The sequence below is a fragment of the Pseudomonas sp. KBN10P06128 genome, assembly GCF_037574945.1.
GTDB classification, from domain to species: Bacteria; Pseudomonadota; Gammaproteobacteria; order Pseudomonadales; family Pseudomonadaceae; genus Pseudomonas; species Pseudomonas aeruginosa.
This window is the reverse complement of the sequence record NZ_JBBELR010000001.1, coordinates 5,507,421-5,563,931: the sequence shown is the minus strand read 5'-3', so window position 1 is coordinate 5,563,931 and position 56,511 is coordinate 5,507,421. Positions and strand designations below refer to the sequence as shown.

The 56,511-nt window shown below is 65.1% G+C and carries 49 protein-coding genes and 4 tRNA genes (2 of these 53 running past the window's edge); 26 read left to right on the top strand and 27 right to left on the bottom strand.

The window, feature by feature from the left end:
• Positions 1–246: the 5' end (the start) of a GspH/FimT family pseudopilin gene (locus VQ065_RS26010; protein ID WP_003094696.1), read on the bottom strand. The gene continues 261 nt to the left of window position 1, outside the view; the window shows 246 of its 507 coding nt (coding positions 1–246); the start codon lies at positions 244–246; the stop codon falls past the left edge of the window.
• Between the two features lie 105 nt (positions 247–351).
• The gene (locus tag VQ065_RS26005; RefSeq protein WP_015503652.1) at positions 352–861 is read right to left on the bottom strand and encodes a GspH/FimT family pseudopilin; all 510 of its coding nucleotides are present in this window, start codon (positions 859–861) and stop codon (positions 352–354) included.
• Between the two features lie 134 nt (positions 862–995).
• On the opposite strand from VQ065_RS26005, the gene thiO reads away from it, so the two are divergent.
• Positions 996–2,090 (top strand): glycine oxidase ThiO, encoded by a 1,095-nt coding sequence (gene thiO / locus VQ065_RS26000; RefSeq protein ID WP_003094695.1) that lies wholly within the window; start codon positions 996–998, stop codon positions 2,088–2,090.
• Positions 2,091–2,135: 45 nt separating this feature from the next.
• On the opposite strand, the gene pilR is transcribed toward thiO, so the two are convergent.
• The 4 genes from pilR to VQ065_RS25980 form a co-directional block, all read right to left on the bottom strand.
• A complete protein-coding gene (gene pilR / locus VQ065_RS25995) occupies positions 2,136–3,473 on the bottom strand; it encodes a two-component system response regulator PilR (protein ID WP_003094694.1) in 1,338 nt (445 codons plus the stop codon).
• A gap of 14 nt (positions 3,474–3,487) precedes the next feature.
• Positions 3,488–5,080, bottom strand: coding sequence for a two-component system sensor histidine kinase PilS (pilS, locus tag VQ065_RS25990; RefSeq protein ID WP_003094692.1), 1,593 nt, complete (start codon positions 5,078–5,080; stop codon positions 3,488–3,490).
• Positions 5,070–5,315 carry a PP0621 family protein gene (locus tag VQ065_RS25985; RefSeq protein ID WP_014603563.1) on the bottom strand — a complete coding sequence of 82 codons (246 nt, stop codon included), beginning with the start codon at positions 5,313–5,315 and terminating at the stop codon, positions 5,070–5,072. The genes pilS and VQ065_RS25985 overlap by 11 nt, the downstream gene beginning before the upstream one ends.
• 156 nt (positions 5,316–5,471) lie before the next feature.
• The gene (locus tag VQ065_RS25980) at positions 5,472–6,497 is read right to left on the bottom strand and encodes an outer membrane protein assembly factor BamD (protein ID WP_003094687.1); all 1,026 of its coding nucleotides are present in this window, start codon (positions 6,495–6,497) and stop codon (positions 5,472–5,474) included.
• A 145-nt stretch (positions 6,498–6,642) separates the two neighbouring features.
• Here VQ065_RS25980 and rluD point away from each other — a divergent pair, with 145 nt between their 5' ends.
• The 6 genes from rluD to VQ065_RS25950 all read left to right on the top strand — a co-directional run bounded on the left by rluD (position 6,643) and on the right by VQ065_RS25950 (position 11,532).
• Complete coding sequence (gene rluD / locus VQ065_RS25975; protein WP_003094686.1) at positions 6,643–7,605, top strand: 23S rRNA pseudouridine(1911/1915/1917) synthase RluD; 963 nt, start codon at positions 6,643–6,645, stop codon at positions 7,603–7,605.
• Positions 7,602–8,330 (top strand): peptidoglycan editing factor PgeF, encoded by a 729-nt coding sequence (gene pgeF, locus VQ065_RS25970; RefSeq protein WP_003094684.1) that lies wholly within the window; start codon positions 7,602–7,604, stop codon positions 8,328–8,330. Before rluD ends, pgeF begins: the two co-directional genes overlap by 4 nt.
• Before the next feature lie 155 nt (positions 8,331–8,485).
• Positions 8,486–11,050, top strand: coding sequence for an ATP-dependent chaperone ClpB (clpB, locus tag VQ065_RS25965; protein WP_003094682.1), 2,565 nt, complete (start codon positions 8,486–8,488; stop codon positions 11,048–11,050).
• A 234-nt stretch (positions 11,051–11,284) separates the two neighbouring features.
• Positions 11,285–11,360 (top strand) — tRNA-Asn (locus VQ065_RS25960).
• A 9-nt stretch (positions 11,361–11,369) separates the two neighbouring features.
• A tRNA-Pro gene (locus VQ065_RS25955) sits at positions 11,370–11,446 on the top strand.
• A gap of 10 nt (positions 11,447–11,456) precedes the next feature.
• Positions 11,457–11,532 (top strand) — tRNA-Lys (locus tag VQ065_RS25950).
• A 231-nt stretch (positions 11,533–11,763) separates the two neighbouring features.
• On the opposite strand, the gene tpsA4 is transcribed toward VQ065_RS25950, so the two are convergent.
• Together tpsA4 and VQ065_RS25940 are read right to left on the bottom strand one after the other, a co-directional pair.
• Positions 11,764–16,071 carry a two-partner secretion system exoprotein TpsA4 gene (gene tpsA4, locus VQ065_RS25945; protein ID WP_014603564.1) on the bottom strand — a complete coding sequence of 1,436 codons (4,308 nt, stop codon included), beginning with the start codon at positions 16,069–16,071 and terminating at the stop codon, positions 11,764–11,766.
• 48 nt (positions 16,072–16,119) lie between these two features.
• Positions 16,120–17,757 carry a ShlB/FhaC/HecB family hemolysin secretion/activation protein gene (locus VQ065_RS25940; RefSeq protein WP_003094678.1) on the bottom strand — a complete coding sequence of 546 codons (1,638 nt, stop codon included), beginning with the start codon at positions 17,755–17,757 and terminating at the stop codon, positions 16,120–16,122.
• Positions 17,758–18,304: 547 nt separating this feature from the next.
• Here VQ065_RS25940 and zapE point away from each other — a divergent pair.
• Positions 18,305–19,396, top strand: coding sequence for a cell division protein ZapE (zapE, locus tag VQ065_RS25935; RefSeq protein WP_042114818.1), 1,092 nt, complete (start codon positions 18,305–18,307; stop codon positions 19,394–19,396).
• 39 nt (positions 19,397–19,435) lie between these two features.
• On the opposite strand, the gene VQ065_RS25930 is transcribed toward zapE, so the two are convergent.
• The 4 genes from VQ065_RS25930 to VQ065_RS25915 form a co-directional block, all read right to left on the bottom strand.
• Positions 19,436–20,743: an NAD(P)/FAD-dependent oxidoreductase gene (locus tag VQ065_RS25930; protein WP_003094674.1), complete on the bottom strand. Its 1,308-nt coding sequence runs from the start codon at positions 20,741–20,743 to the stop codon at positions 19,436–19,438.
• A gap of 63 nt (positions 20,744–20,806) precedes the next feature.
• Complete coding sequence (locus VQ065_RS25925) at positions 20,807–20,977, bottom strand: DUF3094 family protein (RefSeq protein ID WP_003094672.1); 171 nt, start codon at positions 20,975–20,977, stop codon at positions 20,807–20,809.
• A gap of 25 nt (positions 20,978–21,002) precedes the next feature.
• Positions 21,003–21,452 carry an MOSC domain-containing protein gene (locus VQ065_RS25920; RefSeq protein WP_003094670.1) on the bottom strand — a complete coding sequence of 150 codons (450 nt, stop codon included), beginning with the start codon at positions 21,450–21,452 and terminating at the stop codon, positions 21,003–21,005.
• Positions 21,449–22,078: a DUF1780 domain-containing protein gene (locus tag VQ065_RS25915; protein WP_003094668.1), complete on the bottom strand. Its 630-nt coding sequence runs from the start codon at positions 22,076–22,078 to the stop codon at positions 21,449–21,451. The genes VQ065_RS25920 and VQ065_RS25915 overlap by 4 nt, the downstream gene beginning before the upstream one ends.
• Before the next feature lie 132 nt (positions 22,079–22,210).
• Here VQ065_RS25915 and VQ065_RS25910 point away from each other — a divergent pair, with 132 nt between their 5' ends.
• From VQ065_RS25910 to VQ065_RS25895, 4 genes are all read left to right on the top strand, one after another.
• Positions 22,211–22,636 (top strand): GNAT family N-acetyltransferase, encoded by a 426-nt coding sequence (locus VQ065_RS25910; RefSeq protein WP_003094666.1) that lies wholly within the window; start codon positions 22,211–22,213, stop codon positions 22,634–22,636.
• Positions 22,633–23,103 carry a hypothetical protein gene (locus VQ065_RS25905; protein WP_003094664.1) on the top strand — a complete coding sequence of 157 codons (471 nt, stop codon included), beginning with the start codon at positions 22,633–22,635 and terminating at the stop codon, positions 23,101–23,103. The genes VQ065_RS25910 and VQ065_RS25905 overlap by 4 nt, the downstream gene beginning before the upstream one ends.
• Positions 23,100–23,789, top strand: coding sequence for an energy-coupling factor ABC transporter permease (locus VQ065_RS25900; protein ID WP_003094662.1), 690 nt, complete (start codon positions 23,100–23,102; stop codon positions 23,787–23,789). Before VQ065_RS25905 ends, VQ065_RS25900 begins: the two co-directional genes overlap by 4 nt.
• A gap of 105 nt (positions 23,790–23,894) precedes the next feature.
• Complete coding sequence (locus VQ065_RS25895; protein WP_003094660.1) at positions 23,895–24,104, top strand: hypothetical protein; 210 nt, start codon at positions 23,895–23,897, stop codon at positions 24,102–24,104.
• 36 nt (positions 24,105–24,140) lie between these two features.
• Here the strand turns inward: VQ065_RS25895 and yacG are convergent, their stop codons facing one another.
• From yacG to pilB, 5 genes are read right to left on the bottom strand one after another with little or no spacing between them, the layout of a single operon-like run.
• The gene (yacG, locus tag VQ065_RS25890) at positions 24,141–24,341 is read right to left on the bottom strand and encodes a DNA gyrase inhibitor YacG (RefSeq protein ID WP_003094656.1); all 201 of its coding nucleotides are present in this window, start codon (positions 24,339–24,341) and stop codon (positions 24,141–24,143) included.
• Complete coding sequence (gene coaE / locus VQ065_RS25885; RefSeq protein ID WP_003094654.1) at positions 24,338–24,949, bottom strand: dephospho-CoA kinase; 612 nt, start codon at positions 24,947–24,949, stop codon at positions 24,338–24,340. The genes yacG and coaE overlap by 4 nt, the downstream gene beginning before the upstream one ends.
• Entirely contained in the window at positions 24,946–25,818 is an 873-nt protein-coding gene (gene pilD, locus VQ065_RS25880) for a type IV prepilin peptidase/methyltransferase PilD (RefSeq protein ID WP_003094651.1), read from the bottom strand. Before pilD ends, coaE begins: the two co-directional genes overlap by 4 nt.
• A gap of 3 nt (positions 25,819–25,821) precedes the next feature.
• A complete protein-coding gene (locus VQ065_RS25875; protein ID WP_003094649.1) occupies positions 25,822–27,042 on the bottom strand; it encodes a type II secretion system F family protein in 1,221 nt (406 codons plus the stop codon).
• A 3-nt stretch (positions 27,043–27,045) separates the two neighbouring features.
• A complete protein-coding gene (gene pilB, locus VQ065_RS25870) occupies positions 27,046–28,746 on the bottom strand; it encodes a type IV-A pilus assembly ATPase PilB (protein WP_003094647.1) in 1,701 nt (566 codons plus the stop codon).
• A 229-nt stretch (positions 28,747–28,975) separates the two neighbouring features.
• Between pilB and VQ065_RS25865 the strand changes: the two genes are divergently transcribed.
• Entirely contained in the window at positions 28,976–29,440 is a 465-nt protein-coding gene (locus VQ065_RS25865) for a pilin (protein WP_031630343.1), read from the top strand.
• A gap of 75 nt (positions 29,441–29,515) precedes the next feature.
• Positions 29,516–29,591, top strand: a tRNA-Thr gene (locus VQ065_RS25860).
• 52 nt (positions 29,592–29,643) lie between these two features.
• On the opposite strand, the gene nadC is transcribed toward VQ065_RS25860, so the two are convergent.
• Complete coding sequence (gene nadC, locus VQ065_RS25855) at positions 29,644–30,492, bottom strand: carboxylating nicotinate-nucleotide diphosphorylase (protein WP_003094645.1); 849 nt, start codon at positions 30,490–30,492, stop codon at positions 29,644–29,646.
• 285 nt (positions 30,493–30,777) lie between these two features.
• On the opposite strand from nadC, the gene VQ065_RS25850 reads away from it, so the two are divergent.
• The 6 genes from VQ065_RS25850 (at position 30,778) to VQ065_RS25825 (ending at position 38,950) form a co-directional block, all read left to right on the top strand.
• Positions 30,778–33,033: a DUF1631 domain-containing protein gene (locus VQ065_RS25850; RefSeq protein WP_003094643.1), complete on the top strand. Its 2,256-nt coding sequence runs from the start codon at positions 30,778–30,780 to the stop codon at positions 33,031–33,033.
• Between the two features lie 150 nt (positions 33,034–33,183).
• Entirely contained in the window at positions 33,184–33,750 is a 567-nt protein-coding gene (ampD, locus tag VQ065_RS25845) for a 1,6-anhydro-N-acetylmuramyl-L-alanine amidase AmpD (RefSeq protein WP_034024111.1), read from the top strand.
• Positions 33,747–34,583 carry a regulatory signaling modulator protein AmpE gene (gene ampE / locus VQ065_RS25840; RefSeq protein WP_003094639.1) on the top strand — a complete coding sequence of 279 codons (837 nt, stop codon included), beginning with the start codon at positions 33,747–33,749 and terminating at the stop codon, positions 34,581–34,583. The genes ampD and ampE overlap by 4 nt, the downstream gene beginning before the upstream one ends.
• 189 nt (positions 34,584–34,772) lie before the next feature.
• The gene (locus VQ065_RS25835) at positions 34,773–36,794 is read left to right on the top strand and encodes a methyl-accepting chemotaxis protein (protein ID WP_003094624.1); all 2,022 of its coding nucleotides are present in this window, start codon (positions 34,773–34,775) and stop codon (positions 36,792–36,794) included.
• 451 nt (positions 36,795–37,245) lie between these two features.
• The gene (locus tag VQ065_RS25830) at positions 37,246–38,409 is read left to right on the top strand and encodes a type III PLP-dependent enzyme (protein WP_003094617.1); all 1,164 of its coding nucleotides are present in this window, start codon (positions 37,246–37,248) and stop codon (positions 38,407–38,409) included.
• 115 nt (positions 38,410–38,524) lie between these two features.
• Complete coding sequence (locus tag VQ065_RS25825) at positions 38,525–38,950, top strand: VOC family protein (RefSeq protein ID WP_003094613.1); 426 nt, start codon at positions 38,525–38,527, stop codon at positions 38,948–38,950.
• A 55-nt stretch (positions 38,951–39,005) separates the two neighbouring features.
• Here the strand turns inward: VQ065_RS25825 and VQ065_RS25820 are convergent, their stop codons facing one another.
• From VQ065_RS25820 to VQ065_RS25810, 3 genes are all read right to left on the bottom strand, one after another.
• Positions 39,006–40,808 carry a phosphoethanolamine transferase CptA gene (locus VQ065_RS25820; RefSeq protein WP_003094608.1) on the bottom strand — a complete coding sequence of 601 codons (1,803 nt, stop codon included), beginning with the start codon at positions 40,806–40,808 and terminating at the stop codon, positions 39,006–39,008.
• Positions 40,809–40,930: 122 nt separating this feature from the next.
• On the bottom strand, positions 40,931–41,746 hold the full coding sequence (locus VQ065_RS25815) for a tetratricopeptide repeat protein (protein WP_003094604.1): 816 nt from the start codon (positions 41,744–41,746) through the stop codon (positions 40,931–40,933).
• 2 nt (positions 41,747–41,748) lie between these two features.
• Positions 41,749–42,429 (bottom strand): Fe2+-dependent dioxygenase, encoded by a 681-nt coding sequence (locus VQ065_RS25810; RefSeq protein ID WP_003110338.1) that lies wholly within the window; start codon positions 42,427–42,429, stop codon positions 41,749–41,751.
• A 217-nt stretch (positions 42,430–42,646) separates the two neighbouring features.
• Here VQ065_RS25810 and piuD point away from each other — a divergent pair, with 217 nt between their 5' ends.
• Together piuD and VQ065_RS25800 are read left to right on the top strand one after the other, a co-directional pair.
• Positions 42,647–44,947 (top strand): TonB-dependent siderophore receptor PiuD, encoded by a 2,301-nt coding sequence (gene piuD / locus VQ065_RS25805; RefSeq protein ID WP_003094598.1) that lies wholly within the window; start codon positions 42,647–42,649, stop codon positions 44,945–44,947.
• Positions 44,948–45,162: 215 nt separating this feature from the next.
• The gene (locus VQ065_RS25800; protein WP_003094595.1) at positions 45,163–47,715 is read left to right on the top strand and encodes a PepSY domain-containing protein; all 2,553 of its coding nucleotides are present in this window, start codon (positions 45,163–45,165) and stop codon (positions 47,713–47,715) included.
• 507 nt (positions 47,716–48,222) lie between these two features.
• Here the strand turns inward: VQ065_RS25800 and lpxO are convergent.
• On the bottom strand, positions 48,223–49,122 hold the full coding sequence (gene lpxO / locus VQ065_RS25795) for a lipid A hydroxylase LpxO (protein WP_003094463.1): 900 nt from the start codon (positions 49,120–49,122) through the stop codon (positions 48,223–48,225).
• A 129-nt stretch (positions 49,123–49,251) separates the two neighbouring features.
• On the opposite strand from lpxO, the gene VQ065_RS25790 reads away from it, so the two are divergent.
• The 3 genes from VQ065_RS25790 to VQ065_RS25780 are packed head-to-tail and all read left to right on the top strand — an operon-like array spanning position 49,252 to position 51,607.
• Positions 49,252–50,007: a 5-oxoprolinase subunit PxpA gene (locus VQ065_RS25790; protein ID WP_003094461.1), complete on the top strand. Its 756-nt coding sequence runs from the start codon at positions 49,252–49,254 to the stop codon at positions 50,005–50,007.
• Positions 50,004–50,681, top strand: a complete 678-nt coding sequence (pxpB, locus tag VQ065_RS25785; RefSeq protein WP_003094459.1) for a 5-oxoprolinase subunit PxpB — start codon at positions 50,004–50,006, stop codon at positions 50,679–50,681. Before VQ065_RS25790 ends, pxpB begins: the two co-directional genes overlap by 4 nt.
• Complete coding sequence (locus VQ065_RS25780) at positions 50,678–51,607, top strand: 5-oxoprolinase subunit C family protein (protein WP_023098828.1); 930 nt, start codon at positions 50,678–50,680, stop codon at positions 51,605–51,607. The genes pxpB and VQ065_RS25780 overlap by 4 nt, the downstream gene beginning before the upstream one ends.
• Positions 51,608–51,611: 4 nt before the next feature.
• Here VQ065_RS25780 and VQ065_RS25775 read toward each other — a convergent pair whose 3' ends face one another.
• Entirely contained in the window at positions 51,612–52,085 is a 474-nt protein-coding gene (locus tag VQ065_RS25775) for an Lrp/AsnC family transcriptional regulator (RefSeq protein WP_003094456.1), read from the bottom strand.
• 141 nt (positions 52,086–52,226) lie between these two features.
• On the opposite strand from VQ065_RS25775, the gene VQ065_RS25770 reads away from it, so the two are divergent.
• A complete protein-coding gene (locus VQ065_RS25770; RefSeq protein ID WP_003094454.1) occupies positions 52,227–52,859 on the top strand; it encodes a LysE family translocator in 633 nt (210 codons plus the stop codon).
• Positions 52,860–52,891: 32 nt separating this feature from the next.
• Here VQ065_RS25770 and VQ065_RS25765 read toward each other — a convergent pair whose 3' ends face one another.
• The 4 genes in view from VQ065_RS25765 to VQ065_RS25750 are tightly spaced (at most 52 nt apart) and all read right to left on the bottom strand, a layout consistent with a single transcriptional unit that may run on beyond the window.
• Entirely contained in the window at positions 52,892–53,863 is a 972-nt protein-coding gene (locus VQ065_RS25765; RefSeq protein ID WP_003094452.1) for a peptide ABC transporter ATP-binding protein, read from the bottom strand.
• Positions 53,863–54,837, bottom strand: a complete 975-nt coding sequence (locus VQ065_RS25760; protein WP_003094451.1) for an ABC transporter ATP-binding protein — start codon at positions 54,835–54,837, stop codon at positions 53,863–53,865. The genes VQ065_RS25765 and VQ065_RS25760 overlap by 1 nt, the downstream gene beginning before the upstream one ends.
• Positions 54,838–54,889: 52 nt before the next feature.
• Positions 54,890–55,801, bottom strand: a complete 912-nt coding sequence (locus VQ065_RS25755) for an ABC transporter permease subunit (protein WP_003094448.1) — start codon at positions 55,799–55,801, stop codon at positions 54,890–54,892.
• A gap of 11 nt (positions 55,802–55,812) precedes the next feature.
• A protein-coding gene (locus VQ065_RS25750) for an ABC transporter permease subunit (protein WP_003094446.1) crosses the window boundary here: on the bottom strand, positions 55,813–56,511 show its 3' portion. 312 nt of this gene lie beyond the right edge of the window; 699 of the gene's 1,011 nt are visible here — the last part of the coding sequence; its start codon lies beyond the right edge, outside the window; the stop codon is at positions 55,813–55,815.

The following is a 56,511-nucleotide window of genomic DNA, read 5'->3' as shown; positions in this document are numbered from 1 at the left end:
GCTCAGGCCCTTGCCCCAGTCCTTGTCCTTCAGCGCCTGGATGGTGATCGCGCGCCTCTGGGACACGGCTTCGCTGCGAGCGTACTGCAGCATCGCATTGAGTTCCTCGGCGGCGCTCTGCAGTTCGTTGCGTTCTGTCAGCTGCTTGAAGCTCGGAATGGCGAAGCTCGCCATGATGGCCAGCAGGACGACGATGATCAGCAACTCGATCAGGGTGAAGCCGGTCGAGTTGGAACGATATGACATGCGGTTGCTCCAGGGGGTCTACGCCTGGAAAGCATGCCAAACGGGCCTGGGAGCGTCTTGCGGTCGTTGACGGTCGGCCCGTGGGGCAGGACAACTGGTCCATGATCATCCGGAAGTGCTGCATAGCTCACGTTTCTCCCGGTTCTCCCTGGCGCTCGCGGTACGGAGCCGGCCCTGCCGGTTGAGGATCAGTTGCCAGGCAACGGTATGCCTTCCGCAGAGCAGAAACCGCCCGTTGTGAATGTTGAGCTGGCCGCTGGGGAGGAACCTGAGGTGGTTCGAACGGTTCCAGCGGAGCCTTTCCTTCTTTGCAAGCGCGCGTCCCACGAGAAGCCGTTCCCCACCGTCTTCCGCAAGCAGCCAGCCCTCTCCCCAGTCGCTGCCGCAGTGACGGCCATCGGTCGACGGACAGAGCGTCACCGCGCGCTGGTAGGCGACGGCATGCGCTCTGCCCAGCTGGATGCTCGCACTCAGTTCGTGCAACACGCTTCGCTGGCGATTGCCGTCCAGCCAGGCTGCCATCCCGGGCAGCGCGAGGCTTCCCAGTATCCCCAGCAGAGCCAGCGCAAACAGCAGCTCAGTGAGCGTGAACGCTCTCTGCGACCTTTCGACCATGGCAGGCGGTCCTTTTGCTCGTATCATTCCGCGATGGTCGTATCTCGCCGGACTTTCCCCGTTGCCTCAATCAGCTGCGGGATGAGGCGTATGACCGACTTTTCTGCAACCCCTGTGTGATCGTGGAGGCCCTGGTGTCGGAAAGAGTTGTGGTAGTGGGCGCTGGCGTCATCGGCCTGTTGACCGCCCGGGAGCTGGCGCTCGCCGGACTGCGGGTGACCCTGGTGGAGCGGGGCGAGAGTGGGCGTGAGGCATCCTGGGCGGGGGGCGGGATCGTCTCGCCGCTCTATCCGTGGCGCTACAGCCCGGCGGTGACCGCCCTGGCGCACTGGTCGCAGGACTTCTACCCGGCCCTGGGGCAGCGTTTGCTCGACGAGACCGGGCTCGATCCCGAGGTCCATACCGTTGGCCTGTACTGGCTGGACCTGGACGACCAGACCGAGGCACTGCAGTGGGCACGCAAGCACACCCGGCCGTTGAGGGACGTGCCGATCGAGGAGGCCTACGCGGCGGTGCCCGGGCTGGGCGCAGGCTTCCAGCGGGCGGTCTACATGTCGGGCGTGGCCAATGTGCGCAATCCTCGCCTGGCGCGCTCATTGCGGGCATCCCTGCAACAATTCGCCAATCTCGAACTGCATGAGCAGACGGAGGTGCGCGGCTGGTTGCGCGACGGCGATCGAGTGGTCGGCGTGGCGACCTCGCGTGGCGAGATCCGTGGCGACAAGGTGCTGCTGGCGGCGGGCGCCTGGAGCGGCGAGTTGTTGAAGCCGCTTGGCCTGGAACTGCCCGTGGTACCGGTGAAAGGTCAGATGATCCTCTACAAGTGCGCGGCGGATTTCCTGCCGCGCATGGTGCTGGCCAAGGGGCGCTACGCGATTCCGCGGCGCGACGGCCACATCCTGATCGGCAGCACCTTGGAACATTCGGGCTTCGACAAGACGCCGACCGACGAGGCGCTGGAAAGCCTCAGGGCGTCTGCGGCAGAACTGTTGCCGGAACTGGCGGACATGCAGCCGGTGGCCCACTGGGCAGGGTTGCGCCCGGGCTCTCCCGAAGGCATCCCCTATATCGGTCCGGTGCCTGGCTTCGACGGGCTCTGGCTGAATACCGGGCACTACCGCAACGGGCTGGTCCTGGCGCCGGCGTCGTGCCGTCTGCTGGCGGATCTCATGAGCGGGCGGGAACCGATCATCGACCCGGCCCCCTACGCCCCGGCTGGTCGCCTCTGAGGAGCGAAAACCAAAAGGCCTGTCTTCGGACAGGCCTTTTCACTTTCAGTCGATGCCCAGCTTTTTCAGGCGGTAGCGCATCGAGCGGAACGTCAGGCCCAGGCGCTGGGCCGCGGCGGTGCGGTTCCAGCGGGTCTCCTCGAGTGCCTGCATGATCAGCTTGCGCTCGATGTCTTCCAGGTAGTCCTCGAGGTTGTCTATTTCGCTCAGGCTCGCGGCGCCTTCCTGGCTGGCACCCGGCGCATCGGCCAGGCGCAGGTCGTGAGGCTGGATCTGGTCGTCTTCGCACAGGGTATAGGCGCGCTCCAGCATGTTTTCCAGCTCGCGGACGTTGCCCGGGAAGCGGTAGTTCTTCAGCTTCTCCTGTGCGTCGCCGGTCAGCCTGGCGGCCGGCAGGCCGGTGTCGCCGGCCAGGCGCTTGAGGATGCGTTCGGCGAGCAGCGGGATGTCCTCGCGGCGTTCGCGCAGCGGTGGTACGCGCAGCTCGATGACGTTGAGGCGGTAGTAGAGGTCCTGGCGGAAGCGCCCGGCGCCGACTTCGGCGGCGAGGTCCTTGTGGGTGGCGCAGAGGATGCGCACGTCGACGGCGACCTCCTGCTGGCCGCCGACCGCGCGCACGGCCTTTTCCTGGATCGCCCGGAGCAGTTTGACCTGCATGGCCATCGGCAGGTCGGCGACTTCGTCGAGGAACAGGGTGCCGCCGCTGGCGGCCTGGAACAGGCCCTGCTTGTCTTCGATAGCGCCAGTGAAGCTGCCTTTCTTGTGGCCGAAGAACTCGCTTTCCATCAGTTCGGAGGGAATCGCGCCGCAGTTCACCGGCACGAACGGCCGCTCGATACGTGGCCCCTGCTCGTGGATCAGGCGCGCCACCAGTTCCTTGCCGCTGCCGGACTCGCCACTGATGTAGACCGGCGCCTGGCTGCGCGCCAGCTTGCCGATCTGGTTGCGCAGGGCGCGCATCGGCGGCGACTCGCCGAGCAGGCGGTTGTCCACCGGCGCTTCCTCGGCTTCCGGGTTGCGCAAGCGCAGGGCGGTTGCCACTAGCTCCCGCAAGCGACCGAGGTCGACCGGTTTGGTGAGGAAGTCGAAGGCACCGGCCTTGAGCGCCTGGATCGCGGTGTCCAGGCTGCCGTACGCGGTGATCATGGCCACCGGGGTCTGTGGATGGCGCTGCTGGATGTACTGGACCAGATCGAGGCCGCTGCCGTCCGGCAGGCGCATGTCGGTGAGGCACAGGTCGAACGGCTCGCGGGCCAGCAACTCGCGGGCTTCCTTGACGTTGCGGGCGCTGCGGGTGTCCAGCTTCATGCGGCCGAGAGTGATTTCCAGCAGTTCGCGGATATCCGGTTCATCGTCGACGATCAGGGCTTTTTGTCGGCTCATGCGTGCGGCTTCCGTCAGCTGAGTTTGCGCGGGTGGGCGAAGGTGATGCGGAAGCAGCCGCCGCCTTCCTCGCGATTGCGGTAGTCGATCCGTGCCTGGTTGCTCTCGCAGAGTTCGCGGGAGAGATAGAGGCCCAGGCCGGTGCCTTTGCTTTCTGTAGTAAAGAAGGGTTCGAACAGGTTGTTCAGTTTGTCCGCCGGTACGCCGGGACCGTCGTCGATGACTTCCAGCACCGGCAGGTCGCTCTCCGGGTCGCGCGCGAGGCTCAGCCAGACCTGGCCACGCCCGTGCGCCTGGGCGCTGTAGCGAAGACCGTTCTGCACCAGGTTGCTCAGCACCTGGTTCAACTGGTGTGGGTCCATGCGGGTCTGGATGTCGCCGGCACCGAGCTGCAGGTGCAGTTGACTGTCGTTGCGCAGCCTGCCGGGATATTCGTCGACGAACCGCTGAAGCCACTCCTTCAGGTCGAGCTGCTGCGGTTCGGCCTGGCGGCGACGGGAAAGCTGCAGGACGTTCTCGATGACCAGGTTCATCCGCTTCGACTGGTCCTGGATGATCTGCGTCAGCCGTCGGTCCGGGGCATCCAGTTCCTCTGACTCCTGCAGCAGTTGGGCGGCGTGGCTGATCGCGCCCAGCGGGTTGCGGATCTCATGGGCGATGCCGGCGGTCAGGCGGCCGAGACCGGCCAGCTTCATCTGCTGCGCCTGCTGGGCGATCTGCGAAATGTCTTCGAGGAAGATCAGCACGTGCTGGTCGTCTTCGCGGTTGAGGCTGATAAAGCTGGGTTGCACCGTCGGGCCATCCGGCACCACCTTGAGCGTCGGCGGACGGAGGCTGGGATTCAGGCGCCATTGCTTCATGCAGTGCATCAGCATCGGGCTGTGGCGGCCGAGGCTGGCGCCCTGCACGTCGTCCTGCCTGAGCAGGCCGAGGGCGGCCTGGTTGGCGAGGAGGATGGCCTGACGGCTATCGACCACGAGGATGCCGGTGCGCATGCGCTGCAGGATCAATGCGTTGAGTTCCTCCAGGTTGGCGACCGTCTCGGCGCGTTCTTCGGCCAGCGTTTCGGTCTGCTCCTGGCGCCGCACCAGAGCCTGGATCACCAGCGCGGCGGCGAAGCACAGGGTGCCGAGGCCGCCGGCCTGGACGTAGTGGTTGGTGGCGTCCGGACTGCTCAGGCTGAGGAAGAAGGTCAGGTAGAGCAGGCCGAGGCTGGCCGCCGCCGCGATGACCAGGCCGATGCGCCCGCGTAGCAGGATGTTGGCAATGGCCACCGCCACCACCAGCAGGCTGCCGATGCCGCTGGGCACGCCGCCACCTGCGTAGAACAGGCCGCAAAGCATCAGCACGTCGGTGAGCGCGAGGATGAAGATCGGCAGCAATTGCCGCGACGGCGGCAGGAACAGCGCGACCAGGATGTTGAAGACCAGGTAGCACCAACTGCCGACATGGAACAGTTCAGGGTGGACGAGCTTGAGGACCTGATCTTCCAGTTCGCTGGAGATCAGCAGGACCAGTACCAGGCCGATGGTCAGGCGGTATAGGTGGTACAGACGGAGGATGCGTTGCCCCTGCTCCTCGCTCAGCCGTAGCCGTTCAGCGCGCACGGTCGCCCTGGTCCTGGCGCAGGTGCGCCTGGCTGCAATACCAGCGTTGTTCGTGGGCGAGGGCGTTGGCCTGCGGCACGTGGACGCCGCAATGGGCGCAGCGGACCATCGGCGATGCGCCCGGCTCGTCCTGCGGACGTTGCTGCTGGCGCGGAGTGGGACGGGTAAAGCGACGCCAGAGCCAGAACGCGATGGCGATCAGGGCGATCCAGAACAGGAGGCGGAAAAGGCCCATGGTGATCTCGGAGGCTGGAGAAAGCTGCAGTTTAGCCAAGCCGTCGGCTCGATCCCAGCCGGGAAGGTCCAGGCTGTGCGGCGTTTGGCGCTGGGAGAGGCATGGCGGCGGGCAAAAAGAAGGGAGGCCTGCGCCTCCCTCCGGTGTTTCGTGCGATCAGTCGAAGAGACCGAAGGTCATGTAGCTCCACCAGGAGCGGCCGGAGTCTTCTTCGTCATCGCTCTCCGGCTTCTCGTCGTCGGCGCTGTGATCCTGGTTTTCCGGCTTCAGTTCGGCGGGAATCTCCCGCTCGGCATCCTCGTACTGCTTGATCACGTCCTTGGCGGCCTGGGTTTCCATGTGCGGCGGCGGCTCGCCGCCCTCGATCAGGCCCAGGGTGGCCTTGGCCAGCCAGGAGCGGGTGTCGGCCTCGCTTTCGCGGGCGACGAACTCGCCATCCTTGAGGCTGGCGTTATCCGGATAGTTGAGCTTGAGGGTTTCCAGGCTGGTGCTGGCCAGGTCGTCGAGACCCAGGCGACGGTAGGCTTCGACCATGATCGCCAGGCCATCGCCGACGGCCGGGGTTTCCTGGAAGTTCTCCACCACGTAGCGACCGCGGTTGGCGGCGGCGACATAGGCCTGGCGCTTCAGGTAGTAGTGGCCGACGTGCACTTCGTAGGCCGCCAGCAGGTTGCGCAGGTACACCATGCGCGCCTTGGCGTCCGGGGCGTAGCGGCTGTTGGGGAAGCGGCTGGTGAGCTGGGCGAACTCGTTGAAGGAGTCGCGGGCGGCGCCCGGGTCGCGCTTGGTCATGTCCAGCGGCAGGAAGCGCGCCAGCAGGCCACGGTCCTGGTCGAAGGAGGACAGGCCCTTGAGGTAGTAGGCGTAGTCGACGTTGGGGTGCTGCGGATGCAGGCGGATGAAGCGTTCGGCGGCGGCGCGGGCGGCTTCGGGCTCCATGTTCTTGTAGTTGGCGTAGATCAGCTCGAGCTGGGCCTGCTCGGCGTAGCGGCCAAAGGGATAGCGCGATTCGAGGGCTTTCAGCTTGGTGACGGCGCTGTTGTAGCTCTTGTTGTTGAGGTCGTCCTGCGCCTGCTGGTACAGCTGGCTCTCGCTCAGGTTCTCGTCGACAGTCTCCTTGTTCGAGGAGCAGGCTGCGGTGAGGGCGAGGATGGCGATCAGCAGCAGGTGTTTCACTTGCATGGCGGCTTGCGTCCCTGGGACGGTCGGCTTGGCCTCAACCGTCTGTTATGATTGGCGCCCCAGGCACCCCCTGGGACAAAGACCCCGTATTTAACCACAGCGCGTAGCCGATTCCAAAAGCCGCGCTGAGCATCGTCTCCTACTCATGTCCGATATGATTCAACGCGCGGCCGAGGTGCCGTTCGAGCTGGGTGGCCAGCGTCTCGACCAGATCGCCGCCCAGCTTTTTCCCGAACACTCCCGCTCCCGTCTGGCCGGCTGGATCAAGGACGGTCGCCTGACCGTCGACGGCGCTGTGCTGCGCCCGCGCGACATCGTCCACAGCGGCGCGCAACTGGTCCTGGAGGCCGAGCAGGAAGCCCAGGGCGAGTGGCTCGCACAGGACATCGAGCTGGAAATCGTCTACGAGGACGAGCACATCCTGGTGATTGACAAGCCCGCCGGCCTGGTGGTCCATCCGGCTGCCGGCCATCAGGACGGCACCCTGCTGAATGCCTTGCTCTACCATGTCCCGGACATCGCCAATGTGCCGCGCGCCGGGATCGTCCACCGGCTGGACAAGGACACGACCGGCCTGATGGTAGTGGCCAAGACGCTGGAGGCCCACACCAAGCTGGTGGCGCAACTGCAGGCACGGTCGGTCAGCCGCATCTACGAGGCGATCGTGATCGGCGTGATCACCTCCGGCGGCACCATCGATGCGCCGATCGGACGGCATGGCGTGCAGCGGCAGAAGATGGCGGTGGTCGACGCCGGCAAGGTGGCGGTCAGCCATTACCGCGTGCTGGAACGCTTCCGTGCGCACACCCATACCCGGGTCAAGCTGGAGACCGGGCGTACCCACCAGATCCGCGTGCACATGAGCCATATTGGCTATCCCCTGGTCGGCGATCCGGTCTACGGTGGGCGCTTCAGGATTCCCCCGGTGGCCAGCCAGACCCTGGTCCAGACTCTTCGCGAATTCCCCCGGCAGGCGCTGCACGCGCGCTTCCTCGAACTGGATCACCCGGCCACCGGCGTGCGCATGAAGTGGGAGTCGCCGCTGCCGGAAGACTTCCTCTGGCTGCTCAGCCTGTTGCGCCAGGATCGCGAGGCGTTCGTCGGATGAACGCCTGGCTGACCCCCGACTGGCCGGCGCCGGCCCGTGTGCGGGCCTGCGTGACCACGCGCAGTGGCGGGGTCAGCCAGGCACCCTTCGACAGTCTGAACCTTGGCGCCCACGTCGACGACGATCCGCGCGCCGTGGAAGAAAACCGCCGACGCCTGACCGAGCGTCTGGAATGCCGGCCGAGCTGGTTGGAACAGGTGCACGGAGTGACGGTGGTGGAGGCCGACCCGAACCGGGTGCTCAGGGCCGACGCCAGCTGGAGCGCGATGCCGGGCGTCGCCTGTACGATCATGACCGCCGACTGCCTGCCGGCGTTGTTCTGCGACCGCTCGGGCACCCGCGTGGCCGCGGCCCATGCCGGCTGGCGCGGGCTGGCGGCGGGCGTGCTGGAGGCGACGGTGGACAGCCTGGGCGTGCCCGGCGACGAACTGCTGGTCTGGCTGGGGCCGGCGATCGGCCCGCAGGCCTTCGAGGTCGGCGGCGAGGTCCGCGATGCATTCGTCGCTGCGCACGCCGAGGCGCGCTCGGCTTTCGTACCTAGCGCCAATCCGGGCCGCTTCATGGCCGACATCTACCGACTCGCGCGGATCCGCCTGGGCGCCCATGGCGTTACCGCCGTGCATGGCGGCGGCTTCTGCACCTTCAGCGATACCGCGCGCTTCTATTCCTACCGCCGCTCGTCGCGTACCGGCCGTTTTGCCAGCCTGGTCTGGCTCCAGGACTAGGCCCGCGCAGGTTATCCGGCGGCAACTGACCGATGTCACGGTCCGGTCGCTTGAACCGCGGAAAATCGCCCTTATCTACTGAGTCATCTCGGCGGGCTTTTCTTCATCAGGGACACCCATCGTTCCGGCCCGCTCTATAGAAGGAAGGACGACCCATGCGAATAGACCGTTTGACCAGCAAGCTGCAACTGGCGCTCTCCGACGCCCAGTCCCTGGCCGTTGGCCATGACCATCCGGCCATCGAGCCGGTGCACCTGCTTTCCGCCCTGCTCGAGCAGCAAGGCGGTTCGATCAAGCCCCTGCTGATGCAGGTCGGCTTCGATATCGCCGCCCTGCGCAGCGGCCTCAACAAAGAACTCGACGCGCTGCCGAAGATCCAGAGCCCGACCGGCGACGTGAACCTGTCCCAGGATCTCGCACGCCTGCTCAACCAGGCTGACCGCCTGGCCCAGCAGAAGGGCGACCAGTTCATCTCCAGCGAGCTGGTATTGCTGGCCGCGATGGACGAGAACACCAGGCTCGGCAAGCTGCTGCTCGGCCAGGGCGTGTCGCGCAAGGCGCTGGAGAATGCTGTGGCCAACCTGCGTGGCGGCGAAGCGGTGAACGACCCGAACGTCGAGGAGTCGCGCCAGGCGCTGGACAAGTACACCGTCGACATGACCAAGCGCGCCGAGGAAGGCAAGCTCGACCCGGTGATCGGTCGCGACGACGAGATCCGCCGGACCATCCAGGTCCTGCAGCGGCGGACCAAGAACAACCCGGTGCTGATCGGCGAACCCGGCGTCGGCAAGACCGCCATCGTCGAGGGCCTGGCCCAGCGCATCATCAACGGCGAAGTGCCGGACGGCCTCAAGGACAAGCGCCTGCTGGCCCTGGACATGGGGGCGCTGATCGCCGGTGCCAAGTTCCGCGGCGAGTTCGAGGAACGCCTGAAGGCGGTCCTCAACGAACTGGGCAAGCAGGAAGGCCGGGTCATCCTGTTCATCGACGAACTGCACACCATGGTCGGCGCCGGCAAGGCGGAAGGTGCCATGGACGCCGGCAACATGCTCAAGCCGGCTCTGGCGCGCGGCGAGCTGCACTGCGTCGGTGCTACTACCCTCGACGAGTATCGCCAGTACATCGAGAAGGATGCCGCGCTGGAGCGCCGCTTCCAGAAGGTACTGGTGGACGAACCGAGCGAGGAAGACACGATCGCCATCCTCCGTGGTCTCAAGGAACGCTATGAAGTGCACCACGGGGTGAGCATCACCGACGGCGCGATCATCGCCGCGGCCAAGCTGTCGCACCGCTACATCACCGATCGGCAACTGCCGGACAAGGCCATCGACCTGATCGACGAGGCCGCCAGCCGCATCCGCATGGAGATCGACTCCAAGCCGGAGGAACTGGATCGTCTCGACCGTCGCCTGATCCAGCTGAAGATCGAGCGCGAGGCGCTGAAGAAGGAAGACGACGAAGCCACCAGGAAGCGCCTGGCCAAGCTGGAGGAGGATATCGTCAAGCTCGAGCGCGAATACGCCGACCTCGAGGAGATCTGGAAGTCCGAGAAGGCCGAGGTACAGGGCTCGGCGCAGATCCAGCAGAAGATCGAGCAGGCCAAGCAGGAAATGGAGGCGGCGCGGCGCAAGGGCGACCTCGAGAGCATGGCGCGCATCCAGTACCAGACCATCCCTGACCTGGAGCGCAGCCTGCAGATGGTCGACCAGCACGGCAAGACCGAGAACCAGTTGCTGCGCAACAAGGTGACCGACGAGGAAATCGCCGAAGTGGTTTCCAAGTGGACCGGTATCCCGGTGTCGAAGATGCTCGAGGGCGAGCGCGAGAAGCTGCTGCGCATGGAGCAGGAGCTGCATCGGCGAGTGATCGGCCAGGACGAGGCGGTAGTCGCCGTGTCCAACGCCGTGCGCCGTTCGCGCGCCGGCCTCGCCGATCCGAACCGGCCGAGCGGCTCGTTCCTCTTCCTCGGCCCGACCGGGGTGGGCAAGACCGAGTTGTGCAAGGCGCTGGCCGAGTTCCTCTTCGATACCGAGGAGGCGCTGGTGCGGATAGATATGTCCGAGTTCATGGAGAAACACTCGGTGGCCCGCCTGATCGGCGCGCCTCCGGGCTACGTCGGCTTCGAGGAAGGCGGCTACCTGACCGAGGCGATCCGCCGCAAGCCCTACTCGGTGGTGCTGTTGGACGAGGTGGAGAAGGCCCATCCGGATGTATTCAACATTCTCCTCCAGGTGCTCGAGGACGGACGCCTGACCGACAGTCACGGGCGTACGGTGGACTTCCGCAACACCGTGGTGGTGATGACCTCCAACCTCGGTTCGGCGCAGATCCAGGAGCTGGCCGGCGACCGCGAGGCGCAACGTGCCGCAGTGATGGACGCGGTCAATGCGCACTTCCGTCCGGAATTCATCAACCGGATCGACGAAGTGGTGGTGTTCGAGCCGCTGGCTCGCGAGCAGATCGCCGGCATCGCCGAGATCCAGCTCGGTCGCCTGCGCAAGCGCCTGGCCGAGCGCGAGCTGAGCCTGGAACTGAGCCAGGAGGCGCTGGACAAGCTGATTGCCGTCGGCTTCGACCCGGTCTATGGCGCACGCCCGCTGAAGCGGGCCATCCAGCGCTGGATCGAGAACCCGCTGGCGCAACTGATCCTGGCCGGCAAATTCGCGCCGGGTGCCAGTATCTCGGCGAAGGTGGAAGGCGACGAGATCGTCTTCGCCTGACCTCTTCGGGGGCGGACAGGGAAAGCCCCGCTTCGGCGGGGCTTTTTCATGGGCGTCCGGTAGGCGCGAGAGCGCTGCCGCATGCAGTGGAAGGGCCGTTTTGTCGCTCGTGGAAAAAGAAGAAAAACTTTTTGGATCAGAGGGTTGACATGCCCGCGCGCATCCGTAAAATGGCGCGCCTCTGAGACGCGAATCCAGCAACACCGGAAGCGTCCAGGGTTGGAAGAAAGACGTTCCGCGATAGCTCAGTCGGTAGAGCAAATGACTGTTAATCATTGGGTCCCTGGTTCGAGTCCAGGTCGCGGAGCCAACTTCCAATCGGGGTATAGCGCAGTCCGGTAGCGCGCCTGCTTTGGGAGCAGGATGTCGGGAGTTCGAATCTCTCTACCCCGACCACCTCATACTTGGGTCGTTAGCTCAGTCGGTAGAGCAGTTGGCTTTTAACCAATTGGTCGTAGGTTCGAATCCTACACGACCCACCATATTCAAGACGAAAAAGCCCACCTGCAAAGGTGGGCTTTTTCGTTTCTGTGCCATTACTTTCCGAATGCTGGCCTGTGGGAAGGAGGATGGTCCGTTCTTCCAGCCCAGTTTCTCCCGACGCCTGGCCTTCCAGCATGGCATTCCATCGAGCGTCTGGTGGCGGCGGGCCTTGAGGCCCGGCCGCTCCATCGAACAGGAAGCCTCCCGGTACGGGTACCGGGAGGATCGATTCACAGGTTGTAGTGGCGACCTATCATGGGAACGGTCGCCGCAGCCCCGTATACCGAGTTCCAGGACTGCCAGCCAAAATTGATGCCGATCAGTCCGCCATGGATCTGGTTGGGGATTTGCGGCTCCAGCCTGCCGCTGGCCGAAGAACCCATGACATTCCCCTGATTCCAGGCGACCAGGCCGCCCAGCAGGCCCGAGCCTCCGACCTTGCCGGAAGCGGAAGCGCCCCTGATGGTGCCGGTGCTGAAGCCTGCCAGCCCGCCGATATAGCTGTCGTATCCCGCCCTCGCATCGCCGCTGGCCGATGCCCCCAGGACGAGAGCCCGCCAGCCTTCCAGGGAGCCGACCAGCCCGCCGACACTGGCGCCGCCGCCCCCGGTGACCGCGCCAGTGGCGTTGGCGGAGCGGATCGAGGTATTTTCGCCGCGGCCGAGCAGTCCTCCCAGGTTGTGGCCGGTCATGTCGATCACCGTCCCATGGCTGCTGGCGAGCATCAGCGAGCCTCGCAGATCGCTGCCGAGCAACCCGCCGATGGCCCTGGAACCGTTGGCGCTGACGTTGCCCGAAGCCGAGACGTTCGTCAGCGAGGCGGCATCGTTGTAGCCGACGAGTCCGCCGACGCTACTGCCCTTGCCCCCGGTGACATTGCCGGATGCCGCCAGGATGCTGTGGTTGCCGCCCCGGTTGTGGCCGATCAGCCCTCCCACGTCACTGTTAGCCCCTGCGTTTACCCACCCGGAGGCCTTCAGGTTGGAATGATTGCCGCCGAGGTTGGACCCTATCAGGCCACCCAGGGTTTTACCGCTACCGTCGGTGACTTCGCCACTGGCGGAACCGTTGATGATGGAGCCGTACAGGTTTTCGCCGAGCAGACCGCCAACCGCTTCTGCTCCGCGGGTAGCGACGTTGCCCTTGGCGGAGGCATTGACCAGCGAGGCATTGGCGTTGAGACCGATCAGGCCGCCGGCCTGGAGCAGCGACCCACCGCTCAGGTTGCCGCTAGCACTGACGTCGGCCAGGTTGCCTGCCTGGTTGTGGCCGATCAGGCCTCCCAGGTAGCGACCGGCTTGCAGGACGACGTCGCCATGGGCGCTGGCGTTGGTGATGGCCGCGTTCAGGTTCCGGCCGATCAGCCCGCCCAGTGCTTCCGCGTCTGTGCCCCGGACCTTGCCGCTGGCCGTGGCGTGGGCGATACCACTGTTTACGTTGAGGCCGATGAGCCCTCCGTACAGGCCGTGCTGTCCGTTGCCTGAGACGTCGACGGAGGCGGATACGTCCGCCAGTCCGCCGGCGGAGCTGTATCCGACCAGTCCTCCCAGGTTCATCCCGTGACCGGTCAGCGACAGCGTTCCCTGGCTGCCGCTGCTGCGGATGAGGCCGCCGCGGTTCCTGCCTACCAGGCCCCCCGCGCCGTAGTGGCTGGCATGGTCCTTCAACTGGCCGGAGATGGCAAAATCGGCCCGGCTGTTGGAGATGCTGGCCACGCCCCTGGCTGTGCTGATGTTTTCGGCTGCGAGTCCGCCCAGAGCATAGGTGTGGCGGTTGCCGACCAGCGTGCCGCTGGCGCTGGCGTTGTCGATACTACCCAGGTTCAGTGCGACCAGCCCGCCGAGGCTGTTCAGCTTCGAGGCCGCGGCGATACGGATGTCGCTGGCGTTCACATTGTCGATGCGACCGAGGTTGACGGCGGCCAGGCTACCGACCTGGACGTTGTAGTGGGTGGCCTGTGCTCCATCGGCGGAAATGCGTTCCAGGTTCAGGTTGCGGAGGGTGCCCCGGTTGACGCTGAACAGGCCGGAGTAGGCACCGGTGCCGTACACGGCAAGATTATCGATGGTGTTGCCCAGGCCGTCGAAGGTACCGCCGAAGGCGCTGGCGTTGCCTATCGACAGGAAGCTGGAATTGCCGCCTGCGATTCGATTGCCGAGGGCATAGCTGCCGCCCAGGTCCCTATCGATGCCGCGCAACTGCTGCAGGTCCTGGATCACGCTGTAGTCCCGCCCATTGGCGCGGAATCCTGCGTTCTTGCCGGACAGAGTGACCCGGGTGCCTTCGGCGAGGGCATAACCCTTGTCCGAATTGAATTCGACCCGGGCTCCCTGGCCAGTGAGAGAGAGGCTGTCGTCGATACGGAGAGGGCGCTGCCCGGCATTGAGAGTAAGGCTGGCGTTTTCCCCCTGGGCCGTCAGCGCGCCATTGATCCTGAGGTCCCCGCGCTCGGCGGTTAGCGTCAGGCCGTTGCCGCTGTCCCAGGACAGCGGCGCGCCGACATGCGCGTTGCCCCGGGTGGCGACCACTTCGACGTTGCTTGTGGAAAGGTTGCGGGCCAGGGTATCGGCATGCAGCGTCGGGCCTTTTCCCGCGCTGCTTGGATTCGCCAGGCCGGAACCGACATTCTCGCTGCTCCGGGCCTGAACGGTACGTGACCTGACGTTGGTGGCGGAATTGCCGAAGACCTTGTTACCGCCGGTCTGGACCTGGACGACATGCACATTGCCGGCGTCGGCGGCGATATCGGGTAGCGTCTGGACCTGGACGATGCTGGAGCCATTGGCGCCTGGGCTCAGGTTGGGGAGAGTCTGGGTCTGGACGACATCGATTCCGTTGACGCCGGGGCCGATGTTGGCACCGCTCTGGCTCTGCACGATTGTGACGCCATTGACGCCCGAGCCGATGCTGGGGCCGCTCTGGCTCTGCACGACGCTGATGCCACTCGCGCCTGAACCGATATTTGCGCCATTCTGGCTTTGCACAACGCTGATGCCACTTGCGCCCGAACCGATATTGGCACCGTTCTGGCTCTGCACGACAGTCACGCCATTGACGCCCGAGCCGATATTGGGGCTGTTCTGGCTCTGCACGACGCTGATGCCACTCGCGCCGGCGCCGATATTGGCGCCATTCTGGCTTTGCACGACGCTGATGCCATTGGCGCCCGAGCCGATATTGGGGCTGTTCTGGCTTTGCACGACGCTGATGCCATTGGCGCCCGAGCCGATATTGGGGCTGTTCTGGCTTTGCACGACGCTGATGCCACTTGCGCCCGAGCCGATGTTGGCGCCGCTCTGGCTCTGCACTGCGGAGGTACCGTTGGCGCCGGCGGCGAGGTCGACGGCCGGCTGCTGCTGAACGATGGTCACGCCGTTGCTATCGGACGCATTGGCCCCGGCTGGGCCCTGCGCTACATGGACCTGGCCGGAACCATCACCGGCAGCGTTTGCCTGGCCGACAGCGGCTACGCTGACCTCGTGCGAGAGAATCCTCCAGGTGCCGGTTGCGCCCTGGTCGGCATGGGTGTCCACCTGCGCGGTTCGCTGTATCTCGACGTTCGCGCCCTGGTTCAGCACCAGGCCGCCATTGCCTCCGCCGATGGCGCTGGCGTCCTGCTTGCCGGCCACCCGCACGGTACCCTGTTCGCCGCCGTCGAGGACGATGCGTCCTTCCGCGCTGCGTAGCGTCCTGGCCTCGAGAGTGCCCTGGTTGTTGACGACGGTCTTGAGCAGGCTGTCGGCGCTGCGGGCGCTCATCAGCACCTGGCCGCCATCGGCGCGGATGAGGCCGCCGTTGTGTGCAAGAGCGTCGACCGAGCCCTTGTCCACCTGCAGGTTGAGCAGGCCGTCGCCATCGAAATTGAGGTTGATGCCCTGGCCTGCGCCCAGGGCCACGGCGCCGAGTTGCGCCTGGATCACGCCGTCGTTGCTGACCCGGGCGCCCAGCAGGGCGATGCTGCCGCCTTCGCTGGCTTTCAGGCTGCCGGCATTGCTTACGGTTGCGCCGGAGTCGCCGGAGAACTGGTAGTTGCCGGCGAGGAAGTCCCTGTCGGCCAGGTCCAGGGTGGAAGCCACCAGGCCGCCTACGTTGACCTGGGCGGACTTGCCGAAGACCACACCGTTGGGATTGACCAGGAAGACCTTGCCGTTGGCATCTATCCGCCCCTGGATATCGCTGCCGTTGCGGCCGATCACCCGGTTCAGGGCGACGGCGTCCTGGCCCGGCTGGTGGAAGCTGACCCGCTCATCGGCACGGACGCTGAACTCGTTCCAATTAGTGATCAGCTTGTGGCTCTGCTGGTCGATGACCATATGCCGGCCATCGGTGGATGTCTGGAATCCGGCATCGCCTGAAACGACCGTGGCGCCGCTGGGCAGGGCGAAGGCGGGGGCCTGGCAGAACAGGCCGAGCAGTGACGCTCCGGCGACTACGAGCGCCTTGCCGCGTCCGCTCTTGCTGCGCCGACGGGTACCTTCGCTTGCGACGTTCCAACAGCCTGTGGCCTGGTTCCAGACCAGCGTATAGCTCTTGTTCATGGCTTTTCCTTTCAGTGGGGCCCACCGGCATGGCGGGCGGGAGCTTGCTCAGAAGTAGCGGGTCGCTTGCAGCCACAGCCGGGGAGTGCGCTCGGGCTCGATGTTGTTTTCCTGGCTCAGGGGCCAGGCGGCGGTCAGGCTGACCTGGTGATCCGTTCCGTACCAGGTTGCGCCGCTGCCGACGGCGGCCATGCGGTTGCGATTGCCTTCCTTGGTGTTGGGGTGCTTGAGGAATTTCACCGCTCCCTGGTCGATGAACGAACTCAGCTGCCAGCCCGGAGCCAGGCTGTAGCGCAGCTCCGCACTGGCTTGCCAGCCTTCGTCGCCGTAGCCCTTGTAGCTGCCCAGGGGGAACGCCCGAACGCCGTAGGGGCCGCCCATGTCGAACTGTTCCGCGCTGTCTAGGTTGCCGCCGCTCCACTGGGCGTTGAGTTGGGCGAACAACTGCAGGCGGTCGCCCAGGTGCTGCAGGCGTACGGCGTTGAGCATGATCTTGTCGAAGCTGCCGGCGGTACCGATGGTGTAGCGGTCCAGCAGCCGCTCTTCGGCGGAGTCGATGGCGAGCTGGCCGTGGGCATAGGCCAGCGAGAAGCCGCTCTGTCCACCGCCGAACAAGCGGTCCTGGGCGTTTCCGCTGATGCTGGCGGTCCACAGGCGGATCTCCTTGCGGCTATGCCTCCCGGTACGCTCCTGGTCATCGCGAAGTCGTTTGTTTTCATATTGCAACTGGGTGGACAGGCTTAAGCTGCGGCTACGCAGCAGGGGCTGGCTGACGAACAGACTGTCGGTAATGGCCCGGCCATGGGCGTCCAGGCGCGAGAAATCGCGTACCAGTCGATAGGTCGTCTCGGCGTGGGCCAGTCCGATGCGCGTGCCTCGGGAACCAAGGGGCAGTTGATAGGCTGCACGGTAGTAGCGTTGGTGCCGGTCGCTGCCCAGCAGGCTCAGTCTCGCCTGGTCGCCCAGTCGCAGCGGGCTGTTGAAGTCGAGGGTGGTTCCCAGGCGATATTCCCCCATGTAGCGGCCGCCATAGTTGTCTGCCTCCAGCCTTCCGCCGACCAGCGGGCCGGGGCGGGCCTCGACGCGCAAGTCCGTGGTTCCCTGCGCCTGGCCCGGCAGCAGGGTGCCTTTGGCCTGGAGGCCGGGAATGTCGCTCAGGAGCAGAAGCGCACGCTCCAGCTCCGAGCCCTGGACCGCGGTATCTCGTTCGAGTGCGCTCAAGGGGCGGAGTAGAACGCGGTCCAGCGTTCGGGACGTGTTGTGCAGTTCGATCCTGCCGTAGCGTCCCTCGAGCACTTCGATGCGTACCGTTCCATCCTGGATTTCCTGTGCCGGGAGGAAGGCGCGCGCCAGCACATATCCCTTTTCCCGATAGAAATCGCCGATGCGGGCGGCGGCGGCGTGCAATTGGCTCAGATTGAGTTCCTGGCCCGGCAGGTCGTGCAGGAGCGCCAGCAGGCGTCGATCGTCGAACTGCCTGTTGCCGCTGAGTTGGAAGCGCTTGACCAGCACCGTCGGGCCGCCCTCTTCGGCAGCCCGTGATACGCCGTCCTCGGGGCTGGGGCGCTCGGCGTCCAGTTCCACCGGCGCGGGCAGGTTCAGGCGTCGGCTTTCCACGTCACGCAGCGCCTGCCCCGCATCCGGGGCGGCACTGGCAAGGCCGGACGACAGCATGGCCATTCCCATGAGGCCCGTACGGAGCAACGGTCCGGCCCTGAGGGATGGAACGATCGAAGTGGAACTGCCGGAAGGCTTTGGGGAGGGCGGCGGGAAAGAAAGGCTAGCCTGGTTACGCGGAAAAGCTGGATGCATGGTCAATCGGCCCGGAGCGCGGTTCTTGCAGGGAAAAGAAGCCGATATCCGCAGGCATGTGCAGAACGATCGGTTTCAAGGCGGAGAATCGAGTGGGCGATAGCCTGGGGCGAGGCTGAAACGGCGACAATCGTAGTTTTCTGGCGTTGGCCGGTAGAACTTCTTGGTTTTCGTAGGGGACTGGGAGGACTGCTGTAGGAAAAAACTCCGGTGATAACGGGCTCGGCTGCGGAAGCGGCGGAAACAGTGGGGCGGAAGTAGCGGCTGAGCGCGATTCCGTATCGCGACCGTGGCGGTCATGATCAAAGGGCCTGTCCGACTATCGCCCGCCGTTCGATCTGGCGGCTGGAGCATGGGCAGGACGCAGCGCTAGAATTCCGTCTCGGTTTACGGTCCCTCTCAGGCTGAGCATCAACGGCGTGTGTCTTTCGGTTCTTTTTCGCGGCGTTCACCCATGACCGGCACCAAGCCCACAACGCCCGTAGCCCGCTATTTCCACCAAGAGGCGCAACGGCGCGGCTATGTGCTGGACGCAGCCCAGGGCAATGCCATTCTTCATCTCGATCGATTGGCGGAGCGCTTGCGTCGAGGTCCGTCGCTATTCCGGCAAGCGCCGCGCAGCCTCTACCTGTGGGGGCCGGTCGGGCGCGGCAAGAGCTGGCTGATGGATGGCTTCTTTCGCAGCGCCGATTTGCAGGGCCTGCGCCGGACGCATTTCCATGCGTTCTTTCGCCAGCTTCATGACGGCATGTTCCGCCGCCAGGGGCGGCCCGATGCCCTGGGCGGTGCGCTCGACGAACTGCTGGGAGATTGCCGGCTGCTTTGCTTCGACGAATTCCATGTCCACGACATCGGCGACGCGATGCTGATAACACGCCTGTTCAGGGAGCTGTTCCGCAGGAAGATCACCCTGGTCTGCACCTCCAACTACGCGCCGCGGCAACTGCTGCCCAATCCGCTCTACCACGAACGCTTCCTGCCGGCGATCCGGTTGATCGAGACGCGCATGGAAGTGCTGGAAGTAGCCGGCGCCCGGGACTACCGGACGATTTCGCCGCGGCAGGAGATCGCTTCCGGTTATGCCAGCGGCGGGTATTGCTGGCCAGCCTCATGCGCTTGCCTGGACGAGCTGGGCTTGTCCGCGCCCGAGCCCTCGCAACGCGTGACCCTGCAAAGCGGCGCGAGGACGTTGCAGGCGCGCGCGGTGTGCGGCGACCTGGTGTGGTTCGCCTTCGCCGACCTTTGCGAGGCGCCAACCGCGGTGATGGACTACCTTGCCCTCGGCGAACGCTTCTCTACCTGGGTGCTGGACGGCGTACCGCCGATGGCGTGTTGTTCGGTCGCCGCCCAGCAGCGCTTCATCAATCTCGTCGACGTCCTTTACGACAATGACCGGCGTTTTTTCCTGAGTGCCGAAAAGGCGCTGCCGGACCTGGTCGAGGGCAGCGACCTGCCTGCGGACATGCAGCGTACCGCCAGTCGGCTGGCGCAGTTGCGCCAGCTTTGCTGTTGAAGGAACGCCCCGCGCCGACGGCAAACGGGGCGCAATGGCTCAGTGCAGCTTGAGGCGTGGCTCGGTGCTGCGCAGGCGGCCGCTGAGCATCAGCATCGCGGTGCGCAGCGGACCGTACAACGCCATCTGGTGCATGCGGTATAGCGATACGTAGAACATCCGCGCCAGCCAGCCTTCGAGCATGACGCTACCCATCAGATTGCCCATCAGGTTGCCGACCGCGCTGAAGCGCGACAGCGAGATCAACGAACCGTAGTCGCGGTACTGATACTCGCCCAGCGGCTTGCCTTCGAGACGGGCACGCAGCGATTTCACCAGCAGCGAGGCCTGCTGGTGCGCGGCCTGGGCGCGTGGCGGCACGTTGCGCGGTTGCTCTCCCGGCTGCCCCGGCTGGGGGCAGGCGGCGCAGTCGCCGAAGGCGAAGATGTCGTCGTCGCGGGTGGTCTGCAGGGTCGGGCGGACCACCAGTTGGTTGATACGGTTGCTTTCCAGGCCGTCGAGTTCCTTGAGGAAGGCCGGAGCCCGGATGCCCGCCGCCCAGACCTTGAGCGTCGCCGGGACGAACTCGCCGTCGCCGGTCCAGAGGCCGTCCGCATCTACCTTGCTCACCGCGGAGCCGGTCATCACCCGTACGCCGAGCTTGCTCAGGGTCTGGTGTACCGGCTGGCTGATACGCTCGGGCAGCGCCGGCAGCACCCGTGGGCCGGCTTCGACCAGGCTGATGTGCAGGTCTTCCGGGCGGATCCGGTCGAGCCCGTAGGCGGCCAGCATCTGCGCGGCGTGGTGCAGTTCCGCAGCCAGTTCGACGCCGGTGGCGCCGGCGCCGATGATGGCGATACTCACTGCGTTGTTGTTCGCGTCGTGCCCGGTATGCGCACGCAGGTACTGGCCGAGCAGCTGGCGGTGGAAGCGTTCGGCCTGGGCGCGGGTATCGAGGAAAATGCAGTGTTCCGCAGCGCCCTCGGTGCCGAAGTCGTTGGTGGTGCTGCCGACGGCGATCACCAGGGTGTCGTAGGCGATGTCGCGCTCGGGAACCAGCTCAACGCCATTCTCGTCCACCAGTGCGGCCAGGCGGACCCGCTTGCTGGCGCGATCCAGGCCCTGCATGCGGCCGAGCTGGAATTCGAAGTGGTTCCATTTCGCCTGGGCGACGTAGTTCAGCTCGTCCTCGGAGGAGTTGAGCGAGCCGGCAGCGACTTCGTGCAGCAGGGGTTTCCAGATGTGGGTGAGGTTGGCGTCGACCAGGGTGACCTGGGCCTTGCCGCGTTTACCCAGGGTGCGGCCGAGACGGGTGGCGAGCTCCAGCCCGCCGGCGCCGCCGCCGACGATCACGATGCGATGGGACATGTGGATATCTCATAGTGGGAATTCCGTGAGGCGGTCGTCGGGAGCGTGGCTCGACCGGACGACTCAGGCCAGGTAGCTGAGGAGGCGGCTGAGCAGGCCCAGGCCGATGACCACGGCGAGCAGGACGAACATCAGGAACCACGGGCGGAACGGCGCACGCTCGACCTGGTGCAGCGGCGAGGCGAGGTACTGCTCGACCTTCTGCTGGTCTTCGGGGCTCAGTCGGCTGGACATGGCAGGCCTCCGTTTTCGATGTCGGTCATTCTAGACAGACAGGGGGCTCGATCACCAGCGGATCGTCGAGGCGGATCACTCCGCTGCCGATCACCCGCGCGGTGATGCCGCCCTGTTCGCGCACGCTTTTCAGCGTGCGGTGGTCGATGTGCTTTTCCAGGCGTCCGCAGGGTTGGTACCAGCCAGTGGTTTCCAGCAGCGCGCCGCCGAGGCGGAAGCGACGGTCCTTCAGGCTGAGCAGGTTGATGCCGGCGACGGCGATGTTGCGGCGCATCTCGTTGGGCAACAACGGCCTGCCCAGCAGGGTACCGAGGGCCTCGATGTGTTCCCACTGCACCAGGGTGACCTGGCGCGGCGGGTGCGGGTGATCGCCCGTCAGTCCCAGGCCGCGCCGTGCCTCCACCGCCTCCAGTTCCTGGATCGGCGCGCGACTGCCGGAGCGCACGCCGATCCACTTCACCCGCCCTTCGCTCACAGGCCTACCCCGGCGTCGAACAGGATGCTGCGGCCGAGGTTGGCGCGCAGGAACTCGGGGGCGCCGGAGTGAGCGAAGAGCACCCGGGCAAAGGTCGGACCGACCATCGACAGCGAGCGCCAGCCTTGGCGCAGGTATTCGGTGGGCGGCGGGAAGGGCGTATTGAAATCGGGCACCGCGCGCTTCAGATTGACGAAGGCCAGCAGGTCCAGTTCGCCGTGGTCGATGCCGCGCTCGCTATAGTTGTGCGCCTTCTTGCGCAGGGTTGGCGCCAGCCGTGCCTGCAGCTCGGCGGCGGCGATCCGTTGTGGCCGCTCTTCGCGGCGGATCAGTTGGCGCAGGCTGACGGCCTGGCGGCGACGGGTCAGTTCCTCGCGCCACTCCTCGTTCAGCCGGCGACCTTCATCGAGGACGAAGAACACCTCGAAGCCGGCACCCTTGAACAGGACGTCCGGCGGCTGCTCCCCGGGGGCGGCGAAATCCTCCTGGCGATAGGGCACGTTGAGGGCTTCGAGGAAGCGCTGGCAGACCCAGCGCTCGCGGTCCCATTTACGTGCGTTGGAGAGGAAGTCGTTGGCTTGTTCGGCCTGACGGGTGAGCAGGCGCAGATAATCCGCTTCGTTCATGGGCTCAGCTTAGTCTGCCGGCGGGCCCGCTTTCCAGCCCGCAGGCGCTCCGGCTGCGACAATCCGTCCCGGAGCGCGCCAGCGGCGAGGCTCGGTGTACACTGCCGTTCCCCTTGGGCCGGAGCCGTTCCGATGCAACTTCGCAGCGTCATCGCCGCCGATCACCCGGCACTCTTCGCGCTGTGGTCGCGAACGCCAGGTATCCGCCTCCGTGCGGAGGACGCCTATCCCTTCTTCCTCGCCTACCTTCAACGCAACCCCGGGCTGAGCCTGCTGGTCGAAACCGAAGGGGAGGTGATCGCCTGCCTGATGGCCGGGCATGACGGTCGCCGTGGTTACCTCCAGCACCTGGTGGTCGATCCCGGTTATCGAGGGCTGGGGCTGGCGCGGCGGATGCTCGACGAAGTGCTGGCGCGTCTGGCGGGGGAGGGGATCGGCAAATCCCATGTCTTCGTCCTGGATGCCGCCGAGGAGGCACAGGCATTCTGGCGAGCCCAGTCGGACTGGGAGCGGCGCAAGGACATCCAGGTATTTTCCACTCGGGAGGGACACGCGTGAAACGATTGCATTGGGTTCTGCTGGGCATGCTGCTGCCCGGCCTGGCGCTGGCCGTGGAGAAGGGCTCCACCCTGGAGCCCTGGACGTTGCAGGACCAGTTCGAAAAGGCGCACTCGCTGGACGACTCCACCCGGGTCCTGCTGGTGGCGCGGGACATGGACGGCTCGAAGCTGGTCAAGGCGGCGCTGGCGGAGCGCCCAAAGGGCTACCTGGAGGCGCGCCACGCGCTGTTCCTGGCGGACATCAGCCGCATGCCGGCGCTGATTTCCCGGCTTTTCGCGGTGCCGGCCATGCGTGACTACAGTTATCCGGTGCTGCTCGATCGCGACGCGGCCATCGCTTCTCGCTATGCCTCGGACGAGGGCAAGGTGCTCTGGGTCAGGCTGGAGCAGCGCCGCGTGTTGGAAACCCGCCAGTTGGATTCGCCGGTGGCCCTGCGCATCGCCCTGGAACAACTGCAGCCGTGATCGCTGCCGAATTGCTGTCGGCGGAAAGCCTGGAACTGGGCTGGGCCATCTATGCGCCGCTGCTGCTGCTCGCCGCCTGGCGCGCGCCTTGGGTCGAGCTGGTCAGTGATACCCGCCGCCAGCACCTGGTGTTCGGTACCATGCTCGGGCTGTTCCTGCTCTGGCTGGTGCGCCGGGACTTCGAGTCGGGACTGTCCTTCCATTTCATCGGCATGACCGCCGTCACCTTGCTGCTCGACTGGCCGCTGGCGATCGTGGTGGGGCTGGTGGCGCAGCTGGGCTTGTGCCTGCTCGGTCGCCAGGATTGGCTGGCGATCGGCGTCAACGGCGTGCTGCTGGTGGCGATCCCCGCGCTGATCGCGGAGCTGGCGGCGTTGTTCGTGGAAAAGCGCCAGCCGCGCAATCTGTTCGTCTACATCTTCTGCTGCGGTTTCTTCCCGGCGGCCCTCACCGCGGTGGTGGTCCTGCTGCTCGGCCTTGGCGTGGTCTGGATCGACGGCCTTTTCCCGATGCCGCCCTGGCTGGAGGACTTCGCTGGTTACCTGTGGCTGATCATGTTCCCCGAGGCCTTCATCAACGGCACGGTGATCACCGGCCTGGTGGTCTACTACCCGGAGTGGCTGGAAACCTTCAATCGCACGCGCTACCTGCAGGCGCCCTGGAAGGACGAAGAGCGCAAGCCCTGATGACCAGTCATTCGCCAGGTTCATGGCGGGCGGCGGCTGACTTGCGTCAGTGTTTCGGACGAAGCTGGCCGCGATCCTGCCGTTTTCCCAGGTGAGGAGCGGAACATGGGTGTCCATGAATGGGCCCGAGAGGGCCTGCGAGAGTTGCTGTCGAAGAGCGACGAGGCGGACCGGGCAATGCGCCTGCGCGCGCTGCTCAGCGCAATCGTCGAACTGAACCGGGCGGAGCGCGATGCTGGCGACCTGGCCAGCGAACTGCAATTTCTTGCGGAGAATCTCGACGACCAGCGCGACTACGCTTTCATGCGTCCCTGAAGGAACGGGCCTGCCGGATTGGCTGGCCCGTTGCGTTCAATGCTCGCGAGGCGGCAGGTCGGCGGAGAAGATGTCGTCTTCCAGGGTGTCGCCGGGGATCGCATGTTCCTCGGCGGCCCAGGCGCCGAGATCGATCAGCTTGCAGCGGTCGGAGCAGAAGGGGCGGTACTTGTTGTCGCTTTTCCATTCGACGGGCGCGCCGCAGGTCGGGCACTCCACGGTCAGGGGCTGGCTCATGCTCGGCCTCCTCGCAAGGTCAGGTAGAAGGCGTGCAGTCGTTCGACTTCACGCTGCAGGTGGGACAGGTCGCCGTCGTTGACCAGCACGTCGTCGGCGTGCTTCAAGCGCTCGTCGCGCCGGGCCTGGGCCTGGAGGATCGAGCGCACCTGCTCCTCGGAGACCTTGTCGCGAAGCATGGTGCGCTGTAGTTGCAGATGTTCCGGGGTATCCACCACCAGCACGCGCTGGGTCATCTGGCGCTGGCCGGACTCCACCAGCAGCGGCGAGACCAGGATGGCGTAGGGCGATTCGGCCCTGGCCAGGTACTGGACGATCTCCGCGCCGATCAGCGGGTGCAGCAATTGCTCCAGCCAGCGCCGTTCCTCCGGCGCCTGGAAGATCCGCTCGCGCAAGGCGGCGCGGTCGAGTTGGCCATCGGGCAGGAGGATGCCGTCGCCGAAGCGTTCGACGATCTTCGCCAGGGCCGGACGCCCCGGCTCCACCACCCAGCGGGCGGCATGGTCGGCGTCCACCAGGTGGACGCCGAGGGAAATGAAATGCTCGGCGGCTGCGCTCTTGCCGCTGCCGATACCGCCCGTGAGGCCTAGTATCCAGGGTTGGGTCATTTGAATCCGGCGAATTGCAGATAGGTCCGGGTTATTTGATCACCCCAGAGCAAAGCAATCCACCCGGCAATCGCCAGATAGGGACCGAAGGGGATCGGCGTGCCGCTTTCGGCGTTGCGCAGGCGCAGCATGATCACCCCGAGGATCGCCCCGACCAGCGACGACAGCAGGATGGTCAGCGGCAGGATCTGCCAGCCGCCCCAGGCACCGAGCATGGCCAGCAGCTTGAAGTCGCCGTAGCCCATGCCCTCCTTGCCGGTCACCAGCTTGAACAGCCAGAACACCGACCACAGGCTCAGGTAGCCGAACACCGCGCCGAACAGCGCATCGTCGAGGCTGGCGAAGAGGCCGAAATGGTTGGCGATCAGACCCAGCCAGAGCAGCGGCAGCACCAGCACGTCCGGCAGCAGTTGGTGATCGGCATCGATCAGGCTCATCGCCAGCAGGCCCCAGGTCAGCAGGAGCATCGCGCCCGCCTGCCAGGTGAAGCCGAAATGCCAGGCGACGTAGCCGGAAAGCAGCGCGGTGGCCAGTTCCACCAGGGGGTAGCGTTTGCCGATGGCGGCCTTGCAGGACGAGCACTTGCCGCCCAGCGCCAGGTAGCTGACCAGCGGGATGTTTTCCCAGGGGCGGATCTCGTGGCCGCAGCGCGGGCACGCCGAATTCGGCAGCACCAGGTTGTAGTTCGCCTGCTTGGGTTCCGGCTCCAGCCCGAGCGCTTCGCGGGCTTCGGCCTTCCAGTTGCGCTCCATCATCTTCGGCAGGCGATGCACGACGACGTTGAGGAAGCTGCCGACCAGCAGGCCGAGGAGGATGGCGCACAAGACAAAGGCCAGCGGATGGCTGGCCAGGTAGTCGAGGAGGGGCATCAGTTATCCGACGACGTTGCCGAGTTGGAAGATCGGCAGGTACATGGCGATGATCAGGCCACCGACCAGGACCCCGAGGACCGCCATGATCATCGGTTCCATCAGGGCGGTCAGGTTGTCCACGGCATTATCCACTTCCTGCTCGTAGAAGCCAGCGACCTTGGCCAGCATGTCGTCCAGCGCGCCCGATTCCTCGCCGATGGCGGTCATCTGGATGGCCATGCTGGGGAAGATGTTGGTGGTGCGCATGGAGAAGTTCAGCTGCATGCCGGTGGACACGTCCTGCTTGATCTTGCCCACCGCGTCCCTGAACACCACGTTGCCGGTGGCGCCGGAAACCGAGTCGAGGGCTTCCACCAATGGCACGCCGGCGGCGAAGGTGGTCGACAGCGTCCGCGCGTAGCGTGCCACGGCGGATTTGTAGAGGATGGCGCCGACGATCGGCAGCTTCAGTACCGTGCGGTCGGTGGCGTCGCGGAACTTCTCCGAACGCTTGTAGGCGTGGTTCAGCAAGAAGCCGGCGCCGCCCATCATCAGCAGTACCAGGAGCCACCATTCCTGGAGCACGTTGGAAATGTTGATGACCATCATGGTGAAGGCTGGCAGTTCGGCGCCGAAGCCCTCGAACACCGACTGGAACTGCGGCACCACCTTGATCAGTAGGATCGCCGAAACGATGATGGCGACGACGATCACTGCGATCGGGTAGGTCATGGCCTTCTTGATCTTGGCCTTCAGCGCCTCGGTCTTTTCCTTGTAGGTGGCGACCCGGTCGAGCAGGGTTTCCAGGGCGCCGGATTGTTCGCCGGCGTCCACCAGGTTGCAGTAGAGCGAGTCGAAGTACTGCGGCTTCTTGCGCAGCGAGTTGGCCAGGCTGTTGCCGCCGGCGACTTCCTGCTTGATCTCCTCCACCAGCTTGCGCATGTTCGGATTGTCGAAGCCTTCGCTGATGATGTCGAACGACTGCAGCAGTGGCACGCCGGCGGCCATCATGGTGGACATCTGGCGGGTGAACAGGGCGATGTCCATAGGCTTGATCTTCTTCCCCGCCCCCAGCAGGGAAATGCCTTTCTTGCGGACCTTGACCGGCGTGATGCCCTGCTTGCGCAGTTGCGCCTTGACCAGGGTCGGGTTCTGGCTGGACAGCTCGCCCTTGACCTTGGTGCCTTTCTTGTCAGTGCCTTCCCATACGAAGACACTGGTCTTTAACGCTTTGTCCGCCATGGGTTAATCCTTGGTCACGCGGTTGACTTCCTCCAGGCTGGTGATTCCCTGCATGGCTTTCAGCAGGCCTGAGGTGCGCAGATCGTTGAAGCCTTCTTTGCGGGCTTGCTCGGCGATCTCGATGGAGTTGCCTTCTTCCATGATAATCCGCTGCAGGGCGGGGGTGTTTTTAACCACTTCATAAATACCGACGCGACCTTTGTAACCGCCTTTGCAGTTTTCGCAGCCTACAGGCGAATACAGCTTGAAGGTGCCGATCTTGTCTTCCGGGAAGCCCTCGTGAAGCAGGGTTTCCTTCGGCACGTCGTGTTCTTTCTTGCAGTGCGAACAGAGTTTTCGCGCAAGGCGCTGGGCGATGATCAGGTTCACCGAGGTCGCCAGGTTGAATGCCGGCACGCCCATGTTCAGCAGGCGGGTCAGGGTCTCGGCGGCGCTGTTGGTGTGCAGGGTGGACATCACCATATGCCCGGTCTGCGCCGCCTTGATGGCGATCTCGGCAGTCTCCAGATCGCGGATCTCGCCGACCATGATCACGTCCGGGTCCTGGCGCAGGAAGGCGCGCAGCGCCTGGGAGAAGTCCATGCCCTGGCGCGGATTGACGTTGACCTGGTTGATGCCTTCCAGGTTGATCTCCACCGGGTCTTCGGCGGTGGAAATGTTGATGTCGGTGGTATTCAGGATGTTCAGGCCGGTGTACAGCGAAACCGTCTTGCCCGAGCCGGTGGGGCCGGTGACCAGAATCATGCCCTGTGGCTGTTTGAGCGCGGCCAGATAAAGTTCCTTCTGATCCTCTTCGTAGCCGAGGGCGTCGATGCCCATCTGCGCGCTGGAGGAGTCGAGGATCCGCATCACGATCTTCTCGCCCCACAGGGTCGGCAGGGTGTTGACGCGGAAGTCGATGGACTTGTTCTTTGACACGCGCATCTTGATCCGCCCGTCCTGCGGCTTGCGCCGTTCGGAGATATCCAGGCCGGCCATTACCTTGAGTCGCGCGGAAATGCGGCTGGCCAGCTGGATCGGCGGCTTGGCTACCTCGTGGAGCATGCCGTCGGTACGGAAGCGCACCCGGTAGGTCTTTTCGTAGGGTTCGAAGTGCAGGTCGGAAGAGCCGCCGCGGATGGCGTCGAGCAGCATCTTGTTGACGAAGCGCACCACCGGGGCATCTTCGGCGTCGTCGCCGGAATCTTCCTGGCTGGCGCTTTCTGCCTTGCCCACATCGACCCCGTCGAGATCGATATCGCCGAGGTCGCCGAGAGCGTCCATGGCGCCCTCGTAGAGCTTCTCGATGGCTACGCCGAGCTTGTCGTCCTCCACCAGCAGGGCTTCGGTGGTGAGACCGGTGCTGAACTGGATATCGGTGACCGCTTGGTGATTGGTCGGGTCGGAGAGGCCGATGAACAGTTTGTTGCCGCGCTTCCACAGCGGCAACACGCGGTGCTGGCGGACCAGGCGCTCGCTGATGGCATCCTTCGGAATGCTTTCCCGATCCAGGCTGTTCAGGTCGCAATAGGCGATGCCGAACTGCTCGGCGGCCACCTCGACCAACGCCCGGCTCTGCACCAGCTTGGCCTGGACCAGGTGGCTGACCAGCGACTGCTTGTTGCGCGCGGCCTGCACCTGGGCCTGGCGGGCGGTCTTTTCGTCGAGGAGTTCGTTCAGGACCAGTTGCTTGGCAAGGCCGCTGAGAGGCGTGGAATCGTTCATTGGGGAACATCTGAAGAAGGCTTGGAGCGAGACTTATAACGCAGATGCCTGGGGCTGCCAAACCGGTGATTCCAAGATGTCAAAAAGTGTCACATATTGCCAGCGGAGGGGAGTTGTTCAGTGATGAAACGCCTGCGAAAGTTGCGAAGAGAGGGCTTTGAAAGGTTGGCATGCAAACTGCTTTATTGGGGGAAGGCGTTTGGCCTATACATACAATATGGAGATACTCATGAAAGCACAGAAGGGTTTTACTCTGATTGAACTGATGATCGTAGTTGCGATCATTGGTATTCTGGCTGCAATCGCAATTCCCCAATATCAGAACTATGTTTCTCGCTCTCAGGTCTCCAGGGTTATGGCAGAGGCTGGCTCCTTGAAGACTGCAGTTGAGGCCTGCCTCCAGGATGGTCGTACTGCTGTGGGTACTGCTGCTGGTCAATGCGACCCGGGTGCGACGGGTTCCAGTTTGTTGACTGGTGCTTCTCAGACTTCTCAAACCCTGCCAACCAATACCGGTGTTCCGCAGGTTCTGGATCCTCTGACTACTCAAACCACTATCATTGCGACTTTTGGTAACGGTGCATCCGCAGCTATTTCTGGCCAGACTCTGACCTGGACTCGTGATGTTAATGGTGGCTGGAGCTGTGCTACTACCGTAGATGCTAAATTCCGTCCTAATGGCTGTACTGACTGATTACTATATGATTTTTTGATCGATGACTTGGCATCTAGCGGTGATTGCATTATCGTATTCGCCGCTATAATGTCAGCCGGATTAGCTCAGTCGGTAGAGCAGCTCATTCGTAATGAGAAGGTCGGGGGTTCGATTCCTCTATCCGGCACCAGTCGCATAAAAAAGCCCCGCTTCGGCGGGGCTTTTTATTGCCTGCGATTCGTTCAGAGGGTGAGGCGCATGGACAGGTCGACGGCCCTGACATCCTTGGTCAGGGTGCCGATGGAGATGTAGTCGACGCCGGTCTCGGCGATGTTGCGCAGGGTGCTCTCGTTGATTCCGCCGGAAGCTTCCAGCTTGGCACGGCCGGCGGTGAGGGCGACGGCGGTGCGCATGTCGTCCAGGCTGAGTTCGTCGAGCATGACGATATCGGCGCCGGCCTCCAGCGCCTGGCGCAGTTCATCGAGGTTCTCCACTTCCACTTCCACCGGCTTGCCGGGTGCTATGCGCCGGGCTTCGGCGATTGCCCGATGGATACCGCCGCAGGCGGCGATGTGGTTTTCCTTGATCAGGAAGGCATCGTAGAGGCCGATGCGGTGGTTGTGGCAACCGCCGCAGGTGACCGCGTACTTCTGCGCGAGGCGCAGGCCGGGCAGGGTCTTGCGGGTGTCGAGCAGCTTCACCGTGGTGCCTGCGACCAGGTCGGCGTAGTGCTGGCTGCGGGTGGCGGTACCGGAAAGCAGCTGGAGGAAGTTCAGCGCGCTGCGCTCGCCGGTGAGCAGGGCGCGGGCCGGACCTTTTAGCTGGAACAGCATCTGGTTCGGCTCGACTCGCTGGCCGTCCTCCACCTGCCAGGTCACCAGCACTCGGGGATCGACCTGGCGGAAGACCTCGTCGACCCAGGCGCGGCCCGCGATCGTCGCGTGCTCGCGGGTAATCACCCGGGCCTCGGCCTCGCGCTGTGGATCGATCAACTGAGCGGTAAGGTCGCCGCCGCCGACGTCTTCCGCCAGGGCGGTGCGGACGTTGGCCTGGATTTCGCCTTGGAGGTCGGCAAGGGTGAGGTTAGGCATGGCGGGCTCCTGTACGAGATCGGGCGATTATACGGAGCGCGGCGGACGGCGTCTGTGCCTACCTGGGCGCCGGTCGGGACGGCCGCCATTCATCGGCCTTCGCTTGTGTGAAGAGAGTCATGTCTATAGGAAAACCCTCTATCTAGATTTGAAAGTATCTCTATAATGAATGTAGATACTTGTTTTTGACGCCTGGAAATTGACGTTACGGACGACGCCAATCGATCCTCTGTGCCCGATTTTTGCCATTCCATGCGCGGCCGCGAGGGTGGCAGGAGAGTCCCGATGCAGAACGATGCCAATGTGGTGCACCTGACCAGGGTCGCTTCCGAGCCGTCGCCGAACGCCGGAGCGGGGCGCCTGCCGGTCATCCTCGTGCAGGTGCGCGACAAGGCGGCGCTGCAGCTGAAACAGGCGTTGCAGGCGTTGTTCGACAACGCCGACGACACCCTCTTCGAAATGGCCGACCGAGCCACCAGCAACCTCGAACAGAACGCTTTCTTCGAAGCCATGCGCGACCTGCGCCTCAAGCGCAAGAGTATCGAGCGGGTCTACCTGCAGAAGGTCTTCGAGGAGTTCTCGGCGCTCAACCAGGTACAGTCCGGCAAATCCGTGCCGACCCTGGATACCGTGTCCTTCGATAGCCTCAGCCTGGTACAGAACGAGGAACTGGAGGAGTCCGTCGCGGTGGACGCGATGGTGGCGCGGGTGATGAGCCGCGATGCCTCCGCGCTGGCCCACCTGAGCACCCGCCTGAACACCCTGGTCGGCCGGAAGGTCGACGAGAAGAGCAATCCCCTCGCTCCGCGTCCGCTGACCTCGGCTTTCCTCGATGCCTGCCAGGTGCTCGGCGTCGAGATCAAGGTCAAGCTGATCATTCTCAAGCTGTTCGAGAAGTACGTCCTGGCCCATTGCGACCAGTTGTACGCCGAGGCCAACCAGATCCTGGTCGCTGCGGGCGTGCTGCCGGAACTCAAATCCGCGCTGCCGCGGCGTCAGCCCGCTGTCCGTCCCGAAGCGGTGCGCGATGCCGGGACCCTGCAGGCACAGGCTGCGCTGCTCGACGGCGGTCAGCAGGAAGTCTTCGGCGCGCTGCAGGAACTGCTGGCGCAGGTCCGCGACAATCCTTCCTTCTACCGTCGCGAAACGCCTGAGAATGCCGCGCCGATTTCCAGCAACGACCTGATGCGCCTGCTTTCCCACCTGCAACAGCACTTGCCGGGCCCTGGCGCCGCGGAGTTCGACGTCCGCGACGGGGTCGACCAACTGCTCCAGCGGGTCAGCCACAAGAGCGGCCGTTCTCGGGTGGTCGGCCAGGTGGACGATGACGTCATCAACCTGGTGTCGATGCTGTTCGAGTTCATTCTCGACGACCGCACCCTGCCTGATTCGCTGAAGGCCCTGATCGGTCGGATGCAGATCCCGATGCTCAAGGTGGCCCTGCTCGACAAGACCTTCTTCAGCCGCGGTAGCCATCCGGCGCGTCGCCTGCTCAACGAGATCGCATCCGCGTCGCTGGGCTGGGCCGAACACAATGATGCCCGGCGCGACAGCCTGTACCAGAAGATCGAACAGGTCGTGATGCGGCTGTTGAACGACTTCGTCGACGACCCGGCGATCTTCGCCGAGTTGCTGGAGGACTTCATTGCCTTCACCGGCGACGAGCGCCGCCGCAGCGAGCTCCTCGAGCAACGCACCCGCGACGCCGAGGAAGGCCGCGCCAAGGCCGAACTGGCTCGTCAGGACGTGGAGCAGGTGCTGAACCAGCGACTGCTCGGCAAGGTCCTGCCGGAGGTGGTGGTGCGCCTGCTGCGGGATGCCTGGAGCAAGGTGATGCTGCTGATCTGCCTCAAGCATGGCAAGGCTTCGGCCGAGTGGCGGGAGGCCCTGGATACCATGGACGAGCTGATCTGGAGCGTCGGCCCGCATGATGATCCGCTGTCCCGCCAACAGTTGCTGGAGCGCGTGCCAGGCCTGCTCAAGGCGCTGCGCGAGGGATTGGCCAGCGCAGCCTTCGATCCGTTTTCCACCGGAGAATTCTTCAGCCAGCTGGAAACCCTGCATGTCCAGGGCCTGCAGCGCGACAAGCGCGGCGAGGCGGCGGTCGCGGACAGCCCGCTGCTCGACGAAGCGACCCCGGGCACGGCCGCGGAAAAGCCCCGGGCGCCGGTCATGCTGCGGGTGGTCGAGGAAATTGTCCTGACCTCGCCGGACGCCGCCCCGGCGCCTGTCGAGAGCGAAGTGCGCCTGCCGGACAACGACGAGGCACTGCTGCGGGTCGATGCGCTGCGTGTCGGCAGTTGGGTGGAAATCCAGGAGGACGCCGAGCACAAGCTGCGCTGCAAGCTGGCGGCAGTGATCCGGCCCACCGGTCGCTACATCTTCGTCAATCGCACCGGGATGAAGGTCCTGGAAAAGACCCGCATGGGCCTGGCGGTGGAGTTTCGCCGGCAGGCGGTACGCCTGCTGGACGATGCCTTGCTGTTCGACCGGGCCCTGGAGTCGGTGATCGGCAACCTGCGGCGCCTCAAGGGCGCCTAGCCGCTTCTCGAGGACCCGGCGGATGCCGGGTCTTTTCGTTCTTGCGGGTAATACCTTTCCTCGACGCATGTCGAAGCGGCCGATCCAGAGCCCGCCTGATCGTCATTCCGGCGCCGCTGGATTAGAGTGGGGGCTCGTTCAGGAGCCCGTATGCATTTCGATTCCGTTACCGGCTGGGTCCGTGGCGTCCGCCACTGCCCTTCACCGAATTTCAACCTGCGTCCGCAAGGGGACGCGGTGTCGCTGCTGGTCATCCACAATATCAGTCTGCCGCCGGGACAGTTCGGCACCGGCAAGGTCCAGGCGTTCTTCCAGAATCGCCTGGACCCGAACGAACATCCCTATTTCGAGGAGATCCGCCACCTGACGGTTTCCGCGCATTTCCTCATCGAACGCGACGGCGCCATCACCCAGTTCGTCTCCTGTCACGACCGCACCTGGCATGCCGGGGTTTCCTGCTTCGACGGTCGCGAGGCGTGCAACGACTTCTCCCTTGGCATCGAACTGGAGGGGACCGACACGGAACCGTACACGGACGCGCAGTACACTGCCCTGGCCGGGCTGACGCGGCTGTTGCGCGCGGCCTTCCCGGCGATCACCCCGGAACGCATCCAGGGCCACTGCGATATCGCCCCGGAGCGCAAGACCGATCCCGGCGAGGCTTTCGACTGGTCGCGCTACCGCGCCGGATTGACCGATTCCAAGGAGGAAACATGACGTTCCTGGTGTTGCTGCTGGCCCTTGCGCTGGAGAAGTTCTCCGGCTGGCGCCGGCGTATCCAGCGCGATGGCGCCTGGCTCGCCTGGCTGGGCCTGGTCGAGGACCTGCCCTCGGTGTCCCGCCGCTCCTGGCTGGGGCTGCTGCTCGCGGTGGTCCTGCCGTTGCTGCCGCTGGCCCTGCTGCTGACATTGCTGCAGCCGCTGGCCTATGGCTGGTTGAGCCTTCCGCTGCATCTTCTGGTGGTGGTCTACAGTCTCGGCCGCGGCGACGTCATGGCCGACCTCGGGCCGTTCCGCGACGCCTGGCGGCGCGAGGAGGCCCAGGCTGCCTTCCATGTCGCCGAACGCGATCTGGGGGTCCTGGGCGGCAGCGAGAGCGAACTGATCGGCCGGGTGCACAGCCATTTGCTCTGGCAGGGCTACCAGAGCTTCTTCGCGGTGATCTTCTGGTATGCCTTGCTCGGCCCGGTGGCGGCCCTGGCCTATCGCCTGCTGGCACTGGCGCTGGAGCACGCCCGCCAGCCGGCGTTGCGCGAACAGGCGGCGCGCGTCCGGCATATCCTCGACTGGTTGCCGGTGCGTGCGCTGGTGCTGAGCTTCGCCCTGGTCGGCAACTTCCTCGCGGTTATCCGCGTGCTGCTGCACTGGCTGCTGGCCTGGGACATCTCGGCGGCCGCGCTGCTGGGCAAGGCCGGACGGGTCGCCAGCGATGTCGAAGCGGTCGAACTGGGTGCCGCCGGCGTCGCCAGCCTGGATGCGCTCTGGCAATTGCTGGTGCGTGCGGCCGTGCTCTGGTACGCCGTGTTCGCCTTCTGCGCGCTGTTCCTCTGAGCGTAGCGACGGGGAATCCGCTTGCGATTCCCCGTTAACCTTAAGTTACAGAACACCAGGCCGATATCGGGTACACAGGTGAACGTGTCCGCATGATTTCGAAAGGCCATTACCGAGCGGACTCCGTGCGTCAATGTCGCCACGCGGCGGCATCTCTCAGAACGATAAGAACAATCAGGAGACGTCTGGGTGAAGACCGTACTCTATCCCGCTATCGCGCTGATGAACCGGCTCAGCTTCGGCATGAAGTTCGGCCTGATCAGCGTGCTGTTCTTCCTGCCGCTGCTGATCACCAGCTTCTATCTGGTGCGCGATGCCTATCGCCAGTTCAGCGACACCCGGATCGAACTGCAGAGCTTGACGCTGCTGGGTAGCGGACTTCAGATCCGGCGTGGCCTGGAGTCCCTCAACGATCTGTTGCAGATCAATGCGGTCATCGGCCAGTCCGGCAAGGCCGGCGATCTGGAAGCGCGCATCGCGGACGTCCAGAAGGGACTGCGCGGGCGGCTCGAGGCGCTGGCGCCGCTCAGCGAGGATGGTGCGGCGGTAGCCGAATTCGAGGCCCAGCGCGACCGGTTGCTCAACGGCTTGCAGGCCGTGGAGGCCGAAGGGTCCCTGCAGGGCAAGGGCGCACGGGCGGAGAAGCTGCTCGGTAGCGCACAGGTATTCATCAAGTTGCTCATCGCCCAGGCCGGGCTCAGCCAGGACAGCCAGCGCCAGGTGCGCCAGCTCAGCGAGCTGGTCGGCTCGATAACGCCGGAGGTGACGGCGGCCATCAGCAAGGGGCGCGCCATCGGCGCCTACTCCCTGGGCCAGGGTTTCCTCAATTCGTCCTCCAGCGCGCGGCTCGACGAACTGCTGCTGGAGTTCGAGAAACTGCATGGCGAGTACGGCCTGAAGCTGCAGGAGTCCCTGGCCGGCAGCCCACCGGCGCTGGAGGAGGCCGCCCAGGCCAGTCGCGAGACCCTGAAGAGCCTGGGGCAGTTGTTCGAGGACCGGGTGATCGTGGCCGAGACGCTGGATACCCCGTGGACGCAGTTCTACGATCAGGTCAGCGCGGCGATGGACAAGACCTACCAGCTCGACGACGCCGTTCTCGGCTATCTCGATACCCAGTTGCAAAAGCGCCTGCAACAGGTGCGCACGCAGATGCTGTTGCTAGTCGCCGCGCTGGCCGTGGTTTTCGCCGCGATCCTATACCTCTACGGCGGTTTCTACGTCTCCACCCGCGCCACCCTGAAGGATCTCGGGCGAATGATGGAGCGCGTCGCCGGCGGCGACATGACGGTCAGCTTCCAGGCCCGCAGCCGTGACGAACTGGGCGAGCTGGGACAATCGTTCAACGAATCGGTGGCGAAGATCCACGACCTGATCGAGCGGGTCAGCCAGACCGTCGGCGAGGTCGAGCGGCAGACCCTGCGCGTCGAGTCGGTGTCGGCCGAAAGCAACCAGGCGGTAGCCGGGCAACGCAGCCAGATCGAGCAGGTGGCCACGGCGATGAACCAGATGGCCGCTACCGCCCAGGAAGTGGCACGCAGCGCGGCGATGGCGGTGAGCAGCGCGAACAGCGTGAACCAGGAAACCCTCAGTGGGCGCAGCCTGGTCGAGTCGCAGGTGGGTAGCATCCAGCGCCTGGCCGGCGAGATCGACCAGTCGGTGGCGGCGATCAATCGCCTGGCCAGTGACAGCGCCTCGATCAGCCAGGTGCTGGATGTGATCAAGGGCATCGCCGAACAGACCAACCTGCTGGCGCTCAATGCGGCGATCGAGGCCGCTCGTGCCGGGGAGCAGGGGCGCGGTTTCGCGGTGGTGGCCGACGAGGTGCGCACGCTGGCCAAGCGCACCCAGCAATCCACCGCCGAGATCGAACAGATGATCCTGCGCCTGCAGGGCGGCGTCGATGCGGCGGTGAAGGCGATGGGCAGCAGCCACCATACCGCCGATGGCACGGTCAACGAGTCGGCGCAGGTGCAGCAGGCACTGGAGAATATCCTCGGCGCGGTGGGCATGATCGTCGACCAGAACCAGCAGATCGCCGCCGCCGCCGAGCAACAGACCGCCGTGGCCCACGATATCGACCAGAACATCGTCGAGATCAACCAGGCCGGCGAGCGCACCGCGGAAGGCGCCAGCCAGACCGAACGGGCCAGCCGCGAACTGGGCGCCCAGGTGACCCAGCTGAAACGCCTGATCGGTGCGTTCCGGGTGTAGGCACAAGGCCTGCGCGGGACGTTTTTCGTCCATCCGATTGAACGCTGGGCGGACGGGGACATCCCACTGTCATGCACATGGGGTAAAGGCTGAGCAGGTCAATCCGGCGGTGCGACAGGCGGAGGCGAAATCGCGGCATTTTTTTATTGATCTCGCGTCCCCTTGGTCCTAAAGTTCGCGCCCGAACGTCCATGCTGGAAACGATCCATCCGGCTCAAGTACTGACGACGAGAGATCGCCTTGTGGCAAGGCGACGTCCGCTGCTCAAGCGGCCAGGTTGTCGCGCGGGACACGCGCGCGACCTACCAGGATGAACAGGCGGTGGCTGCCGGCAGGCAGGTGATACTCGGCGACATGCCTTGGGAAGTAGGCGAACCAAAGTGGGGAAACGGATTAGACGTTCAGCTTCACCCCTACGAATCCATGTGTTTTGCCATTGGGAGTCCCAACCATGTCCATCAAGGTCGAGGATTATTTCGCCCCTGAAACCTTCCAGCGCATGAAGGCCTTCGCCGACAAGCAGGAAACCCCCTTCGTGGTCATCGACAAGCAAACCATCGCCGATGCCTACGACCAACTGACCGACTGCTTCCCCTTCGCCAGGATCTACTACGCGGTGAAGGCCAATCCCGCTACCGAAATCACCGAGCTGCTGCGCGACAAGGGTTCGAACTTCGATATCGCCTCGATCTACGAACTGGACAAGGTGATGAAGACCGGCGTCGGTCCGGAGCGCATCAGCTACGGCAACACCATCAAGAAATCCAAGGACATCCGCTACTTCTACGAGAAGGGCGTGCGCCTGTTCGCCACCGACTCCGAAGCCGACCTGCGCAACATCGCCAAGGCCGCTCCCGGCGCCAAGGTCTACGTGCGTATCCTCACCGAGGGCTCGACTACCGCAGACTGGCCGTTGTCGCGCAAGTTCGGCTGCCAGACCGACATGGCCATGGACCTGCTGATCCTGGCCCGCCAGCTGGGCCTGGAGCCCTACGGCATTTCCTTCCACGTCGGTTCGCAGCAGCGCGACATCTCGGTGTGGGACGCGGCGATCGCCAAGGTCAAGGTGATCTTCGAGCGCCTGAAGGAAGAAGACGGCATCGTCCTGAAGATGATCAACATGGGCGGCGGCTTCCCGGCCAACTACATCACCAAGACCAACGACCTGGAAACCTATGCGGAGGAGATCATCCGCTTCCTCAAGGAGGACTTCGGCGACGACCTGCCGGAAATCATCCTCGAGCCGGGCCGTTCGCTGATCGCCAATGCCGGCATCTTGGTCAGCGAAGTGGTGCTGGTCGCCCGCAAGTCGCGGACCGCCGTGGAGCGCTGGGTCTATGCCGACGTCGGCAAGTTCTCCGGACTGATCGAAACCATGGACGAGTCGATCAAGTTCCCGATCTGGACCGAGAAGCAGGGCGAGATGGAAGAGGTGGTGATCGCCGGCCCGACCTGCGACAGCGCCGACATCATGTACGAGCACTACAAGTATGGCCTGCCGCTGAACCTGGCGAGCGGCGACCGCCTTTACTGGCTGTCTACCGGCGCCTACACCACCAGCTACAGTGCGGTGGAGTTCAACGGCTTCCCGCCGCTGAAGGCGTTCTACCTCTAGCGCAGTCGCCTCTGTTACGAAGAGCCCCGCCTCGGAGGGGCTTTTTCATGTCGCTCTGGAAGCCTCGCGGCGCTCGTGCCAGCCTTGTTCGACAACCCATGACAAGGACGCCGACATGACAGGTAATGGTGTTTCCCTGGTGACCCTCGGGGTCGCCGATCTGGCCCGCTCCTCTCTCTACTACCAGGCGCTGGGCTGGCAGCCCTCTTCGGACGGCAACGAGCAGGTGGTATTTCTCAAGGGCCGTAACCTGGTCCTCGGCCTCTACGGACGCAGCGCCCTCGCCGAGGATGCGCAGGTGGAAGATCGTCCGACCGGCTTCGCGGCTATCACCCTGGCCTGCAACTGCGCCTCGCGGGACGAGGTGGACCGTCTGTTCTCCGCAGCTACGGCGGCCGGCGGGCAGGCGACCAAGATGCCGCAGGAAGTGTTCTGGGGTGGCTACTCCGGATATGTCGCCGACCCGGATGGACACCTTTGGGAAATTGCCTACAACCCGTTCTGGCCGTTCGACGAGCAGGGCAACCTGGTCTTGCCCTGAGGGCGCTACGGATGGAAAAACGCCCCGCTCGGCGGGACGTTTTCTTTGGCGGCGGTCAGCCTTCGTTCGGCTGGCGGGACGGTGCGCGCGGCGTCGTTGGCGCGGGTCGTCCGGCCTGGGCTACCTGCTGCCCGGCGTCGGCCTTGTCCAGCGGCAGCTTGTCGAAGTCGCGCAAGCCATTGTGGGCATAGGGGTTGCCGATCCAGCGGACTTCATGCTGGAAGTCGTTGCTCACCAGGCTCTTGGTCGGATCGAAGAGGTCATAGTTGAGGCCGGCGAGGTCGGACCAGGTATGGATCAGGTCTTCGCTGCTGTAGCGTCGGTCGACCAGGGCCTGCAGGTCGCGTGGGTGGGTCTGCTGCCAGCTGGGCGAAGTCCAGACCAGGAAGGGCACGGTGTACATGCCGCGGGTCGGGTCGCCTTCGTTGCGGCCGAGACGGTCGTGCGGGGCTTCGTCGAAGACTTCCTCGCCATGGTCCGAGAGGTAGACCAGGAAACCGTTCGGATCGCTGTTGGCGAAGCCCTTGATCAGGCTGGAGACCACGTAGTCGTTGTACAGCACGGCGTTGTCGTAGCTGTTGTAGACCTCCACCTGGTCGTCGCTGAGGGCCGCCGGGGCGCCCTGGCGGTCGACGAAGCGAGCGTAGTCGGCGGGATAGCGGTACTTGTAGTTCATGTGGGTGCCGAGCAGATGGACCACGATGAACTTCTTCGGCGCCGGGTCGTCCAGCACCTTGGCGAAGGGCGCCAGCACCGCGCCGTCCAGCTGGCTGGCGTTCTGGCTGCGCTGGTTGTTCAGGTAGAACTGCGCATCGGTCTGCTGGGCGAAGGTCGTCAGCATGGTGTTGCGCTTGGTCATGGTCTGCTGGTTGGTGATCCAGAAGGTCTTGTAGCCGGCCTGCTTCATCAGGTTCATCAGCGACGGATCGGTGAGGAAGCGGTCGGGATGCTCCTGGTCAGCGAACGTCAGCACCTGCTGCAGCACCTCGATGGTGTATGGCCGCGACGCCACCACGTTGTTGAATACCGTGAGGTTCCGGTTCGCGGCCTTCATTGCGTCCAACTGCGGGGTCGTTTCGCGTGGATAGCCGTAGAGGCTCATGTGCTTGCGCGACGTGGATTCGCCGATCACCAGGACCAGCGTGCGCGGCGTATCGCCATTGGCATCGACGAGGTTCTTCAGCGGCGGTAGGGCCGCGTTCTTTTGCAACAGCGCCTGCATGCTGCCCAGCTGCTGGCGGTATTGCTGGTAGCCGATCAGCAATTGCCAGGGCACCGCCGGTTCCATGCGCGCCTGGACCTTGTCCAGGGCTTCGTCGAAGGGCCGGCCCTGGCTGACCAGTTGCTTGTAGAACGGATAACCGATGGTCGCGACGATCAGCAGCACCGCCACCGGCAGGGCGCTGAAGCGCGGCAGGTAGACTGGGCGCAGGCGGCGCCAGAGGAGGATGGCGACCAGGCTGTAGAGCACCAGGCCGAGGGTCATCCAGGGGTTGAAGTACTGGCTGAAATATTCGCTGGCCTCGGCGGTGTTCGACTCGAACATCACGAAGATCACGCTTTGCGAGAATTCCTGGTGATAGATGCCGAAATAGCTCAGGCCGACCAGCGAGGCGGCCCACAGCACCAGCCCGATGACGGCGGCCAGCGGCTTGGTCCAGCGCGGGAACAGCAACACCGGCGCAAGCCAGATGGTGCTCAGCACCATGGCGTTGCGGAAACCGGAGAAACCGCTGTTGCCGGAGGTCAGCAGGAGCAGTTGGGTGATACCGGAGAAGAACCAGAAGAACAGGAACAGCCAGCCCAGGCCGGCCCAGTCGATGCGATTGCGCGTAACGCGTGGTGGGGTGGGGGACACGATAGCCTCGTTCGATGGATCGGAGGCGCGATCGTCGTTCGCCTCGATGAAACGGCGAGGGTAGGGAAAGGCTTGTCAAAAAAGTGTTATGTGGGCGTGAACAAAGGGTCGTGCGTTGTTCGTCAGGCGGGCAGTCGTGCGTGCCCGTGACGTTCGAGCGCCTGTTCCAGGGCCTCTCGATCGGTGTCGTCGCCCAACTGCGCCGCGCGTCGGTAGTAGGCCAGCGCCAGGCTGCGGAACGGTGGGTGGGCCGACTGCTCCAGGCCATGGCGGGCGCTGCGCAGGAAGTTCAGGTTGCCGCCTTCGAGGGCACGCCGGAGCCAGGTTTCGGCCTCGGCATGGCGGCCCGAGGCGCTGAGCATCGCGGCGTGGCTGAACTGGCCGCGAAAATCGCCACCCTCGGCGGAGCGTCGATACCAGTGCGCAGCTTGCGCCAGGTCGCGAGCGACCACCAGGCCTTCTTCGTGGTAGCGCCCCACCAGGTTCATCGATTTCGCGTGGCCCTGCTCGGCCGCTTGCCGATACAGCGCATAGGCGCGCGGCTGGTCCTGGGGCACCCCGCGGCCGGTGGCGTGAAGATTGGCCAGGTTGTAGCGGGCCCAGTCGAGGCCGGCCTGGGCGGCGATCCGATAGTGGACCGCTGCCGCGGCTGGATCCGCCGGGCCGCCCCAGCCATGTTCCAGGCAGCGAGCGAGCATATTGCGCGCCATTGCGTGGCCGTGCCCGGCGGCGATCGCGAACCAGGTCCGCGCCAGGGTCGGGTCGCGCTGGATGCCTTGGCCGTCCAGAAGGATCTGTCCGAGCAGGGCCTGGGCTTCCGTCAGGCCCTCGCGCGCAGCGCCGAGGATGGCCTGGGCAACCTCGCCCGGGGTACCGGCCAGTTGTGCGGCGAAATCTTCGGCGTCCAGTGCGTCGTGACGGAGCAGCAGGTGGCGCATGTTCAGAGTTCCGACCAGCGCCGCAGGAGATTGTGGTAGGTGCCGGTTAGGCGGATCAGCGAGGGATGGTCGGGCACGTCGTGGGTGAGTCGCTGGATCGACTGGTCCATTTCGAATAGCAGGGTGCGCTGGCTGTCTTCGCGGACCAGGCTCTGGGTCCAGAAGAACGAGGCGTAGCGCGCGCCACGGGTGACCGGATTGACCTTGTGCAGGCTGGTGCCGGGGTAGAGCACCAGATCGCCGGCGGGCAGCTTCACCTGTTGCAGGCCGTAGGTGTCCTGGATCACCAGTTCGCCGCCGTCATAGTCCTCCGGGTCGCTGAAGAAGAGGGTCGAGGACAGGTCGGTACGGACCCGCTCGCGGCCGCCATGGACGTCGCGCACGGCGTTGTCGATGTGGAAGTCGAACGAGCCCCCGCCGGTATAGCAGTTGAACAGCGGCGGGAAGACCTTGAGCGGCAGGGCGGCGGACATGAACAGGGGATGGTTCCACAGGCGCTGCAGCATGGCTTCGCCGATCTCCCGGGCCAGCGGGTGGTCCTGCGGCAGTTGCAGGTTGTGCTTGGCCTTGGCCGATTGGTAGCCGGCGGTCGCCTTGCCGTCGGCCCATTCCGCCTGCTCCAGGGCTGCGCGGATCCGGGAGACTTCCTCGGCGGTGAAGATGGCGGGAATATGCAGCAACATGGCGCTGTCCATGAAGGCGAAATGATTGCCAATGATATTGATTTGCATTGGACGTGTAAAACCGCCAGAAATTGTAGACGAGCGAGATGGGAAAAAATGTAATGAGAAAATTGTAAAGAATGTAAATTCCTGTCGAATGCGAATCCGTAATAATTGATAACAATTCTGATCTGCAATAAATTCCGCGACCTTCACAGCTCCCGGGGAGGGGTTTCGAATGTCGCGTCAGTCCACGGATACCGCCGTTTCTTCGCAACGTCTGCTGGCTTCGGCCATCGGTGTCGCCATCACCGCCATCGCCGCACCGCAGGCAGCCCACGCCGACGAGGCCGGGCAGAAAAAGACCGACAAGGACCGCGTACTGTCGCTGGATGCGGCCACCATCGTCGGCGAGCAGCAGGACGAAACCACCTACAACGTCGACCGCTCGGCGTCGAAGAAGTACACCGCGCCGCTCTTGGATACGCCGCGCTCCGTCACGGTAGTACCAAAGCAGGTGATCAAGGATACCGCCGCCGTGTCTCTCCAGGATGCACTGCGTACCGTTCCAGGTATTACCTTTGGCGCGGGCGAGGGCGGCAATCCCACCGGTGACCGGCCATTCATTCGCGGCTTCGATGCGCAAAGCGATACTTACGTCGATGGTGTACGCGATACTGGTGCACAGACCCGCGAGATCTTCAACCTTGAGCAGATCGAGGTCAGCAAGGGCCCTAACTCGGCATTCGGAGGACGGGGCTCGGCCGGCGGCAGCCTCAATCTCGTCAGCAAGCAGGCCAAGGCTGGGAACTTCATCGATGGCGGCTTCACCTATGGTTCTGACCAGACTCGCCGCTACACCCTGGACCTCAACCAGGAATTCCTCGATGGCAATGCGGCATTCCGGCTGAATCTTCTCAAGCACGATGCCAATGTCGCGGGCCGCGATGAAGTCGATGTCAGTCGCTGGGGCGTAGCGCCGTCGCTCACCTTCGGTCTTGGCTCGCCGACCCGAGTGACCGTCAGCCATTATCACCTGGAAAGTGACGATACCCCGGATTCGGGCATTCCCTATGCCAAGAGTAGCGATCGCAGCAAGCACAATCCGGACAAACCGGTGAATGTTGATCGAGGCAATTTCTATGGGCTGACGGGGCGCGATTTCCAGAAGAGCCGCATCGATACCAGTACCATCACCGTTGAGCATGATCTGACTGACAGCCTCACTATTCGCAATACCTCGCGTTACGGCAATAGCCATCAGGACTATCTGTGGACACAACCGGATGACAGCCAGGGCAACATCAACAATGGCTCGGTCTGGCGCCGCCAGAACAATCGGGTAAGTACCACCACCACAGCAGTCAACCAAACTGACCTGTTTGGAGAGTTCTACCTGGGTGGCTTCAAGAACAGCTTCAGCACCGGCCTGGAGTTCAGCCGAGAAGACAGCAAGCGCGATGGGTATATCGTCGATACCAATACCGGCCTGGGCAGCAACAAGTGCAATCCATCGCTGATCGGGGCGCCTAGCGGCTATAACTGCACTAGTCTGGAAAATCCCAATCCGCACGATCCATGGAATGGCAGTATTACCCGGAAATATGCGCCGCTGAATACGGTCGGCACCACCAAGGCAATATATGCGTTCGACACCATCGACCTGAACGAGCAGTGGCAGGTCAATATTGGCGCGCGCTTCGATAGTTTCGAAACTACGGCGAAGAACCACGGTGTAAGACCCGCTACCAAACTCAGCGACAAGTCGAGCTTCTGGAACTGGCAGGCAGGCTTGGTGTGGAAACCTGTACCCAACGGCAGCATCTATGCGTCCTACGCCACTTCGGCTACGCCGCCGGGTAGCATGCTCGATAATGGGGATACCTCGAATGCTGTCGACGGGTTCGCCATCAGCAACAACCTTGAACCGGAAGAAACCACGAACTACGAGCTTGGTACCAAGTGGGCTTTCTTCAACGAGCGGCTGGAGCTGAGTGCCGCGATCTTCCGCACCGACAAGGACAATACCCGCATCCTAGTCGCCAACCAGACCTACGACAACGCCGGACAATCCCGCGTCGACGGCGTGGAGTTGAGCGCCAGCGGCAAGCTGACCGAGAAGTGGAAGGTGTTCGCGGGCTACAGCTACCTGGACAGCGAGTTGGTCGATGCCGGTAAGGCTGGGCGTAACGGCAATGTGAACGCATCGGCGGCTTCCAACAACGGCAACGAGATGCCAAATACGCCGAAGAACAGCTTCAGTCTCTGGACCACCTATGACATCTTCCCGAAGACCACCATCGGCGGCGGGGCTTTCTATGTCGACAAGGTCTATGGCGACGTTGGCAATACCGTCTATGTCCCCGATTACTGGCGCTATGACGCAATGGCTAGCTACAAACTGAGCAAGAACGTCGATTTCCAGTTGAACGTGCAGAATGTGTTCGACAAGAAGTACTTCGACAAAGCCTATGCGGCGCACTATGCGTCCCAGGCCGCTGGAAGGACGATACTGTTCAGCACCAACTTCCACTTCTGACTGCCGCTCTCGCTCCCCACGAAAGCCCCATTCCCCCTACGGGATGGGGCTTTCCCGCATCCAAGTGGGTAAATAGAGCGTAAAGAACGTTAATTCGGCTTTATCGCAACTGATTATCAAATAGAATTGCCCGCCGACGTCCTCGTGTCGTCTGGCCGGCGCTTGGCGTCGGCGTAGTCCCGTTGTTGCCGCGCGGCGGCCGTGAAGGTGATCCTGTGAAGAAAGTCTGGTTCCAGTTGCATTGGTTCTTCGGTATCAGCGCCGGCCTGGTGCTGGCGCTGATGGGCGTCACCGGAGCGACCCTGTCGTTCCAGGACGAGCTGATGCGCGCGCTCAACCCTGACGTGCTGGTGGTGCAGAAGCGCCCCGAGGGCGTGCTGCCGCTGGACGAACTGGTGCGCCGTATCGAAGGCGCCGAGCCGGGGCGGAAAGTGGCCTTCGTCTGGGTCGAGATGGACAGCGACAAGGCTGGGCGGATCTTCTACACCCCGCCGCCGGGACAGCGCCGCGGCGAGTCGCGCTGGATCGATCCCTACACCGGGGCTTTCGTCGGCGAGCCGCGCGGGGAGGGTTTCTTCAACCTGATGATGCAACTGCACCGTTTCCTCGCCATGGGCGAGTACGGCAAGCAGGTCACCGCCGCCTGCACCCTGATCCTGATCTTCTTCTGCCTGTCCGGTCTCTACCTGCGCTGGCCGCGCAAGGTTTTCGACTGGCGCGCCTGGCTGACCCTCGACTGGTCGCGCAAGGGGCGCAGTTTCAACTGGGACCTGCATGCCGTGGCCGGCACCTGGTGCCTGGCGCTCTACCTGCTGGCTGCGCTGACCGGCCTGTACTGGTCCTACGAGTGGTACCGCAACGGCCTGTTCAAACTGCTCGATGACGCGCCCGCCGGCCAGCAGGCGCAGCGCGGCAAGCCGGGCGGACGTGGCGAGCGCCCGGCCGATGCGGCTCCGCTGGTGGTCGACTACGCGGCGGTATGGAACAGCATCCGCCAGGCCGGCGGCGACCGCTTGCAGGCCTACAACCTGCGCCTGCCGCCGGCGGGCGGCCAGCCGGCGACAGTGTTCTATCGCCTGACCGACGCGCCGCACGAGCGTGCCTTCAACACCCTGACCCTGGACCCGGCCAACGGCCAGGTGAAAAGCGACCAGCGCTATAGCGACCGTTCTTTCGGCAGCCAGTTGCTGGCCAGCGTCTATGCATTGCACGTAGGCAGCTATTTCGGCATGGCCGGACGCATCCTGATGATGCTCGCCAGCCTGGCGATGCCGCTGTTCTTCATCACCGGCTGGCTGCTCTACCTCGACCGCCGGCGCAAGAAACGCGCGGTACGGGCGAGCCGCGCCGACCTGGGCGGCAGCGCCGGCGCCAGCGGCGAGCCCTGGCTGATCGGCTACGCCAGCCAGAGCGGTTTTGCCGAGCAACTGGCCTGGCAGAGCGCCGGCCAGTTGCAGGCGGCCGGGTTGCCGGTGCGGGTCGAATCGCTGGCGCGCCTGGATGCCGGGCAACTCGCCGAGGCGCGCAAGGCGCTGTTCGTGGTCAGCACCTTCGGCGACGGTGAGGCGCCGGACAGCGCCCGCGGCTTCGAACGCAAGGTGCTTGGCCAGGCCGCCAGCCTCGATGGCCTGAGCTACGCCCTGCTGGCCTTGGGAGATCGCCAGTACGAGCAGTTCTGCGGCTTCGCCCGGCGCATGCAGGGCTGGTTGCAGGGGCAGGGCGCGCGGAGCCTGTTCGCCCCGGTGGAGGTCGATGATGGCGACGCCGCGGCCCTGCGCCAATGGCAGGAAAGCCTGGCCGAGGTGACCGGCGGTGCCGCCCCGGCGGCCTGGGAAGCGCCGGCCTTCGAGGTCTGGTCGCTGGCGCGGCGGGAGTGCCTGAATCCTGGCAGCCAGGGCGAGTCGACCTGGCTGCTGGACCTGCGTGCGCCGGCCGACAGCGCCATCCAATGGCGCGCCGGCGATCTGCTGGAGATCGTTCCGCACCAGGCGCCCGCGCGCATCCGCGAATGGCTGCAGCGGCATCACCTGGACGGCCAGGTGCGGGTGGCGGTCGAGGGCGTCGAGCAGAGCCTGGAGCAGGCCCTGGCCGGGCGCCTGCTGCCGGATTCTTTCGAACACCTGGTCGGCTTGCACCCGCAGGCGCTGCTGGATGCGCTGATTCCGCTTTCCGTGCGCCAGTACTCCATCGCGTCGCTGCAGAGCGATGGCGACCTGCAACTGATCGTACGCCAGGAGCAGCATGCCGACGGCAGCCTGGGCATCTGCTCCGGCTGGCTCACCGAGTACCTGCCGCTCGGCGCTGCGCTGACCCTGCGCCTGCGCCGCAACGCGGGTTTCCACCTGCCGGAGGATGACGTGCCGCTGATTCTCATCGGCAACGGTACCGGGCTCGCCGGCCTGCGCAGCCTGTTGCGCGCCAGCATTGCCGCCGGGCGCAAGCGCAACTGGCTGCTGTTCGGCGAACGCAATTTCGCCCACGACTACTACTGTCGTGCGGAGCTGGAGCAAGCCCTGGCCAGGGGCGAGCTGCAACGCCTGGACCTGGCCTTCTCCCGCGACCAGGCGGAGAAGATCTATGTCCAGGACCGCCTGCATGAAGCGGCGGATGAACTGCGGCGCTGGATCGACGAGGGCGCGGCCTTGTACGTCTGCGGCAGCCTGCAGGGCATGGCCGGCGGTGTCGACCGGGTGCTGCGCGAAGTGCTCGGTGAGGAGGCCTTGCAACGCCTGGCCGACGAAGGACGTTACCGACGCGACGTGTACTGAACGGATGAATGAAAAAGGCTCCCAAGGGAGCCTTTTCGTTGCCAACTGCTGGGACTGCCGGGCTTTGCGGGGTGTAGGGCGAATAACCGCAGAGCGGTTATCCGCCATTTCGGCGAGATATCGGCGGATGACGCCGTTGGCGTCATGCGCCCTACGGAGCTATCGGACTTCGCGCTGTCCGTGGCGTAGGGCGAACAACCGCAGAGCGGTTATCCGCCATTTCGGCGGGGTGTCGGCGGATGACGCCGTTGGCGTCATGCGCCCTACGGAGCTATCGGACTTCGCGCTGTCCGTGGCGTACGTCGAACAACCGCAGAGCGGTTATCCGCCATTTCGGCGAGATATCGGCGGATGACGCCGTTGGCGTCATGCGCCCTACGGAGCTATCGGGACTTCGCGCTGTCCGTGGCGTAGAGCGGTTATCCGCCATTTCGGCGAGGTATCGGCGGATGACGCCGTTGGCGTCATGCGCCCCACGGAGCTAGCGGGGCCTTGCGTCGCCGGGCCTCAGATCCACAGGATGAAAGCCAGTACCAGGGCGAAGAAGCCCCATTTCTGCAGGTAGTAGAGCTTGCGGTTGCGCTTCTTCAAACGTTTGCCCTGCAGGCGGATCTTGTAGAGGCTGTCGAAGATCCGATTGAGTCCGCCGGTCCGGTCGCCTGCGTTGTTCGGGGCGGCCGCGGCAGCCATCACGTTGCGGCTGAACCAGCGGTTGAAGGCGGTGGCCCAGCCCTGGGTCAGCGGCCGCTCGATGTCGCAGAAGAGAATGATGCGGTTGTGTTCGGTGGCGTTTTCCGCGTAGTGGATGAAGGTTTCATCGAACACCACCGCCTCGCCGTCGCGCCAGTGGTAGCGCTCGCCGTCCACCTCGATGAAGCAGGCCGGATCGTTGGGGGTGAACAGTCCCAGGTGGAAGCGCAGCGAGCCGGCGTAGGGATCGCGGTGTCGCACCAGCTTCGAGCCCGGCGGCAGTTCGGCGAACATCGCCGCCTTGACCGAGGGAATCTGCCGCAACAGGGCGGTGGTCTGCGGGCAGAGTTGTCCGGCGGAGGGATGGGCCTCGTCGTACCATTTCAGGTAGAAGCGCTTCCAGCCGCTCTTGAAGAACGAGTTGAAACCGATATCGTCGTACTGTTCGGAACGCTTGATGTTGCCGGCGTCGTGCAGGTGCAGCGCCTCGCTGCGGATGGCTTGCCAGTTGTCGACCAGAACCTGCAGTTCGGGGAAGGTCTGCGGTGCCAGGTAGGGGCGGTTCGGTACCTTCGAGAACAGGTACATCAGGCAGTTGATCGGAGCGAGGAAGCTGGAGTGGTCGCTCAATTGGCGCGACAGCTTGTGGCGTACCCGGCCGCGAAAATGGACATAGAGGATGCTCAGCGCATAGGCCGCCAGGATGAGAACTTTCATGAATGCAAGGTCGTCGGTGCAAAAGAGGAGAATTTACTCCTGTTCTCAGTGCCTGAGTATGCTACCTGACGCTAATTCGCCAGCACTGCGCTCATTTTTTCGTAATCCTGGCCTCGAAAGGAGCGCACAATGAACGACACCGGCCGGCGTATCCTGCTCAACTGCGACATGGGCGAAAGCTTTGGCGCCTGGCGCATGGGCGACGATGTCCACAGCATGCCGCTGGTTGACCAGGCCAACCTGGCTTGCGGCTTCCACGCTGGCGACCCGCTCACCATGCGGCGCGCGGTGGAGCTGGCGGTACGCCATGGCGTGAGCATCGGCGCGCACCCGGCCTATCCCGACCTGAGCGGCTTCGGCCGGCGCTCGCTGGCCTGCTCTGCCGAAGAGGTGCATGCCATGGTGCTGTACCAGATCGGCGCGCTGGACGCTTTCTGCCGTTCCCTCGGCGCCCAGGTGGCCTACGTCAAGCCGCATGGCGCGCTGTACAACGACCTGGTCGGCGACGACGAGCTGCTGCGCGCTGTGCTCGACGCCTGCGCCGCCTATCGCAAGGGCCTGCCGCTGATGGTGCTGGCCCTGGCCGACAACGGCCGCGAGCTGGAACTGGCCGACGAGGCCGACGTGCCGCTGCTGTTCGAGGCCTTCGCCGATCGCGCCTACCTGCCGGACGGCCGGCTGGCGCCGCGGCGGCTTGGCGGCGCGGTGCATCACGATCCGCAGCGGATCATCGAGCAGGCCCTGGCCATCGCCCGCGGCGAGGCCTTCCCCGACTACGACGGCAACCCGCTGCGCCTGACCGCCGACAGTCTTTGCGTGCATGGCGACAACCCGGAGTCGCTGGCGGTCCTCCGGCGCCTGCGCGCGGCCCTGGACAGCCTGTGATCCGCATCGAACCCGCTGGTGCCGAAGCCCTGCTGCTGACGCTCGCCGAAGAGCCCGAAGTGGACCTGTCTGTGCGCCTGGCCGAGCTGGCCAGACGTCTGCGCGAGGGGCTCGGCGAAGGCGTCAGGGATCTGGTGCCGGGCTGGACCACCCTGATGCTGCATTACGACCCCTACCGCATCGCCCCGCAGGTACTGGAAGAACGCCTGGGTCCGCTGCTGGCGGAGTGGCACGCCTGGCGCCCCGCCGAGGATGCCGGGCGCCTGCACGAGATTCCCGTCTGGTACGCCGGCGAGGACCTCGCGACGGTAGCGGTTGCCTGCGGATTGACTGGCGAAGGAGTGATCGAACTGCACAGCGCGGCCGAATACCGGGTCGGCGCGATCGGTTTTGCTCCGGGATTCGCCTACCTCGGCGGCCTCGATCCGCGCCTGGTCCTGCCGCGGCGGGCCACCCCGCGGGCGCGTGTACCGGCCGGCAGCCTGGCCATTGCCGAGGCGCAGACGGCGATCTATCCGCAGGCCTCGCCCGGCGGCTGGCACCTGCTGGGACGCAGTCCGTGGCGTCCGTTCGATCCGGCCGCCACTCCTCCGTGCCCACTGGCGCTGGGCGACCGGGTGCGCTTCGTCGCCATCGGGCGCGAGGACTTCCTCGACCTGGGCGGGCGCGAATGAATGGTTTGCGGGTCGTCAAGGCGGGACCGCAGAGCCTGCTGCAGGACGACGGCCGGCGTGGCTGGCAGCACCTCGGCGTATCCGCGGGCGGCCCTCTGGACCGCCAGGCGGCAGCCTGGGCCAATCGTCTGCTCGGTAATCCCTGGGGGGCGCCATTGCTGGAAATCGCTTTCGGCGGCTTGGCACTGGAGTGCAGGGTGGAGGCGACCTGGCTGGCGCTGACCGGAGCGCGCCTGGCGCTGACGGTGGACGGTCGCGAATGCCTGCCCTGGAGTCGCTTCCGGGTCCGCCGCGGGCAACGCATCGAACTGGGCTTCGCCGAGGCCGGGCAGCGTGCCTACCTGGCCTGCGCCGGCGGTTTCCGGGCGAGGCCGGTACTGGACAGCGTCGCCTGCCAGGTTCGCGACGGGCTCGGCGGTTTACAGGGCGATGGCCGGATCCTGGCGGAGGGCGATTGCCTGCCGTGTGCCGAAGCGGGAGCGGCGTGTCCGTGGGATGCCAGCGTGCCCTGGCGTTTCCAGCCGGACTACCGGCAGCAGCGGCCCTTGCGCGTGCTGCTCGGCGGCGATGCGGCGGCCTTCGACGCAGCCAGCCGGCAAGCCTTCTTCGCCAGCGCCTGGCGAATCAGCCCGCGGTCCGATCGCATGGGCGTCCGCCTGGCCGGCGAGCCACTGCGCGGGGCGCCGCGCGCCTGGTCGCAGGGCGTGGTGGAGGGCGCTATCCAGGTTCCGCCCGATGGCCAACCCATTGTGCTGATGGCCGACCGCCAGAGCATGGGCGGCTATCCGCTGCTGGGCTTCGTCCATCCACTGGACCTCTCGCGCCTGGCGCAAAGCCCCGCGCATAGCGAGGTAACCTTCGTCGAGAGCGACCTGGCGACGCAGCAGGCCGATCTGCTGCGCTTCTACCGCTTCTTCCGCGGCTGAGCGCTCAGCCGGCCAGGTGGCCGAGCGGCAGCGGCGAGGGCGCCTTGACCGTCTTGATCGCGAAGTTGCTGCGAATGTCGCTGACCCCGGGCAGGCGCAGCAGGGTCTCGCTGAGCAGGCGTTCGTAGGCGCGCAGGTCGGGGACCACCACTTGCAGGAGGAAGTCCGACTCGCCGGAGACGAGGTGCACCGAGATCACCTCCGGCAGGTCGACCACCGCACGGTGGAAGGCCTCGGCCTGCTCCTGGCGGTGGCGTTCCACCTTGATCCCGACGAACACCGTGAGGCCGAGGCCGACCTCGTCGCGGTCGATGCTGGCCTGGTAGCCGCGAATCACCCCGGCCTCTTCCAGCAGGCGCACGCGGCGCAGGCAGGGGGACGGGGAGAGGCCGATCTCCTCGGCCAGTTGGACGTTGCTCAGGCGGCCGTCGCGCTGGAGGGCGGCGAGGATGCGGTGGTCATAGGCGTCGAGTTTCATCTTGGCATATCCGGATGGATAGTCTCCAGAGAGTAGAATTTACTGCCAAATAGAATGGATAGGCTGGTGGAAAACGCAAGCACCTGCCCTGCCTTGCGGGCATAGAATCGTTATCCGGGTCACCTTCCTGGAGCCGATACGATGGACACGAGCGCTTTCCTGATTGCCCTGGCGGTGGTTTACCTGGTGCCCGGACCAGACATGCTCCTGCTGTTCCAGACCGGCGCCCGTCAGGGCCGTCGCGCGGCGCTGGTCACCGCCCTCGGCCTGGCCCTGGCTCGGGCCTGCCATGTGCTGATGGCCGCGACCGGGCTGGCGCTGCTGTTCCGTACCGCTCCCTGGACCTTCGACCTGGTGCGTCTGCTCGGCGCCGCCTACCTCGCCTGGCTTGGCCTGCAGATGCTGCGCGGTGGCGGACTGGCCTTGCCGACCAGCGACGCGGGCTCCGCGCCGCTAGTCCCCCACGCCGACCGCCGGGCCTTGCTGCGCGGACTCCTGACCAACCTGCTGAACCCCAAGGCCCTGCTGTTCTGTTCGGTGTTGCTGCCGCAGTTCGTCAGCCCCGGGGCCGGTTCGCTGGCCGTCCAGTTCGCCGCGCTCGGTACGGTCCTGGTTCTGGTTGGCCTGGCCTTCGACTGCGCCTATGCGCTGGCCGGTGGCCGCCTGGGCCGCTGGCTGGCGTCCCGGCCGCGGGCACAGCGCCTGCAGCAGTGGGGCTTCGGTGGGTTGTTGATAGGGTTCGGGGTAAGGCTGGCGCTGCTGCGCCAGCTCTGAAGGGCTGCGGGGCGGCGAGCGCCCCGTGGCGCTCAGCCGAGGAATTGCTCGGCGTGGTGGCAGGCCACCTGGCGCTGGTCGAGCAGGCGCAGCTCGGGCACCTCGCTGCGGCAGCGCTCGGTGGCGTAGGGGCAGCGCTTATGAAAGGCGCAACCCTCCGGCGGGTTCAGCGGGTTCGGCAGTTCGCCCTGGATGCGGATCTTCGGCTTCGTCGGGTCCGGGTGGATCGCCGGGGTCGCCGAGAGCAGCGCGCGGGTATAGGGATGCAGCGGGTTCTCGTAGAGCTTGTCCGCCGGCCCCATCTCCGCCGGTCGGCCGAGGTACATCACCAGGACGTCGTCGGCGACGTGGCGGACCACCGCCAGGTTGTGCGAGATGAACACGTAGGCGGTGCGGAACTGCTGCTGCAGGTCCATGAACAGGTTCAGTACCTGGGCCTGGATCGACACGTCGAGGGCCGAGGTCGGCTCGTCCGCCACCAGCACCTTGGGTTGCAGCATCATCGCCCGGGCCAGGGCGATGCGCTGGCGCTGGCCGCCGGAGAACATGTGCGGGTAGCGCTGGTAGTGCTCCGGCCGCAGGCCGACCTGGCGCATCATCTGCTGGACCTTTTCGCGGCGTTCCTCGCGCGACAGCGCGGTGTTGATCAGCAGCGGCTCGGCCAACTGGTCGCCGATCTTCTGTCGCGGATTGAGCGAGGCGTAGGGGTTCTGGAAGACCATCTGCACGTCGCGGCGCAACTGCCGGCGCTGGTCCTTGCTGGCGCCCTTGACCTCCTGCCCGGCGATTTTCAGCGAGCCGGAGGTGGGTTCCTCGATCAGGGTCAGGGCGCGCGCCAGGGTCGACTTGCCGCAGCCGGACTCGCCGACCACGGCGAGGGTCTTGCCGGCTTCCAGTTCGAACGATACGCCGTTCAGCGCGCGCACCTGGGCATGGCCCTTGAACAGGCCGCGGGAGACTTCGTAGTGACGGGTCAGATCACGGGCGGTCAGAACGGTTTCCATCAGGCCACCTCGTTCAGCAGGTTCAACGGATAGAAGCAGCGCACCGCGCCGCGCTCGTGTGCCTCCAGGGCCGGCCGCTCCTGGCGGCAATGCTCCTGGGCATAGGGGCAGCGTGGCGACAGCAGGCAACCGCGCGGGCGGTCGTAGCGCCCCGGAACGATGCCGGGCAGGGTGGCCAGGCGGGCTTCGCCGGCACAGTGCTCGGGGATCGCCTTGATCAGCGCCTCGGTGTAGGGATGGGTCGGGCGGTCGAACAGCGCCGGCACGCCGCCGATCTCCACCGCTTCGCCGGCGTACATCACGCAGACGCGCTGGGCGGTCTCGGCGACCACGGCGAGATCGTGGGTGATCAGGATCAGCGCCATGTCCTGGTCGCGCTGCAGGTTCAGCAGCAGCTCCATGATCTGCGCCTGGATGGTCACGTCGAGGGCGGTGGTCGGCTCGTCGGCGATCAGCAGCTTGGGCTCGGCAGCGATGGCCATGGCGATCGCCACGCGCTGGCTCATGCCGCCGGAGAGCTGGTGCGGGTAGGCGTCGAGACGGCTGGCGGCGGCCGGGATCTCGACCCGTTCGAGCAGTTCCAGGGCGCGCTGGCGCAGGGCCTTGCCGCGCAGGCCGAGATGCAGGCGGAGGACTTCCTCGATCTGGTAGCCGACGGTGTAGCTGGGGTTGAGGGCGGTCATCGGGTCCTGGAAGACCATCGCCATGTCCTTGCCGACGATGCGCCGGCGCTGGCGGCCCTTGAGGGTGAGCATGTCGTGGCCGTCGAAGCGCAGGTGATCGGCGGACACCCAGCCGGGGGCGTCGATCAGGCCCATCAGGGCCATCATGGTCACCGACTTGCCGGAGCCGGACTCGCCGACGATGGCCAGCACCTCGCCCTTGTCGACGCTCAGGTCGAGGCCGTCGACCACGGGCACGGCGGTGGTGTCGCCGAAGCGCACGCTGAGGTTCTTGATATCGAGGAGGCTCATGCGGCGGTCTCCTGTGGCGCGGATACGGATGCGCTGTTCATGGTTGTGCTCCTCATGCCGCGTTCTTCAGTTTCGGATCGAGGGCGTCGCGCAGGCCGTCGCCCATCAGGTTGATCGCCAGTACGCTGAGCAAGATGGTCAGGCCGGGCAGGCTGACCACCCACCAGGCGCGCTCGATGTAGTCGCGGGCGGAGGCGAGCATGGTGCCCCACTCGGGGGTCGGCGGTTGCACGCCGAGGCCGAGGAAGCCGAGGGCGGCGGCGTCGAGGATCGCCGAAGAGAAGCTCAGGGTGGCCTGGACGATCAGCGGCGCCATGCAGTTCGGCAGCACGCAGACGAACATCAGTCGCAGGGTGCCGGCGCCGGCCAGGCGCGAGGCGGTGACGTAGTCGCGGTTTAGCTCGGTCATCACCGCGGCGCGGGTCAGGCGTACGTAGGCCGGCAGCGAGACGATGGCGATAGCGATCACGGTGTTGATCAGGCCCGGGCCGAGGATCGCCACGATGGCCACCGCCAGCAGCAGCGACGGCAGCGCCAGCATGATGTCCATCAGGCGCATGATCAGCGGCCCGGCACGGTTCGGCGAGAAGCCGGCGAGCAGGCCGAGGAGGATGCCGGGGATCAGCGAGATCACCACCGAGGACAGGCCGATCAGCAGCGACAGGCGGGCGCCGTGGATCAGCCGCGAGAGCAGGTCGCGGCCCAGCTCGTCGGTGCCGAGCAGGAAGCGCGCCTGGCCGCCTTCCAGCCAGGATGGCGGGGTCAGCAGGAAGTCGCGGAACTGCTCGCTCGGATCGTAGGGGGCGACCCAGGGGGCGAACAGCGCGCAGAACACGATCAGCAGCATGAACAGCAGGCCGCCGAGGGCGCCCTTGTTGTGCGCGAAGGACTGCCAGAATTCCTTCAGCGGGGACGGGTAGACCAGGCTCGGGTCGCTGGCGGGAGCGTTGTGCATGGCGTTCATCGGCTGGCTCCTCAGCGTTGGTGGCGAATGCGCGGGTTGGCCAGGCCGTAGAGGATGTCCACGACGAAATTGACCAGGATGACCAGGGTGGCGACCAGCAGGATGCCGTTCTGCACCACCGGGTAGTCGCGACGGCTGATGGCGTCGATCAGCCACTTGCCGATGCCCGGCCAGGAGAAGATGGTTTCGGTCAGCACCGCGCCGGCGAGCAGCGTGCCGACCTGCAGGCCGAATACCGTCAGCACCGGAATCAGCGCGTTGCGCAGGGCGTGCACGAAGACCACCCGGGCCGGCGACAGGCCCTTGGCGCGGGCGGTGCGCACATAGTCTTCGCGCAGCACCTCGAGCATCGCCGAGCGGGTCATGCGGGCGATCACCGCCAGCGGGATGGTGCCCAGCACGATGGCCGGCAGGATCAGGTGGCGCACGGCATCGAGGAACGAGCTCTGTTCGTCGGAAAGCAGGGTGTCGATCAGCATGAAGCCGGTCTTCGGCTCGATGTCGTAGAGCAGGTCGAGACGGCCGGACACCGGCGTCCAGCCCAGCGACACGGAGAACAGCATGATCAGGATCAGGCCCCACCAGAAGATCGGCATCGAATAGCCGGCGAGGGACACCGTCATCACCCCGTGGTCGAACAACGAACCGCGTTTCAGGGCGGCGATCACCCCGGCCAGCAGGCCGAAGGTGCCGGCGAAGAGCATGGCGGC

Bases quoted from the DNA above. Each gene is read 5' to 3' on its own strand.
- VQ065_RS26005 (WP_015503652.1), bottom strand. From the start codon at position 861: ATGGTCGAAAGGTCGCAGAGAGCGTTCACGCTCACTGAGCTGCTGTTT.
- pilR (WP_003094694.1), bottom strand. From the start codon at position 3,473: ATGAGCCGACAAAAAGCCCTGATCGTCGACGATGAACCGGATATCCGC.
- VQ065_RS25985 (WP_014603563.1), bottom strand. From the start codon at position 5,315: ATGGGCCTTTTCCGCCTCCTGTTCTGGATCGCCCTGATCGCCATCGCG.
- VQ065_RS25980 (WP_003094687.1), bottom strand. From the start codon at position 6,497: ATGCAAGTGAAACACCTGCTGCTGATCGCCATCCTCGCCCTCACCGCA.
- rluD (WP_003094686.1), top strand. From the start codon at position 6,643: ATGTCCGATATGATTCAACGCGCGGCCGAGGTGCCGTTCGAGCTGGGT.
- pgeF (WP_003094684.1), top strand. From the start codon at position 7,602: ATGAACGCCTGGCTGACCCCCGACTGGCCGGCGCCGGCCCGTGTGCGG.
- clpB (WP_003094682.1), top strand. From the start codon at position 8,486: ATGCGAATAGACCGTTTGACCAGCAAGCTGCAACTGGCGCTCTCCGAC.
- tpsA4 (WP_014603564.1), bottom strand. From the start codon at position 16,071: ATGAACAAGAGCTATACGCTGGTCTGGAACCAGGCCACAGGCTGTTGG.
- VQ065_RS25940 (WP_003094678.1), bottom strand. From the start codon at position 17,757: ATGGGAATGGCCATGCTGTCGTCCGGCCTTGCCAGTGCCGCCCCGGAT.
- VQ065_RS25930 (WP_003094674.1), bottom strand. From the start codon at position 20,743: ATGTCCCATCGCATCGTGATCGTCGGCGGCGGCGCCGGCGGGCTGGAG.
- VQ065_RS25925 (WP_003094672.1), bottom strand. From the start codon at position 20,977: ATGTCCAGCCGACTGAGCCCCGAAGACCAGCAGAAGGTCGAGCAGTAC.
- VQ065_RS25915 (WP_003094668.1), bottom strand. From the start codon at position 22,078: ATGAACGAAGCGGATTATCTGCGCCTGCTCACCCGTCAGGCCGAACAA.
- VQ065_RS25910 (WP_003094666.1), top strand. From the start codon at position 22,211: ATGCAACTTCGCAGCGTCATCGCCGCCGATCACCCGGCACTCTTCGCG.
- VQ065_RS25895 (WP_003094660.1), top strand. From the start codon at position 23,895: ATGGGTGTCCATGAATGGGCCCGAGAGGGCCTGCGAGAGTTGCTGTCG.
- yacG (WP_003094656.1), bottom strand. From the start codon at position 24,341: ATGAGCCAGCCCCTGACCGTGGAGTGCCCGACCTGCGGCGCGCCCGTC.
- coaE (WP_003094654.1), bottom strand. From the start codon at position 24,949: ATGACCCAACCCTGGATACTAGGCCTCACGGGCGGTATCGGCAGCGGC.
- pilD (WP_003094651.1), bottom strand. From the start codon at position 25,818: ATGCCCCTCCTCGACTACCTGGCCAGCCATCCGCTGGCCTTTGTCTTG.
- VQ065_RS25875 (WP_003094649.1), bottom strand. From the start codon at position 27,042: ATGGCGGACAAAGCGTTAAAGACCAGTGTCTTCGTATGGGAAGGCACT.
- pilB (WP_003094647.1), bottom strand. From the start codon at position 28,746: ATGAACGATTCCACGCCTCTCAGCGGCCTTGCCAAGCAACTGGTCCTG.
- VQ065_RS25865 (WP_031630343.1), top strand. From the start codon at position 28,976: ATGAAAGCACAGAAGGGTTTTACTCTGATTGAACTGATGATCGTAGTT.
- nadC (WP_003094645.1), bottom strand. From the start codon at position 30,492: ATGCCTAACCTCACCCTTGCCGACCTCCAAGGCGAAATCCAGGCCAAC.
- VQ065_RS25850 (WP_003094643.1), top strand. From the start codon at position 30,778: ATGCAGAACGATGCCAATGTGGTGCACCTGACCAGGGTCGCTTCCGAG.
- ampD (WP_034024111.1), top strand. From the start codon at position 33,184: ATGCATTTCGATTCCGTTACCGGCTGGGTCCGTGGCGTCCGCCACTGC.
- ampE (WP_003094639.1), top strand. From the start codon at position 33,747: ATGACGTTCCTGGTGTTGCTGCTGGCCCTTGCGCTGGAGAAGTTCTCC.
- VQ065_RS25830 (WP_003094617.1), top strand. From the start codon at position 37,246: ATGTCCATCAAGGTCGAGGATTATTTCGCCCCTGAAACCTTCCAGCGC.
- VQ065_RS25825 (WP_003094613.1), top strand. From the start codon at position 38,525: ATGACAGGTAATGGTGTTTCCCTGGTGACCCTCGGGGTCGCCGATCTG.
- VQ065_RS25815 (WP_003094604.1), bottom strand. From the start codon at position 41,746: ATGCGCCACCTGCTGCTCCGTCACGACGCACTGGACGCCGAAGATTTC.
- VQ065_RS25810 (WP_003110338.1), bottom strand. From the start codon at position 42,429: ATGTTGCTGCATATTCCCGCCATCTTCACCGCCGAGGAAGTCTCCCGG.
- piuD (WP_003094598.1), top strand. From the start codon at position 42,647: ATGTCGCGTCAGTCCACGGATACCGCCGTTTCTTCGCAACGTCTGCTG.
- lpxO (WP_003094463.1), bottom strand. From the start codon at position 49,122: ATGAAAGTTCTCATCCTGGCGGCCTATGCGCTGAGCATCCTCTATGTC.
- VQ065_RS25790 (WP_003094461.1), top strand. From the start codon at position 49,252: ATGAACGACACCGGCCGGCGTATCCTGCTCAACTGCGACATGGGCGAA.
- VQ065_RS25780 (WP_023098828.1), top strand. From the start codon at position 50,678: ATGAATGGTTTGCGGGTCGTCAAGGCGGGACCGCAGAGCCTGCTGCAG.
- VQ065_RS25775 (WP_003094456.1), bottom strand. From the start codon at position 52,085: ATGAAACTCGACGCCTATGACCACCGCATCCTCGCCGCCCTCCAGCGC.
- VQ065_RS25770 (WP_003094454.1), top strand. From the start codon at position 52,227: ATGGACACGAGCGCTTTCCTGATTGCCCTGGCGGTGGTTTACCTGGTG.
- VQ065_RS25765 (WP_003094452.1), bottom strand. From the start codon at position 53,863: ATGGAAACCGTTCTGACCGCCCGTGATCTGACCCGTCACTACGAAGTC.
- VQ065_RS25760 (WP_003094451.1), bottom strand. From the start codon at position 54,837: ATGAGCCTCCTCGATATCAAGAACCTCAGCGTGCGCTTCGGCGACACC.
- VQ065_RS25755 (WP_003094448.1), bottom strand. From the start codon at position 55,801: ATGAACGCCATGCACAACGCTCCCGCCAGCGACCCGAGCCTGGTCTAC.